Origin of the sequence: Scatolibacter rhodanostii, assembly GCF_900197595.1 — a bacterium.
Classification (GTDB): Bacteria; Bacillota; Clostridia; order Oscillospirales; family Acutalibacteraceae; genus Scatolibacter; species Scatolibacter rhodanostii.
On record NZ_FZLO01000003.1, the window covers coordinates 173015 to 230685 of the forward strand.

The 57671-nt window shown below is 40.0% G+C and carries 60 protein-coding genes (1 of these 60 cut by a window edge); 18 read left to right on the forward strand and 42 right to left on the reverse strand.

Going from position 1 to position 57671, the window contains the following annotated elements; genetic code table 11:
* The 13 genes from fliN to fliE all read right to left on the reverse strand — a co-directional run.
* A protein-coding gene (gene fliN, locus CS931_RS08275; protein ID WP_159459777.1) for a flagellar motor switch protein FliN crosses the window boundary here: on the reverse strand, positions 1-1302 show its 5' portion. 114 nt of this gene lie to the left of the window's left edge; the window shows 1302 of its 1416 coding nt (coding positions 1-1302); it begins with the start codon at positions 1300-1302; its stop codon lies beyond the left edge, outside the window.
* Between the two features lie 14 nt (positions 1303-1316).
* Complete coding sequence (gene fliM / locus CS931_RS08280) at positions 1317-2312, reverse strand: flagellar motor switch protein FliM (RefSeq protein ID WP_099205310.1); 996 nt, start codon at positions 2310-2312, stop codon at positions 1317-1319.
* Between the two features lie 217 nt (positions 2313-2529).
* A complete protein-coding gene (locus tag CS931_RS08285) occupies positions 2530-2742 on the reverse strand; it encodes a flagellar FlbD family protein (RefSeq protein WP_099205311.1) in 213 nt (70 codons plus the stop codon).
* A 115-nt stretch (positions 2743-2857) separates the two neighbouring features.
* A complete protein-coding gene (locus CS931_RS08290; RefSeq protein ID WP_242964943.1) occupies positions 2858-4510 on the reverse strand; it encodes a flagellar hook protein FlgE in 1653 nt (550 codons plus the stop codon).
* A gap of 80 nt (positions 4511-4590) precedes the next feature.
* Positions 4591-4989, reverse strand: a complete 399-nt coding sequence (locus CS931_RS08295; protein WP_099205312.1) for a TIGR02530 family flagellar biosynthesis protein — start codon at positions 4987-4989, stop codon at positions 4591-4593.
* 5 nt (positions 4990-4994) lie between these two features.
* Positions 4995-5747: a flagellar hook capping FlgD N-terminal domain-containing protein gene (locus CS931_RS08300; protein ID WP_099205313.1), complete on the reverse strand. Its 753-nt coding sequence runs from the start codon at positions 5745-5747 to the stop codon at positions 4995-4997.
* A gap of 26 nt (positions 5748-5773) precedes the next feature.
* Positions 5774-7009, reverse strand: coding sequence for a flagellar hook-length control protein FliK (locus tag CS931_RS08305; protein ID WP_099205314.1), 1236 nt, complete (start codon positions 7007-7009; stop codon positions 5774-5776).
* A 60-nt stretch (positions 7010-7069) separates the two neighbouring features.
* A complete protein-coding gene (locus tag CS931_RS08310) occupies positions 7070-7522 on the reverse strand; it encodes a flagellar export protein FliJ (protein ID WP_099205315.1) in 453 nt (150 codons plus the stop codon).
* Positions 7523-7536: 14 nt separating this feature from the next.
* Positions 7537-8844: a FliI/YscN family ATPase gene (locus CS931_RS08315; RefSeq protein WP_099205437.1), complete on the reverse strand. Its 1308-nt coding sequence runs from the start codon at positions 8842-8844 to the stop codon at positions 7537-7539.
* Positions 8845-8877: 33 nt separating this feature from the next.
* Positions 8878-9612, reverse strand: a complete 735-nt coding sequence (locus CS931_RS08320; RefSeq protein WP_099205316.1) for a FliH/SctL family protein — start codon at positions 9610-9612, stop codon at positions 8878-8880.
* Positions 9605-10627, reverse strand: coding sequence for a flagellar motor switch protein FliG (gene fliG, locus CS931_RS08325; RefSeq protein ID WP_099205317.1), 1023 nt, complete (start codon positions 10625-10627; stop codon positions 9605-9607). The genes CS931_RS08320 and fliG overlap by 8 nt, the downstream gene beginning before the upstream one ends.
* 1 nt (position 10628) lies before the next feature.
* Positions 10629-12236 (reverse strand): flagellar basal-body MS-ring/collar protein FliF, encoded by a 1608-nt coding sequence (fliF, locus tag CS931_RS08330; RefSeq protein WP_099205318.1) that lies wholly within the window; start codon positions 12234-12236, stop codon positions 10629-10631.
* 61 nt (positions 12237-12297) lie between these two features.
* Entirely contained in the window at positions 12298-12600 is a 303-nt protein-coding gene (fliE, locus tag CS931_RS08335; RefSeq protein ID WP_099205319.1) for a flagellar hook-basal body complex protein FliE, read from the reverse strand.
* 766 nt (positions 12601-13366) lie between these two features.
* Here fliE and CS931_RS08340 point away from each other — a divergent pair.
* From CS931_RS08340 to CS931_RS08370, 7 genes are all read left to right on the forward strand, one after another.
* Positions 13367-13705, forward strand: coding sequence for a hypothetical protein (locus tag CS931_RS08340; RefSeq protein ID WP_099205320.1), 339 nt, complete (start codon positions 13367-13369; stop codon positions 13703-13705).
* The gene (gene flgN, locus CS931_RS08345; RefSeq protein ID WP_099205321.1) at positions 13706-14176 is read left to right on the forward strand and encodes a flagellar export chaperone FlgN; all 471 of its coding nucleotides are present in this window, start codon (positions 13706-13708) and stop codon (positions 14174-14176) included. It abuts the gene before it with no gap.
* A 14-nt stretch (positions 14177-14190) separates the two neighbouring features.
* A complete protein-coding gene (gene flgK, locus CS931_RS08350) occupies positions 14191-15738 on the forward strand; it encodes a flagellar hook-associated protein FlgK (RefSeq protein ID WP_099205322.1) in 1548 nt (515 codons plus the stop codon).
* Between the two features lie 29 nt (positions 15739-15767).
* Positions 15768-16793, forward strand: a complete 1026-nt coding sequence (locus CS931_RS08355; RefSeq protein WP_099205323.1) for a flagellin N-terminal helical domain-containing protein — start codon at positions 15768-15770, stop codon at positions 16791-16793.
* A 148-nt stretch (positions 16794-16941) separates the two neighbouring features.
* Complete coding sequence (locus CS931_RS08360; RefSeq protein ID WP_099205324.1) at positions 16942-17544, forward strand: DUF6470 family protein; 603 nt, start codon at positions 16942-16944, stop codon at positions 17542-17544.
* A gap of 193 nt (positions 17545-17737) precedes the next feature.
* Positions 17738-18166: a flagellar assembly protein FliW gene (gene fliW / locus CS931_RS08365; RefSeq protein ID WP_099205325.1), complete on the forward strand. Its 429-nt coding sequence runs from the start codon at positions 17738-17740 to the stop codon at positions 18164-18166.
* Complete coding sequence (locus tag CS931_RS08370) at positions 18160-18402, forward strand: carbon storage regulator (RefSeq protein ID WP_099205326.1); 243 nt, start codon at positions 18160-18162, stop codon at positions 18400-18402. Before fliW ends, CS931_RS08370 begins: the two co-directional genes overlap by 7 nt.
* Here CS931_RS08370 and CS931_RS08375 read toward each other — a convergent pair.
* Positions 18394-19125, reverse strand: coding sequence for a hypothetical protein (locus CS931_RS08375; RefSeq protein ID WP_099205327.1), 732 nt, complete (start codon positions 19123-19125; stop codon positions 18394-18396). The genes CS931_RS08370 and CS931_RS08375 overlap by 9 nt on opposite strands.
* 224 nt (positions 19126-19349) lie before the next feature.
* Here CS931_RS08375 and CS931_RS08380 point away from each other — a divergent pair, with 224 nt between their 5' ends.
* The 7 genes from CS931_RS08380 (at position 19350) to CS931_RS08410 (ending at position 26846) form a co-directional block, all read left to right on the forward strand.
* Positions 19350-19823, forward strand: a complete 474-nt coding sequence (locus CS931_RS08380) for a hypothetical protein (RefSeq protein WP_099205328.1) — start codon at positions 19350-19352, stop codon at positions 19821-19823.
* Positions 19824-19901: 78 nt separating this feature from the next.
* A complete protein-coding gene (fliD, locus tag CS931_RS08385; RefSeq protein WP_099205329.1) occupies positions 19902-22793 on the forward strand; it encodes a flagellar filament capping protein FliD in 2892 nt (963 codons plus the stop codon).
* Positions 22794-22908: 115 nt separating this feature from the next.
* The gene (fliS, locus tag CS931_RS08390) at positions 22909-23295 is read left to right on the forward strand and encodes a flagellar export chaperone FliS (RefSeq protein ID WP_099205330.1); all 387 of its coding nucleotides are present in this window, start codon (positions 22909-22911) and stop codon (positions 23293-23295) included.
* Between the two features lie 12 nt (positions 23296-23307).
* The gene (flgB, locus tag CS931_RS08395) at positions 23308-23670 is read left to right on the forward strand and encodes a flagellar basal body rod protein FlgB (protein ID WP_099205331.1); all 363 of its coding nucleotides are present in this window, start codon (positions 23308-23310) and stop codon (positions 23668-23670) included.
* A gap of 13 nt (positions 23671-23683) precedes the next feature.
* Positions 23684-24106 (forward strand): flagellar basal body rod protein FlgC, encoded by a 423-nt coding sequence (gene flgC / locus CS931_RS08400; protein WP_099205332.1) that lies wholly within the window; start codon positions 23684-23686, stop codon positions 24104-24106.
* Between the two features lie 35 nt (positions 24107-24141).
* Positions 24142-25104, forward strand: coding sequence for a chemotaxis protein (locus CS931_RS08405; RefSeq protein WP_099205333.1), 963 nt, complete (start codon positions 24142-24144; stop codon positions 25102-25104).
* Between the two features lie 293 nt (positions 25105-25397).
* Positions 25398-26846 carry a flagellin N-terminal helical domain-containing protein gene (locus CS931_RS08410; RefSeq protein ID WP_099205438.1) on the forward strand — a complete coding sequence of 483 codons (1449 nt, stop codon included), beginning with the start codon at positions 25398-25400 and terminating at the stop codon, positions 26844-26846.
* A 151-nt stretch (positions 26847-26997) separates the two neighbouring features.
* On the opposite strand, the gene trpA is transcribed toward CS931_RS08410, so the two are convergent.
* From trpA to aroD, 13 genes are all read right to left on the reverse strand, one after another.
* Positions 26998-27771, reverse strand: coding sequence for a tryptophan synthase subunit alpha (trpA, locus tag CS931_RS08415; RefSeq protein WP_099205334.1), 774 nt, complete (start codon positions 27769-27771; stop codon positions 26998-27000).
* A complete protein-coding gene (gene trpB / locus CS931_RS08420; protein ID WP_242964945.1) occupies positions 27764-28966 on the reverse strand; it encodes a tryptophan synthase subunit beta in 1203 nt (400 codons plus the stop codon). The genes trpA and trpB overlap by 8 nt, the downstream gene beginning before the upstream one ends.
* Positions 28950-29591 carry a phosphoribosylanthranilate isomerase gene (locus CS931_RS08425; protein ID WP_099205335.1) on the reverse strand — a complete coding sequence of 214 codons (642 nt, stop codon included), beginning with the start codon at positions 29589-29591 and terminating at the stop codon, positions 28950-28952. Before CS931_RS08425 ends, trpB begins: the two co-directional genes overlap by 17 nt.
* Positions 29584-30357: an indole-3-glycerol phosphate synthase TrpC gene (gene trpC / locus CS931_RS08430; protein WP_099205336.1), complete on the reverse strand. Its 774-nt coding sequence runs from the start codon at positions 30355-30357 to the stop codon at positions 29584-29586. The genes CS931_RS08425 and trpC overlap by 8 nt, the downstream gene beginning before the upstream one ends.
* Positions 30354-31370, reverse strand: a complete 1017-nt coding sequence (gene trpD, locus CS931_RS08435; RefSeq protein WP_099205337.1) for an anthranilate phosphoribosyltransferase — start codon at positions 31368-31370, stop codon at positions 30354-30356. Before trpD ends, trpC begins: the two co-directional genes overlap by 4 nt.
* Complete coding sequence (locus CS931_RS08440; RefSeq protein WP_099205338.1) at positions 31367-31945, reverse strand: anthranilate synthase component II; 579 nt, start codon at positions 31943-31945, stop codon at positions 31367-31369. The genes trpD and CS931_RS08440 overlap by 4 nt, the downstream gene beginning before the upstream one ends.
* A complete protein-coding gene (trpE, locus tag CS931_RS08445) occupies positions 31942-33396 on the reverse strand; it encodes an anthranilate synthase component I (RefSeq protein ID WP_099205339.1) in 1455 nt (484 codons plus the stop codon). The genes CS931_RS08440 and trpE overlap by 4 nt, the downstream gene beginning before the upstream one ends.
* Positions 33397-33909: 513 nt before the next feature.
* Positions 33910-34779 (reverse strand): carbohydrate ABC transporter permease, encoded by an 870-nt coding sequence (locus tag CS931_RS08450; RefSeq protein ID WP_099205340.1) that lies wholly within the window; start codon positions 34777-34779, stop codon positions 33910-33912.
* A gap of 1 nt (position 34780) precedes the next feature.
* Complete coding sequence (locus CS931_RS08455) at positions 34781-35671, reverse strand: carbohydrate ABC transporter permease (protein WP_099205341.1); 891 nt, start codon at positions 35669-35671, stop codon at positions 34781-34783.
* A gap of 84 nt (positions 35672-35755) precedes the next feature.
* Positions 35756-37198: an extracellular solute-binding protein gene (locus CS931_RS08460; RefSeq protein WP_242964946.1), complete on the reverse strand. Its 1443-nt coding sequence runs from the start codon at positions 37196-37198 to the stop codon at positions 35756-35758.
* 56 nt (positions 37199-37254) lie between these two features.
* Positions 37255-38289, reverse strand: coding sequence for a LacI family DNA-binding transcriptional regulator (locus tag CS931_RS08465; protein WP_099205342.1), 1035 nt, complete (start codon positions 38287-38289; stop codon positions 37255-37257).
* 852 nt (positions 38290-39141) lie between these two features.
* Positions 39142-41163: an AAA family ATPase gene (locus tag CS931_RS08470; protein ID WP_099205343.1), complete on the reverse strand. Its 2022-nt coding sequence runs from the start codon at positions 41161-41163 to the stop codon at positions 39142-39144.
* 15 nt (positions 41164-41178) lie between these two features.
* Positions 41179-41943: a type I 3-dehydroquinate dehydratase gene (aroD, locus tag CS931_RS08475; RefSeq protein ID WP_099205344.1), complete on the reverse strand. Its 765-nt coding sequence runs from the start codon at positions 41941-41943 to the stop codon at positions 41179-41181.
* A 150-nt stretch (positions 41944-42093) separates the two neighbouring features.
* Here aroD and CS931_RS08480 point away from each other — a divergent pair, with 150 nt between their 5' ends.
* Positions 42094-42732: a bifunctional 4-hydroxy-2-oxoglutarate aldolase/2-dehydro-3-deoxy-phosphogluconate aldolase gene (locus tag CS931_RS08480; protein ID WP_099205345.1), complete on the forward strand. Its 639-nt coding sequence runs from the start codon at positions 42094-42096 to the stop codon at positions 42730-42732.
* 114 nt (positions 42733-42846) lie between these two features.
* Here the strand turns inward: CS931_RS08480 and CS931_RS08485 are convergent, their stop codons facing one another.
* The 8 genes from CS931_RS08485 to CS931_RS08520 all read right to left on the reverse strand — a co-directional run bounded on the left by CS931_RS08485 (position 42847) and on the right by CS931_RS08520 (position 49359).
* Positions 42847-43362 (reverse strand): CD1247 N-terminal domain-containing protein, encoded by a 516-nt coding sequence (locus CS931_RS08485; RefSeq protein ID WP_099205346.1) that lies wholly within the window; start codon positions 43360-43362, stop codon positions 42847-42849.
* 16 nt (positions 43363-43378) lie between these two features.
* Entirely contained in the window at positions 43379-43936 is a 558-nt protein-coding gene (efp, locus tag CS931_RS08490) for an elongation factor P (RefSeq protein ID WP_099205347.1), read from the reverse strand.
* Positions 43937-44113: 177 nt separating this feature from the next.
* On the reverse strand, positions 44114-45193 hold the full coding sequence (locus CS931_RS08495) for a M24 family metallopeptidase (RefSeq protein ID WP_200814967.1): 1080 nt from the start codon (positions 45191-45193) through the stop codon (positions 44114-44116).
* Between the two features lie 9 nt (positions 45194-45202).
* On the reverse strand, positions 45203-45691 hold the full coding sequence (locus CS931_RS08500) for a YqeG family HAD IIIA-type phosphatase (protein ID WP_099205348.1): 489 nt from the start codon (positions 45689-45691) through the stop codon (positions 45203-45205).
* Positions 45692-45824: 133 nt separating this feature from the next.
* Positions 45825-46001, reverse strand: a complete 177-nt coding sequence (gene rpsU, locus CS931_RS08505; RefSeq protein WP_009060718.1) for a 30S ribosomal protein S21 — start codon at positions 45999-46001, stop codon at positions 45825-45827.
* Positions 46002-46130: 129 nt separating this feature from the next.
* The gene (locus CS931_RS08510) at positions 46131-47321 is read right to left on the reverse strand and encodes an FprA family A-type flavoprotein (RefSeq protein WP_242964947.1); all 1191 of its coding nucleotides are present in this window, start codon (positions 47319-47321) and stop codon (positions 46131-46133) included.
* Positions 47322-47572: 251 nt separating this feature from the next.
* Positions 47573-48517 (reverse strand): transketolase family protein, encoded by a 945-nt coding sequence (locus tag CS931_RS08515; RefSeq protein WP_242964948.1) that lies wholly within the window; start codon positions 48515-48517, stop codon positions 47573-47575.
* Positions 48517-49359, reverse strand: coding sequence for a transketolase (locus CS931_RS08520; protein ID WP_099205349.1), 843 nt, complete (start codon positions 49357-49359; stop codon positions 48517-48519). Before CS931_RS08520 ends, CS931_RS08515 begins: the two co-directional genes overlap by 1 nt.
* Positions 49360-49569: 210 nt before the next feature.
* On the opposite strand from CS931_RS08520, the gene CS931_RS08525 reads away from it, so the two are divergent.
* Entirely contained in the window at positions 49570-49875 is a 306-nt protein-coding gene (locus CS931_RS08525) for a DUF3892 domain-containing protein (RefSeq protein ID WP_099205350.1), read from the forward strand.
* Between the two features lie 108 nt (positions 49876-49983).
* On the opposite strand, the gene CS931_RS08530 is transcribed toward CS931_RS08525, so the two are convergent.
* Together CS931_RS08530 and CS931_RS12665 are read right to left on the reverse strand one after the other, a co-directional pair.
* Positions 49984-50505: a GNAT family N-acetyltransferase gene (locus CS931_RS08530; RefSeq protein ID WP_099205351.1), complete on the reverse strand. Its 522-nt coding sequence runs from the start codon at positions 50503-50505 to the stop codon at positions 49984-49986.
* Positions 50506-50538: 33 nt separating this feature from the next.
* Positions 50539-50703, reverse strand: coding sequence for a hypothetical protein (locus tag CS931_RS12665; protein WP_159459778.1), 165 nt, complete (start codon positions 50701-50703; stop codon positions 50539-50541).
* 103 nt (positions 50704-50806) lie between these two features.
* Here CS931_RS12665 and CS931_RS08535 point away from each other — a divergent pair, with 103 nt between their 5' ends.
* Complete coding sequence (locus tag CS931_RS08535; protein WP_099205352.1) at positions 50807-51055, forward strand: helix-turn-helix domain-containing protein; 249 nt, start codon at positions 50807-50809, stop codon at positions 51053-51055.
* Between the two features lie 135 nt (positions 51056-51190).
* Here the strand turns inward: CS931_RS08535 and CS931_RS08540 are convergent, their stop codons facing one another.
* The 3 genes from CS931_RS08540 to glyA all read right to left on the reverse strand — a co-directional run bounded on the left by CS931_RS08540 (position 51191) and on the right by glyA (position 54563).
* Positions 51191-51853 (reverse strand): flavin reductase, encoded by a 663-nt coding sequence (locus tag CS931_RS08540; protein ID WP_242964949.1) that lies wholly within the window; start codon positions 51851-51853, stop codon positions 51191-51193.
* A gap of 151 nt (positions 51854-52004) precedes the next feature.
* A complete protein-coding gene (locus CS931_RS08545) occupies positions 52005-53273 on the reverse strand; it encodes a replication-associated recombination protein A (protein WP_099205354.1) in 1269 nt (422 codons plus the stop codon).
* A gap of 33 nt (positions 53274-53306) precedes the next feature.
* On the reverse strand, positions 53307-54563 hold the full coding sequence (gene glyA / locus CS931_RS08550; RefSeq protein WP_099205355.1) for a serine hydroxymethyltransferase: 1257 nt from the start codon (positions 54561-54563) through the stop codon (positions 53307-53309).
* 183 nt (positions 54564-54746) lie between these two features.
* Between glyA and CS931_RS08555 the strand changes: the two genes are divergently transcribed.
* Positions 54747-55280, forward strand: a complete 534-nt coding sequence (locus tag CS931_RS08555; RefSeq protein WP_099205356.1) for an inorganic diphosphatase — start codon at positions 54747-54749, stop codon at positions 55278-55280.
* A gap of 164 nt (positions 55281-55444) precedes the next feature.
* On the opposite strand, the gene tpiA is transcribed toward CS931_RS08555, so the two are convergent.
* Positions 55445-56212 carry a triose-phosphate isomerase gene (tpiA, locus tag CS931_RS08560; protein ID WP_099205357.1) on the reverse strand — a complete coding sequence of 256 codons (768 nt, stop codon included), beginning with the start codon at positions 56210-56212 and terminating at the stop codon, positions 55445-55447.
* A gap of 150 nt (positions 56213-56362) precedes the next feature.
* On the reverse strand, positions 56363-57559 hold the full coding sequence (locus tag CS931_RS08565) for a phosphoglycerate kinase (RefSeq protein WP_099205358.1): 1197 nt from the start codon (positions 57557-57559) through the stop codon (positions 56363-56365).
* Positions 57560-57671: the final 112 nt, after the last annotated feature.

A 57671-nucleotide genomic window follows, 5' to 3' on the forward strand; every position in this document is an offset into this window, starting at 1 on the left:
GTTTACCATAATTTCGGCTGGTGCACCAGTTTGCTTGTCCAGTTCAACGACTGTTCCCTGTCCAAACTCCATGACATCTTTGATTTTACGTTTTGTTCTTCCAATTACAACCGATACTTCTAGCTGAACACCCATCAGCAGCCCCATGTTTGAACCGGAAGGAGCGGAAGCATAAAAATTCTGCTTTGAAAAGTCAGGAAACTCTGCATTTTGAATGTTCGCAGGCTCTGGCTGTCTATAACCCATCGGTTGTTGCTGTTGAGGTGCATAAGGATAAGAAGGTGGATATCCTCCCGTTGCCGCTTGATAAGGAATCCCCTGCTGTCCGGCATAGACCAGCTGCTGTACAGGCATTTGAGGAGGCACCATACCAAACTGCATTGGTGGGCGAGCAACCTCAGGCTGCTCTGCCTGCTGCGGTGGTTGCACATAAGTCGGTGGTATTGGTTGTGCTTGCTGAGGCGGCACATAGGCAGGCATTGGCTGCTGTGGCACAGACTCTGTTTTTGCCGGTTGTGAAACGACTGGTTCCTGAACAGGAGGCTGTGACACAAACGCCGGTTCATTTACAGGCAGTGGAGATGGTTGCTGTACAGGTTGTTCTGTAACAGGAGCGGTTGGTGGCACAGGTGCAGCAGCCTGCTGTACCACAGGAGCAGTCTCAGTCACCTGCGGTATGTCTTCTTCTATTGGTTCACTGACATGCTTAATAATTTCTGTTGCAAAAGCGTTTGATAAGAAACACGTAAAGGTTGTGTCCAATATACCCTTTATCATCATTTTAAAAGAAATGGCCACTACACACTGATCTTGCTCGATTTCAAAAAAGACACTATCATTTTCATTTTTTTCTTCTACAAGCAGTGCTTCGGGTGTTGAAATATTAATCGGCCGATCTAAAATTTCTGAAAGTGCTGTCGCCGATGCGCCCATCATCTGATTCATGACTTCGCTGGCAGCACTCATGCTCATGTCATCGAATTCAAAATCATCTTCTCCTTCAGATATTTCATTTCCCATGAGCAAATCTAAAATAATCTGAATGTCTCGACGACGGAACATCATAATATTAGTGCCTTCAATTCCTTGCACATAGCTAATTTTAATAATTAACGCCGGGTTAAGCCCAGAGTTGTCTATGTCTTTAAATTTGCTTTGCTGCAGCTGCGGGGTAGTGATTGTCACCTGATTTTCAAGAAGTGTAGAAACTGCTGTTGCGGCACTGCCCATACTGATATTCATTATTTCGCCGATTGTATCTAGCTCTTCAGCAGTCAAGAGTCTGTGAGTATGATCTGTCAAAACTATCCCTCTTTTCATTTAACAAGTATATCAACAAGCTTTATTGCTTTTTTTTCGTCTACTTTCCCTAGCCGGGCAGTATACCATGGAATTTTCTCAATATTAACCACAATGTCCATATCTATCTTTTTATTTAGCACAATCACATCGTTTTTTTGCAATAAGGCTACATCATTCAATGCCATTTTGCTGCATTCTAAAACTGCCTCAACCTCTAAATCAGACTGTTTTAAGTATCCTAAAACCATTTCTTTTTTTACTTTTTCTTTTTCAGGGTCTTGCACTTTATTGGCAGCTGAATGTGCATACTTTACACTAAAACTGTTTATGATTTGCTCTAGATTTTCAGCAGGCATACAGATGTTAATTGTTCCTTTATAGTTCTCATTCACAATTTCAAAAGTAGAGATAACCACTATGTCCTGCTGTGAATAGGCTTGTAAAAGGCGCCCGTTGGTTTCAATACTGCGAAGGGATGTTTTTAGAGCAAAAAAGTTGCTCCATGCTTCCTGCATATATCGAGTTACATTTTCTAACACCACTTGGATTAATGACATCTCAATATCTGTATAATTTCGATCAGGCGAATATACAGATTGAGAGCCGCCCATTAACCGATCTATCAACAAGAAACCCAACGAGGTTGATAGTTCCATCATTAAAGTGCTTTCATCATAGTTAGCTGATTCTGGGTTAAAAGCAATCATACCTACCAGTGTATTGTCTGGCAATGCATTGTTAAATTCAGAGTATCGCTGCTCTTCTATTTGTGCAATGGTTACTTCACAAACGCTCCTCAGAATCCTGGTAAAATAAGAAGACAAAATGCGAGCGTAATTTTCATATAAATTGCTTAGCGATTTTAATTGATCTTTAGTGAATTTCTTAGGCGATGTAAAATCATATGGTTTTACTTTTTCTTCTTGTGATTTTTCTGCATTTTGCACATCACCAGAGCGCATTCGATTCAATAGTTCATCAATTTGGCTTTGCTGTAATATCTCTGCCACAGATTTTGCCACCCTCCTTTATCTTAAAATTAACTTCCTATCCAATATTTAGATGGCTGTCACTGATAAAAATTGCATTCATTTTTCTTTAAAAAGAGACAATCTCCGCCAAGTTGTCATAAAGCATACTTTTTAATACAGTATACGCGGCCCTTTTTATAAGTACTGTCATCAACAAATTGTAATTTTTATTGCTACAGCGTTTCGGCGAAAAAGCTCACTTACCAGTGGTTTCTTTATTATTTAGAAAACTACTGCAGTTCTTCTTGAAATCTATTACTTTATCAATGATTTCGAGCATTGATTCTTTTACAATATAATAGTTTTTCGTGACCAAACGAATCGTTGTGTCTGGTGTTTCTTCAATGGTCTCAATCAAATCTGAATTCAGCAAAAAGCTGGTGCCATTTATCTTTGTCAAATTAATCATTTTCCCTTGTTCCTCTCTTTGATTTCAACTCTGGCTTATAATCAAGTCATAGGCATAAGGGAAAGGCTTTCCCTCATGCCTATGACGGCAAAATTTACCGTCATAAGCCATTTATTTATCTCTTCAAATTAATTAATTCTTCCAGCATGGTATCTGAAACCGTGATAATACGAGAGTTAGCCTGAAAACCACGTTGGGTTGTAATCATTTCTGCAAATTCGCCTGAAAGATCGACGTTTGACATTTCAAGAGAGCTGCTCTTTAGTCCGCCGGTTCCATCGCTGCCGGGATCAGACAGTTTTGGTTCGCCCGAGTTTGCTGTTGCAGAATAGTAGTTATTGCCTTCAAGCTGTAAACCGCTTGGATTCGCAAAACTTGCCAAAGAAATTTTACCTGCCACCACAACTCCTTTTTCAGCATGGCTGACAGAAATTGTACCGTCTGCGCCAATAGCGATACTGGCTAATTGATCAAGCGTTACAACACCGCCTTCAGTGCCGCCTTTTAAAGCAAAGCTTGTAGAAGAAAGGCCTAAGTCTTTTGAGGGAACAGCCGGTGAGAAAGAAAGTGTATCTGTACCCTGCAAGGCATCTAATGATTCACCGTCTGTAGGCTCTGCATTGCCATTCACTGTTTTATACTGATTTTTGAGTGCTTCAAAACCGGGATTCGTTACCTCAATATATTCGCCTTCAGCACTTTTCAACAACACAGAAGAAGACTGTGAATCTTTTGCTATATCGGCAGAATAGGTTTTACCGTCTACGGTAAGAGAAATGCCCCAAGATGGAGTGTCAGTGCCGTTGTCTTTATAGACTGCGTTAAAAGCGGTAACAACATCAGACGCGCTGAAATCAGTGCTGGTTTTGACAAATGACATCTTGCCGCCAAAAATAGTATCAGTAGCACCAGAAATCTTGCCGCCTTCATTTTTATATTCAAAGCTTGAAATTTGCGCACCAGTTAAGGCACCTGCTGCAAACTTTTCTTCAATTCCTTCACTTCCTGTGAGTGTAAATACACCCGCTTTGTGCTGCTCGCCGCCGTTTGCTTCTGTAATAGCTGCATTAATTGCATTGTTCAAATCTGTCATAGACGCAAATTTCTCATAGGCATTCAGCTGTACGCTAATACCACCACTGGCTGAAATAGTTGCTTCTGCTGCTTTTCCCTGGGGTAGATTTTCACTGGAACTCATTGACAGAGATACATTGCCGTATTTTGTTGTATTAGAAGCAGACAACGTGAATTCAATTCCGTTAATCTTCTCTGTGACAGATGGTTTTTTTGGCTCTACAGCACCAATATTATCAAGTTTAATCTTTTGGGCGCTGGGATCGGCTGTTGAACCTGTTGCACCAAGAACAAAGTTACCGTTAATATCCGTTAGATAACCGTTCGAATCATAATCCAGCAAGCCGGCTTTTGTATAGAAAATATTACCGTCTGAATCCATGACCTGCAAAAATCCTTCTCCGGTGATGGCTACGTCCATGCCAAAACCAGTGTTTTGCATACTTGATTGTGACATTTGTGTCTGAATGGCAGCCAAAGACGAACCATAACCAACACTGGAGGGGTTAATACCACCACGGTTTGTTGTTCCGCCAGAAGCACTTTTGATGTTCTGGTAGTAAATATCACTGAAGACAGCTCTCTGTGATTTATATCCATATGTATTGACGTTGGCGATATTGTTACCGATAACGTCCATTTTGGTCTGGTGGGTTTTTAAACCTGCCACACCCGAAAACATCGCTCTGTTCATAAATTTTATCTCCTTATGTTGAACCGCGTCGCATTTATCTATCATTCAAAATGCGAAAAAGCTTCCTCAAAAGGTCCGGCTTATATAATCACGGTTCCATTAATGTTTGTAAAAACGTTTCCTTGTATTTCGCTGTTCTCCATCGCCGTTATCACTGTGTTATTTTTCACGTTGACCACAAATGCTGTTCCGCCCACTAAAATCAGGGTATCATCTAAATTCCTCTCACTCGCAAGCCGCACACCTTCGTTCAATCGAGCAAGACTTTCATCTGTCAGCTCAATATTGTGTTCAATTGTTCGTTTAACGGCATGCTTTGAAAAGGAAACTTCGCTGTTCTGATTGATTTTTTCCTGTAAAATGGATTGAAAGCTATTTTCGGTCTGTGCATTCTGTTTCTGCTGTTTTATTGCATCCAGTGATGCTACGGGTTTGCCTGTAACAATCGGCGAATAGAATTTGAGGCGAATATCATCCATGATAATCAGCTCCTTAAGGTTGTAAATGTAACTGGTTTATAAACGGCTTTGTTTCCGCTGTCATCCGTGACAACGACGTTTGCTTGATATTTTTGGCCTGACTCTAAATTACTTAGGTCTGCTGCTGTAATATTCTTTTGATTTATCACACTTGATTTTGTTCCGGCTTCTACTTTTTCTACTGTATCAAAGTCACCGTCTTCATTTGTGTAATACACAGAGTATTTAAGACCTGCGATAACCATTTCATCCTCTGTGGGCACTTCCCACTTTATGTTTGCAGAGTCTGACTTCACTATCCCCATCTTTAAATTATAAGCTGCAGGATTAATGACACTCTTTCCACTGTCTTGACCGCTTTGAATAGACATGATTTGTGAAAGTGAATATTTTTTTCCGCCCACATACACTACATATTCATCATCCACTAATGAAATTTTTTGCACCATGCCTGTGGTAGTGTCCAAATCGCCGCCCACTGTATAACGAGAGGCCGTCACTGTTTTTCCCACCATAGAAGCCGCATAATTGGTTTTAGAGTAAGCTGTCATTTGCTGCATCTGCTGCATATTAGAAAACTGTGCCATTTGCGTAATCATTGTCGAGTTGTCCATAGGATCGGTAAAATCCTGATTTTGCAGCTGTGCTACCATAAGTTTAATGAAGTCCATTTGATCCATTTCTGCATTATCAGTCTTATCGGTAAAAACTGCATTATAGTTATTGGAACTTCCTAAAACTCTATCTACTGAGGCCATTTACTTTTCTCCTTTCTTCTTTTATTTTAAACATAAATATTCATTCCTGAAGCCGCTAAAAGTTGCTCTGCTTCTTCATTCATTTCATCTTCAAAAGAAGATTGTGCTCCTCTATAGTGCTGTGTTTGAGAGCTGTGTTGAGGAGAAGATTGCTGCTGCCCGAATTGTTGACCCGACATATCAAATTGCTGTAAAAAAGATTGTGAACTCTCCGGTGTTTTTTGCACGACTTCGTGTACCTCAACCTGCATGGGTCTAACGGCTTCTTTAAGTGCTTCTAGCTCTTGATTGAGAAGCTGCGCTGTTTGTGCATTGGCTGCGACAATATGAAGTGTCTTCTTTCCACCCTCTGTTTCTAACAGTTTCACTGTGATTTCTCCCAGTGCCTCTGGTTTCAAAGTCATCGTGAATTCATTTTTGCTTTCAGTGATGTGTTCTGTAATTCCTGTGGTCAACTGTTCTAAAAGGGGTGTTTCTATCGCAGAAGTTTCCTTTAGTGAAGAAGTTGTATTAGTCGGAGAAGCCTTTATCTCTTTTGGTATAAAAGGTATTTCCACTTGTCCATCTTCAGTCTTATCTAAATCGTTGTCTTGCCCATCGTTTGCAATCTTACTCTTAGCTTGATTGACTGCATTAAAAAACTGCCGCTGTGAGGAAAGCAAATCCCCACTGGTTTCCTCATCATTTGTCGGTGTACTCTGATTCTCCCATGTAACACTGGTTATGTCTGCAAAAGATGCTACCGATTCGGTATTCAAATTCTCTTGCAAATTTGAAAGAAAATCAGACTTCGGAGATTTAATTTGAGGAGTAATTTGCTCTTCAGACACATTTACTGCTACAAGAGGTAACGTTTGATTCTGTAAAGTCTGGTTCTGCCACAAATCTGACAAATTGACAACTTGGGTATTCGAAACAATTTCTTGCAAGACCTCTTGATCTGTTTTTTGTCCTAGTTCTAAACCACTTGATTCGTCATCTGTCGTCATCTGAACAAATGGCAAAACTTCTGAAGAGGCTGCGAACATCGCTGCAAAAGCTTGTATGGTTTCATCAGAAGATTCATTTTCTTGGGTTTTTTCGCCCTCTAACGATACCATTTGTTCTTGTGTGGTAACGGAGCCCAGCATGTTTTCTATAATCGCTAGAAAAGGGTCAGATTGGTTTGTTTCCAATTTCTTACCGGCGCGAACACCGCCACTTTTAAAGTTCTCTGCTTTAGCAATGGTTCCTTGCGTTTGAGCAGATACTGCTTGATTCATGTTTTCACCTCCTTTCCTCACTAAAATTCTATATCGAACGGCAATGAACCGTATCGAACATTATGTAGTCTGCTGATTTCGAACCAAATCAATGGTTACATATTCCAAAATTTCAAGCTCTTTTTCTTTGTTTTCCAGCAACTGGAATTCGTCTTTTTGCTTTTCTTCCAGTTTATCTAGTGCCGATACATCTTGAGAGGCAATGACTACAATTTGAAGCTGATGTTCGACTTCTTTATCTGCTTTAATTAAAGCGAGCTCTAAATCTTTTAATTGGTGCTTCGAGTTTTCTATCCAAAATTTATAAGAACACAACTCCGTGGCATTCATGCCTTGTTGCTGTTTTGTTTGCAATTCAAGGTGTTTTTCTATCCGATGTTTTTCCAATTCAATCATTTGCTGTTCAATTTCTTGACGTTTTTTGCGCAAGGCGGACAAGGTGTGTTTTTCTTTGTCCAACAACTGCTGCTTATAATTGCGCATGCGAGCCAATGAAAAAGCAAAAGTCTTCAAGCCCTATTCCCCCTTTATCTGACAGCTTCTTTAAGCATTTGAACGGTTTGATCAAAATCATAAGCTTCGCCAACTTGCTGTTGAAGGAATCGATTAATTCCCTCTATATGAGCAATCGCGGCATCTAACCCGGGATTCGAACCTTTCTTGTAAGCACCAATCGAGATCAAATCTTCATTGTCACGATAAAGTGACATCATGTTTCGCAACTCACCGGCTGCTTTTTTGTGTTCGGGGTCCGCAATACCGCTCATTAAACGGCTCAAGCTATTCAGAACATCAATTGCCGGATAGTGATTTTTAGCGGCAATCTTACGGGATAAGACAATATGTCCATCAATAATACTTCGAACGGTGTCGGCCACTGGCTCGTTGGTATCATCACCCTCGACCAGTACCGTATAAATACCGGTAATAGAGCCTACTTCAAAATTACCTGAACGTTCTAAAAGCTTTGGCAAACTGGAATAAATCGAGGGCGTATAGCCACGGGCAACCGGTGCTTCTCCGGTACTCAAGCCAATCTCGCGCTTGGCCATTGCAAAACGTGTCAAAGAATCCATCATCAGCAAAACATGTTTGCCTTGTTTTTGAAAGAACTCAGCAATCGCCGTGGCGGTCTGCGCACATTTATAGCGCATCATCGCCGGCTGATCAGACGTTGCCACCACCAAAACGGAGCGTTCAAGGCCCTCAGGCCCCAAATCTCGTTCAATAAACTCAACCACTTCACGTCCACGTTCACCAACAAGAGAAATTACGTTGACATCCGCTTTCACAAATCGGGCGATGGTTCCCATGAGTGTACTTTTACCCACGCCAGAACCGGCAAAAATACCAATACGCTGTCCTTTGCCAATGGTGAGAAGACCATCTATTGATTTGACACCTAGCTCCATAACTTCTGAAATAGGAGGGCGCTCCAGTGGATTCGTCGACACGCCCTCAATTGAAACCGGCACACCGTCTTCAATGGCAGGACCTCTGTCAATCGGATTCCCTAAAGCGTCTACAATTCTTCCCACAAGCTGATTGCTTGCCATAACATTAAGCTGTCGCCCTGTATTCACCACCGGGCAGCCATATCCTATTCCGCCAATCTCCTGATAAGGCATGAGATAGGCTGTACTGCCTGAAATGCCCACCACTTCACACAGAACAGGTTCATCCGTGTCCTGAGGATTGATACTGCATATATCTCCAATATTACAAATTAAGCCGGTAGCTTCCATGGTCATGCCAACAATTTTGCTGACCTTGCCTTCATGCGATCTCAAATCTGCCAGTTGAAGAATGCGATAAAATTTTGCTAGGTCAAACATAGTCTCTAACTGCACTTTCAAGATCACCTCTCTTTATTCAGCTTCCGCTGCTCTAAACGCTTCTTTTAAATTTTGAGCTTGTACAGAAATAGTAGCAACTGCCGTTCCCTCTTCTGTGCTGACACGGCAAGTATCATTACCGCAAACGGTGGGAGTCACACTGGCTCTACCGTGATATTCTGTCTTTGCCAGCTCTTCTTTTAGAAATTCAACTAAAGAAACTAGCCGCTCAGAAACCTCTACGTTAAGCCAACTTGCATTTTTCACGTTGCTGACCATATGCATAACCAAATTGGATAAAAGCATATCGTTTTCTGCTATTTTTGTCATAATCATTTTTTCGGCAATATCAATTGCCATGTATTTCATTTCTCGCGCATAACGTTTCATGTACTCTTCTTGCAGCACTTGCATTTCGGCTAATAGGTTATCCACTTGTTCAAGAGAAGCTGTCAGCTCACTGCGCCTTTGGCGAAGCGCGTCGCTATAAGCCCTCTGTTCTGCTTCCCGGCAAATTTCAGCCAATTCAGCCTCATGATATTGCGCAATTTCTTCTCTCGACATTAAGATTGGCTCTCGTGTCGATGTTCTTACTTGTTCCAAGTCTGATTCATTGGAGAATTCTTCGGGAGAATCCTCTTTTTCTTCCGTTTCTTCCTGATTTTCTATAGATGATACTGCTTTTACCGGATTTTCAAATATAACATCAGGAATACTAACCGAACCTCTTACAGGGAAAGCACCCTGTTGTTTTATAATATCAGGCAATCACAATATCCTCCTCTCCGCCTCTGGAAATCGTAATCTCATTTGTTTCTTCCAGTTTTCGGATAATATTGACAATTCTCTGCTGTGCCTCTTCAACATCTTTCAAGCGGACATTACGCAGATATTGGATGTCTTCCAAGATAGTCTCTCTGGCACGAGTTGAAACGTTGTTAAGCAACATTTGCTTGACTTCTTCTGTCGAACCCTTGACTGCAATGGCCAAATCCTGTGATTCAACATCACGCAGAATGCGCTGGATATCCATGTCACTCAAGTTGACAATATCTTCAAAGACAAACATGAGTTTTCTAATATCCTCAGACAATGCTTTATCACTTTTCTCCAATTCATCAAAGATGAATTTCTCTGTCGTACGGTCGGTATGATTCATAATATCAGCAACATAATTGACACCGCCAATCTCTGTCATATCCACTGTAACCACAGACGAGAAGCGTTTTTCTAATACAGATTCTACAACTGCGATGATTTCAGGAGAAACACTGTTGAGGGTCGCAATTCTTCTGATAACATCCATTTGCATATCTTTAGGCAACTCCCCAATGATTTTGGAAGCTTGATCCGATTTTGCATAAGAGAGAATGAATGCAATGGTTTGGGGGTGTTCATTTTGCAACATCATCATCAGGTTTTTATAATTTGCTTTTCTAACAAACTCAAAAGCCCTCGTCTGCATAGCCTGTGAAACACGCTCCATATAGGAACCTGCCAATTGTGCGCCAAATGCTTTTTCCAAAACATCCTTGGCGTAAAAAGCTCCGCCTTCTGCAATTACTTTTTGAGTAACGCATAAACCATAGAAGTCATCTACAATCACCTGCATATCTTCAGAAGACAATCTCTCCAGCTTTGCAACGCCAATAGAAAGGCGCTCAATTTCGTCTTCTGTTAAATGCTTATAAACTTCTGACGCTTGCGAAGATCCCAAAGCCACAATAATCGCTGCAGCACGTTCTGTTGCTGACAGTTTTTTATTTCTGCCGGGTGTCGCCATATCACTCACCCTCCTTTAGCCAAGAACGCAAGAGATTTGCTGTAATTTCAGGATTTGTCTTAGCAAAGTCCTTCACTTCTGTCATGACAGCGTCATCAGAAGCATTTAAACCGGAACTAGCCGCTTCAGATAATTGCTTTTTATGTGCTGCAATCTCATTCTGTATGCGTAGACGTTCTTCTTCTTGTTCCTGTAGTGCTGCAGCCACTTTGGCACGTTTCGCTCTACGTCTGCTGATAATGATGATACCCAGTAGTAAGAAAATAAGAAAAACGATACCAGCTGCTATAAAATAGAACGAGGTAGGTATCATATCCCATATCTGCTGTTCTTCTTCAGCCGGAGGCGCTACTGCTGGCACATCTGCAGCGGCGGCATCAAAGGAAGAAACAAACACAAGATCAGCCTGAATATCTGCACTGTTAGAAATCAAATTAATTAGTTCTGTACGTCGAGCCTGTGTCAAGTTCTCTTCATCTACCATAACAGAAACCGTAGCTCTCTCCAGTACGGCGTTTCCTTTTTCCACTTGTGTTTTGATGTAGGAGTAGTCAATATCAGTGTCCCAAGAATAGTAGGTAGTATTTTCGTCACCATCCGGGTTTGTATAACCATAGGTTGGAATATCCGTATTATTTTCTTCGCCGACAATACCATCCACTGTTTCGGCATTATTAAGTGTATATTGTCCTTTGGTGTGAGTAGCATAGCCCCCTCCACCTTCATCTTCCGGCTTTTCTTGCAGCTGCATACTCTCTGTCACCATTTTATCGTAATTTAAAGTAACTTTAGCAACCGCCACTACGCCAGAAGAACCATATCGAGGTGTCAATACTCGTTTGATATTATCTTCAATTTGAGCTTGCACTGTTTGTTCAAACTTCAAATTTTGATTAATGCTGATACCCGTTGTTTCTGCCTCACCCAATAACTCCAGAGAACTTTTGGCATCTACAACCGTCACTTCAGATGCTTCCATTTTGGGCACAGCGGCAGCGACAAGATTTTTGATGGATGTCACTTGGCTAGAGGATAGTTCTTCACCCGCTTGCAAAGTAAGCAAAACACTGGCAGATGCTTTTTCTTCATCTGTAGCCTGCTCCCAAACATAATCACTTGTCTCAGGGACTGTAATAGTTACAACTGCATTTTCCACACCGTTCACACGCTTGAGTGTATCTTGTATGCGGTCTTGCAATTGGTAAATCAGCCATTGTTTGCGTTCTGATTCAGTTACTGTCATACCACTGTTGCTCGAAAAAATATCATAGGACAAGGTAGTTTGCGGAAACCCTTTTTCTGCGAGCTGCAAAAGTCTAATATCGTATTCATTTGCAGGTACCATCACTTCACCAGAAGCACTCATCGTCGGTTCGGCTCCCAGTTCTTTGAGAGCTTCATAGACTTTTGTCGCCTCAGAAGCTTCGATGTTAGAATACATTACTCGATAATTGGATTTACCCGCATTTAGTACTAGGGTGACAACCACAGCCAGTACGATAATGGCCGCTAGAACAATTCCCACTGTAATTTTTCGTTTTTTAGGCATTTCTACAACATATTCTTTAACACGAACTACATAATCTTTAATTTTCTTTTGGTCCTTCAAATTTTATCCCGCTCCTTGCTCACAATTACTGTACATAAACAACTAGCAAAGTTCCAAGATATCAGACTTGCATCTGCATAATTTCTTTATAAGCATTAACAGCACGTGTTGTCAGTTGCACGGTTGTCTGCAACAAAGTTTGTGTTTTCAGTGAATCAATTTGCAGCTGTGCTAGGTTATCTACATCGCCCAAAGCTAGCTGATAATCGTTTGCTTGATTGGTCTCACTGGCTGCTTCCAATTCACTGACTGCCTGTGATAAAATATCGCCAAAACCGCCATTTTTTTGCGATTCAATGGACTTTGTTCCCTCAAAAGAGCCGATTCCCTCAATCGATTTGATTGGTGCAATAAATGTCTCCATCCCTGTTGTCCTCTTTTCTCAAATTATGTAACGCTGGTTATGGCATTTTAAGCCATGTATAGAGCAATGCAAAATGCAAAAAAATTCACTGGCAGACTTTCTTAAAAGCTAACGTAAAAGTTTTATAGCGAAATACGAACAATCTCCGATAAAGCCTAGTTTTAAATCACATTTAGAATAAAGTTTTATTCTTTGTTTCGTTATAAGAAATAATTAAATTGAGACAACTTGCTTTTCTTTCTTCTAAATTAAATATAATATTAAATGATAGTTTATTATAGCATGAGGTGTTTTTATTGTAAATAGGAAATTTAGAATTATAAGAGAGAATAAAGATGATATTTTATATGTTTTGTATATTTATGGCAAAAAACAACTAGTATACGGGCTCTATTTTAGTATTATTTTGTCGAAAAACAGTGAAAGTAATGACAATTTTACAATCCATTCTTCCTATTTTTCAAAACTTTAAAGTTAATATTTATACATTAAATATTCAATATTAGTTTTAGTTTTATCTAAAAAACTCTTTAATTTTCTGCAAAAAAAGCTGTCAAGCGGGCAATTTGAAAGCAACTTTTTGCTCTATTTTTAACTTTTATTCAATTTAGGCTTTCATTTTGCCGAAAACAATTGAATAAATACAGTAAGAAAATATTTTTAGTATTAGATAGATGGATTAAATTCTTCTGCATAAATTGTTGCAGACTACAGAATTCTTCATTCATTTTTCTCGCTCACTAGAAAAGAGGTGTGTTCCTACATTATGGAAATCAAAGGTATCTATGAAACCTATCATCTTCATTCTACCCCTATCCGCACTCACGCTCCCCAAAAGGCAGAAGAGAGTATGTCTGTGAAAAAAAACACGGACAACGTTGACATAGTAAATATCAGTCCTCAAGGATCTTTTCAGTCTAAAATTGAAGCAGCTATGGAGAAATATTCAGTCGCTGCCAAGACACGAGCTGAAGTCTCGGCTGAGAGAATTGCAGATTTAAAGATAAAATATCAAGGCGATTCATGTCCCGTATCCGGAGCTGATGTTGCCGCTGCTATTCTGCAAAAGATCTGTGGAAATTCTATCGGGGAGGAAAAAATTTAAATGAATGATTCCATGTCTGCTTTTTATGACATTACACAAAAAGCGCTGATTCAAATTCAATCGATGCTTGCTTCAGAGCAAGAAAAGCGTTCTGCACTACTAAACCACAATACTGAAAAAATAGAATCATTGCTTCAAGAACAACAAGCTATGATGATGAAATTAGAAGGGCTGGAAAAAAAACGTTTGGCTTCGCAGGCCGATGCCGGTTTTTTGAGCCTTACCAGCACGCAGATTCTCGAAAAGATGGATAAAGAAGAAAGAAAGCTTTTTGCTCCCCTCTTTACTGAAATGCGGCATGCCGCCACGCAGCTGCAAGAACTCAATTTTATCTCTTTAGACCTTGCCCATGCTGAGCTTAGATTTATGGAAAGGCTTTCTGCTTCTGAAGAAAACCACGCTCTTTATCAATCTGACGGAAAAAAAAGAACCGCTTCTCATGTAGGAGCTTCATTTGAAGAAAAAATTTAAAGGAGGAACTCATTTTGCGTCCTACATTTATGGGTTTTGAAACCGCCAAAAGTTCTATCTTCGCCAATCAAAAATCTCTTGATATCATGGGAAACAACTTGGCAAATGCCGACACAAATGGATATACGCGTCAACGAGTTGAGCGTGCTTCTGTTTCGCCTTCTTCTTATACCACTAGAGTTGCCAGCAGCCGAATTGCTCTTGCCGGACAGGGTGTAAGTACCGTGGGCGTTTCACAACTGCGTGACAACTTTTTAGATAAACGGTTTCGGGATGAATATTCAAACTCCAGTTACCATGGACAGGCTGCCTCCATTTTAAGCGAAATTCAAAGTGCACTGGGTGACGGTCACGATATCACAAGTGAATCAGGCTTATATTCCGCTGTTCAGCAGCTGTATACCAGTCTTAATGATTTTGTGCAAGACCCTACTATGGATACGGAAGCCAATATTGTCATGTCAGCGTTTAAGAATATTACGCAGGTTCTGCAGCAGCTTGACAGTAATCTGGTCAACGTTGCCAATCAGCAAATTAACGACTTAGGTGTCAGTGTAAGTCGTGTCAATGAAATCGCAGTTCAAATTGCCAATTTAAATAAAAGTATTGGTGAGGATGCGACCGTTCTGACCAGCGATAACGAGTCTTTTAGAGCAAACGAGCTTTTAGACCAGCGTAATTTACTGCTAGATGAGCTAGCTAGTTACGGTGGTATTAATGTCACACAGCTGGCTAACGGAAAAGTGAACGTCGAATTTGGCGGCCACATGATGATTGAAGAAAACCGCTATAATACACTGCACCTCAGCACAAACTCAGATAACACCGCCTCTGTCCGCTGGCAATCTACCGGAGAAGCTTTTTCATCTGCAAGCGGCTCATTGACAGCAAGTCTGCACTATATTAACGGTCGTGGCAATAACATGCAGAACAAAACAGAGACACCCTACCAAGGAATTCCTTATTATCGTGACCAACTTAATACCTTTGCAAAATCGTTGGCTGAAGTAGCGAATAACACTGTTCCTGTTTATGATAAAACAACGGGCAAACCACAGGTTGATGCAGACGGTAATATTGTTTACAAAACCCTTTTGGGCAATAAAAATGATGATTCAGCGAACCCAAATGTAGCCCTTACTGCCGGCAATATTTCTGTCAGTAAAGAATGGACGCAAAACGGTGCCGGCTATTTTATCTATAACCGAGATGAAGAAGTAGAGGACTATGCCCAACAAATTGCAAATCTTCTTACAGAATCTTCTTATACCTTCACTTCTTACGGCGAAAAATTCACGGGAAGTTTTGTGGATTTTGAAATCACTATGTTAGGAAAGCTTGCTTCTGATTTAAGCTTTCAAAACGGACGCCAAGAAGCTACTGCAACAGTCGCCAATGACTTTTTGGATCGCCGAGATGAAATTTCAGGTGTTTCACGAGATGAAGAAACCGCTGATATGATGAAATTCCAAAAAGCTTACGAAGCTGCCGCGCGTTTTATGACAACATTAGATGACCTGCTTGAGATTGTTATCAATCGAATGGGTCGTACCGGTTTATAATCTGCTCATAGGGAAAGGGGTATATTCAAATGAGAGTATCCGACAGAAGTACCGCACGTAACTATCTTAAATATCTAAATCAAGCACAAGCAGCTTATGCTAAAACCAACGAACAAATAGCCTCTAAAAATCGCTTTACCAGTTTGTCAGAAGACGTTTCTTCCGGCACAAGAGTACTGCGAGCAAGAACAGATTTATATAAAGCGGAAAAACAACTAAGCAATGTGAAATCCGTTAACGACGAACTCTCCATGGCAGAAGAAACCATGACCACAATTCAAGAACTCATGGTCAATATCAGCACGTTAAGTGTAAGTGCCATGAGTGAGGAAAAAGGTGATGCTGCCCGCAAATCTATTGCCAATGAAATCAAATCACTGAAAGACCAGATTTTAAGCCTTTCAAATACTAAATTTGGTCAACGCTATCTCTTTGGCGGTTCTAATTCCGGTATGTCCGTTCCTTTTGAGACCAATTCAGACGGAAAACTTCTTTATAATGGAATTGCTGTAGATTCTATTTCAAAAGATGACAACGGCTATTTTTACATGGATAGCAACAATGTCAGACAGACCATTCCTGCCAACGAAGATGTTTATCTTGATATCGGTTTAGGAATGCGCATGAAAGGCAGTCAGGTTGATGATGACACCGGCTTCTTGGTCTCCTACTCTGGCCTTGACATTATGGGATTTGGTACAGATGCTGAAACAGGACTTCCCAATAACATTTACAATCTACTGAATGAACTTGAAAACAACGTAAGAACCAATAACCAAGATGCACTAGGAAATTGCAACACACAACTCACCGCACTGACAGATAAATTCCGCTCGCATTTGACAGACATCGGCTCTAAAACAAACTTTTTAGATACGATGCAGACTCGATTGCAAAATAGTGCCGATAATCTTGAAACCCGCATTTTTGGGCTCATGGGAACAGATTATAAAGAAGCTTCTACTGCGCTTACCATGAACGATTATGTTCTGAAAGCAGTTCTTCAAATGGGGTCACGCATTTTGCCAACCTCATTAATGGATTTTCTCAATTAATTTGATGATTTTATCTTGAAAATAAGTCTGGTTTTGAGATAAAATGATAGCTGACAAACAGAATTTTTGAGCATTTTTGTATTCTAACTTATCCTATTATCCATATTTACCAACAGCGCCTAGTGTTTAATTGAAGGAAGGTGTAGCCATGCAGTTATTAAAAATCACAACTAACCCCATGAAGTATGAGTTGGAGATTACGCCGGCAAAACTTGAATATCAGCAAAACTTTATCCCTCGTGCTGATGTAGAAACCACTGCGTCTCAACTCAAGATTAGAACTGAACCGGGTGAATTGCGTTTAGACAGCTATGAAGCTCGAAAATCTTTGGGCATTGTTACTGTCGGTGATCAAATTCGCTCTGCAGCAGAACGCTCACAACAAATCTTTGCCCAAAATATTCGGTCTACTATTAAAGCAGGTCAACAAATGGCGAATATCGAAGATGGTGTGACAATTTCTCAAATTATCCGACAAAAAATGTTGGAGCAGCCACAAACTTATACCGCTTTTTTACCCAGCGCAGGTGTTGATATCACTTGGAAACCCAATGAAATGGAAATGAATTATACCCCCGGTGAGACCAACTATAACTGGGAGATTAAATCTCCTGAATTTCAATACATTCCTGGCAGTGTCAAAATGCGCATTACGGAATACGCCAGTGTCGATGTAGAATATTTAGGATCGCCGATGTATGTGCCCCCCAGTGCCGATCCCACCCTTCTTGGTGAGTCAGAGGTTGTTTAATCAGCCTCTGATTCTTTGCAAGAATATCTGCATAAGCTTTATCAAAATGTAAAGTAAAATTGATTTATCTTTATTTGTTTTGGTAAGCCTTATGCAGACAGTTTTTTCGATGTCTTGCAAAAATTGACGACTTATTTAGAATTTTATCCTTACTAGAAGAATTACATCTTTACTTGTAATTAGGAGAGCAGATATGACTTGTAAAACACGAGATTTTGGTGAGATTGAAATCTCTCAAAATGAAATCATCCATTTTGTACAACCTTTATTTGGTTTTGAAGAATACCAAAAATTTACCTTGATTTTTGATCCGGAAATCGGTCGTCATATTGTTTGGTTGCAATCGATAGATGACCCCAATATCTGTTTCATTCTATATGATCCAACTCCCCTAGCTTCTTTCTATACGCCGAAGTTGCCGGAACAAATTGACTCTTTGTTAGGAGAAGGAGAACTTGTCTGTTGGACAGTTGCCGTTGTGTCCAACAACCTAGACCAAATGCACGTCAATCTCAAAAGTCCCATTATCATTAACGTGCAAAAAAATCTTGGTGCACAAATTATTCTTGACCAAGATTATCCACTGCGCTTTCTTCTGACAAAGGAGGCCGAACTATGCTAATTATTACAAGAAAAGAAGGCGACTCGGTTGTCATTGATTTGGGCGAAGAAATCATTGAAATCACTGTTACTGAAGTCGGTAAACAAGTACGTTTAGGCATTACCGCCCCTGAAAAATGTAAAATTTGGCGAAAAGAGCTCTATCTAACAATTGAAGAAAATAAGCAGGCCATTGCTGATACACAACCGCAAAATTTGCGGAAGCTGTTGCATCACCTAAGCCCGCCTTCAGAATAATTTATTATTTTGTATATTGTATTCCCATAAAAAAGAGGAGATTTCTTTGCTGCTCTTCTTCGGTAAGTTGATAAACTGACAGGCATATGACGCATATTGCCCAAAATAAAACGGTTTAGACACCTCTATTTCCGTCTCCAGTGAAAGTGGTGCCTCTATTTTAATGAGAAAATGTTCACCAGTTTTTACTTCTGTTGTAGTGGTGCTCATAATATCCCAAAAATCTTTATCCTCTTGTGTCTGTGAAAACAAATCTAGATTTTCTGCAGCTTCAAATCTGAAAATCAGTCTGTCTTCTGATAATGCTGTGATTTTTACAGCATGACTTTTTATGCTCTCCGGTTCAATTTCCGGTTGTTTTCTAAATCGTATTTTCTTCTTTCCTTCTTCTATAGGAGCCATAGAAGTTAAAACTGCATTTATGTCCATGTTTTCGTTATAAAAGCGCTCTGACCCTGGCAGAAGTTCATCTTTAACCGAAACAATGCGCATTAGTTTTTTATCTGACAAGTAGACTTTGCCTGTGAAACGGTGGATTTCTTCTCCCTGATGCAGACGCACAATTTCCATTGGTGTGCCAATTGGATAAAGCGGAACGAAATCGCTCTCGAATGTTACAAATTGCCGTGCTACTGAAATGCTAGCTTCACCGCTTGCCAAATTTTCTCCGTACTCTGAACGCAGGATGGCGTCAAATGAGTGCCAGTTGGTCTTAATTATCATAATTTAACAGCCTCCCTTTTCAATTTGTTATTGTACAACATAAACTGATGAATTTCAACAAAATTCCGCTAATTGTATTCTAAAAACGAAAAAACCAATCTCTGACAAAATTTAAACCCATGTTTTTATGTTTTGTCTAATTTATATTGCCATATAGCCGGTCTAGCGTTTGTTCGTTTTAACACGCACAAGGCTACGATCAATTTTTTAAAGGATGTGCAAGCATGTCAATTTATTTAGAAGTTCTGGCTTTGCTTACAGAGAAAAAAAAGCTTTTCTCTGACTTTGAGAGTATAACAGAAACAATGCTTTTTTTACAAGTAGATGATCTCGCGTTAAGCATTGAAAAGCGGGAGAACCTTCTACAAGAAATACAGGGTATTGATACTAAACTCCATGAACTCTGCCTGCATAATCAAGAAATCAACGAGGCTTTACATCATGAGGGAAATGCAAATCAGTTATCTCCGGACGCAGCAAAAATCTATGATATGGCTTTGAATATCAAAGCCATTGTCAACCGTGTTCTTAAGAATGAGGAGCCCATTCGAACACATCTTGATGAAGAAAAGCAGCGCTTATTTGATGCTATGGAGAACCTAAATAAAAGCGGTGAATCAGTTGCGGGACAGTATCACCAATCTGTGATGACGGGACTCGGAGGTTCGGTTGCACCCACGGCAAATAAATTCATCTGAATTTATTCTTTCAAATTCGTCAAAACATGACATAAATATACTATAAGAACCGCATAGCGGGCAGGAGGTATCCAGATTATGGCTAACATCAGTAATTCTAACTATTATAGTGTGGGTTCAAGCTCCCAATCGTCACAGGGTATCGCTGGATTGATGTCCGGTATGGATACTGAAGAAATGGTCAATAAAATGCTTTCTGGCACACAAGCTAAAATTGATGCGCAAGAAGCACTTAAGCAGCAAACTGTTTGGAAACAGGAAATTTATCGTGATATTATCACGTCTATTAATACTTTTAATAATAAATATTTTGATACTACCTATGGCTCAACACTTTCTACAAACTTTGCCAGCAGTAATTTTTTCAATACTATGTCTTCTGTCATTAAGAGTGGAAATGCTGTCAAAGTAGTCAGTACAGGAACTAATGCTTCTCTTGGCAACATGAAAATTTCTGTGCAAAGTTTAGCCTCGAAAGCTGTGTTGTCAAACTCGTCACAAAAAGTCAGCGGCAATCAAACAATCACGGGTAAAGCTTTAGATAAAACTAACCTTGACGAACAATTTGGCAAAAAAGTAGTTCTCAAACTCAGTGGAAAAGATAATGAAATTAGTGTTGATTTAAACAATGTTACGACCGATGATGGTATGGTCAAGGCTTTTCAAGATGCTGTTGGTACAGATGTAACTGTTAAAATGGATGAAGGCAGATTAACTTTTATCACTAAAGAAAACGGACCTACCCTTTCTTTAGGCACAGGTTCAACTACTATGGGATTAAAAATGACAGGTCTTGCTTCTGCTTCCTCTACTCTAGTAGACGCAGGAACAGGCTCACTTGTAAAAGAAAATAAATTCAGGGGTAGCCAAGCTGACTCTGATGCCGGATATAGCTTCGATTTAACCCTTGACGGCGTACAGAAAACCATCACGTTAAATAAATTAGGTGAAGATGATACTATTACACTAGCTGACATTGAAACTGCTTTAAAAAATGAAGTTAAGAATGCCTTTGGCTCTTATGTTAATGTAGATTTGGTTAATTCTGAGGGTAAAATATTTGAAAAAGACAAAGGTTTAGATGTTAATTCTTTTAATCAAATACAATTTAGCTTAGGAAAAAACATGGGTACGGGCCATGAACTTTTGGTAACAGGCGTAGATGCCAACACCATCGGGATTGTCCCTGGCACTTCTTCTCATATCAATGGTTCTAGCAAAATCAGTGAGTTAAAAGGTGTTTCACTGGTTGGTGACCAATTTGCTTTCAATATTAATGGAACTGAATTTAAATTCACCGGCGACACTACCATCAGCACAATGATGAACACCATCAATAAAAGCAAGGCTGGTGTACAAATCAGCTACTCTTCTCTTTCAGACAGTTTTAAAATTGAAGCTACCTCAAGCGGTGCCGGCTATGACATCGCTATGAATCAAAGTGAGGGCAACTTACTTTCGGTTATATTTGGCGAGGATGTCATTGCTTCTGCCGACAAGGCTACTAGTGCCGTTTTGACAACGAAAACACTATCTGGTAGCGGTTTAACAGACGACTATAAAACAAAAACAGCTACTCTAAAAATGAATGTCAATGGGAAAGACTATACTTTTTCCCTTCCTAAAGATGGTAACAACACTTATAACAACACAACTATTGAAACAAAGTTTAATGAATGGCTAAAAACCAATTTTGGTGACGATAACATTACCTATAATTCTGACAATGGATTGCTTTCTATAAAAGAGGGTTTTGTTGTTAAATTCGATGCAGTAGCTGATAGTATTGATTTAGAAAAAGCTGCTGAAACAGATTTAGCGATTGCTTTTGGATTTGCCAAAAAAGGCAGTGTGACCTCTAATGTAGCTATGGAAACTACTAGCTTAAGTGATATTCATCAGTTTGGTGATACTGCACAGGGCACAATTTCAGAGCTTTTAAAAGATGAATCTGGAAATAGTACCGGTATTTCCTTCGCTGATGGTCGGCTCACTGTTAGCGAGGGAGCAAATGCTGAAAAACTTGCTTCCGTCTCAACAGCTTTTAAAAACACAGTTACTTTTGGTGACGGTGAAATAATAAAAAAAGACAAAGATGGCAATGATATCAGCCATATCATAAAAGGTCAAGATGCCAAAATTACTGTCAATGGTGTAGAAACTACCAGAAGCAGCAATTCTTTCACGATTGATGGTGTTTCCTTAGAACTAACACAGGTCAGTGCATATAAAACTGGTAGTACCACTGAATATGAAGACACCGTTCTTTCCACTACTCGTGACACCGAAGTCATTGTAGATGCTTTTAAAAGCTTTGTAGAAGACTATAACGCTATGCTTGCAAAACTCAATAGTTATGTGGGCGAAGAAGCAACTTATAGAAATTATGATCCACTCACAACTGAACAAAAAAAGGAAATGTCTGAGCGCGAAATAACGCTATGGGAGGAAAACGCAAAAAAAGGCCTCATCCGTAATGACAGTACAGTCGGGATGTTCCTGTCTGAAATGCGTACTGCTCTTTATTCTAAGCCAGCGGGTTCTTCTTTAGCTCTTTATGATATCGGTATTGAGACAACAAGTCGTTATCAAGATAAAGGTAAACTGCAGCTAGATGAGGCGGCTTTGCGCAAAGCGCTTTCTTCTAACCCTGAAGCTGTCAGTGCCCTTTTCACTACAGCAAAAGAAGGCTTGTCTGCACAATTGATGACAGCTATGAAAAAAGCTGCTAGCCCCAGTTATGCAAGTGCCGGCAGTTTAGTGCAATTGGCTGGTATTTCAGGGGCAACACTGGAAAAGAAAAATACACTTTATGATCGCATTACCAGCATTGAAACCCGTATTAAACAACTTCAAACAAAATATAACAAAGAGCGTACTCGCTATTGGAATCAGTTCACTTCTATGGAAACCATTATGTCTAAGTTTAGCACGCAACAATCTATGCTTTCACAGCAATTTAGCTCTTAATAAAACTTTATAACAAGGCCTGATCGGCAAATCTAAGGCCTTGTTTATTCCATTTTATTTAGTATTTTATCCGTTTCAATCTCCTGTCAAGGGGATTGGGAAAGATGGTGAGAAAATGTTAACAAATCCTTATCAAGCTTACAAAAAGCAGTCGATTATGACAATGACTTCCGGGGATATGCTGACGGCACTTTATGACGGTTTAATTAAAAATCTGACACGCGCTTTGTCTTCTTTTGAAAAAAAGGATTATGCAGAGATTAATCAAAGCTTGCAAAAAAGTCAGGCTATTCTTCGTCATTTGCAGTCTTCTTTGGATTTTCAATATGAAATTTCTACAAACTTGAATGCACTGTATGATTACTTTTTACACGCTACCATTCAAGCTAATGTCAAAAAAAGTGCAGATGAAATTCCTGAAATCATTGAAATGATAGCAGAATTGCGAGATACTTATATCGAAGCCGGCAAACAAACTCATTTGGCTGCTGCTAACAAATAAGGGGAATAAATTATGTTTTTTGATTCGAAAAATTTTAAGGTACTGGAAGCAGGCGTGCAGATGTCATGGATGGATCAACAGCTCCATCTGCAGAATATCTCTAATATTGAGACACCAGGGTACAAATCAAAAAACCTAGTGTTTGATGATGTTTTGAAAACTGCTCAATCTTCTGCAGAAGATGTTCCTGATACCATACATGCTTCTGTTGTGACAGATGAGAGTGTTTCTACCTTGCAAGACGGCAACAATGTCGATTTGGAAAAAGAGAATATTGAGTACTATAAATCTTATGTCCAATATTCTATGCTTCTTGACAAAATCAACGGAAAATTTGATAACTACGGTATTGTTTTAAATAGCAATATGAACTGAAAGAGGTAATTTTATGGCTTTTCTTCCTAGTCTTGATATTGTCGGTTCGGCACTGACAGCTGAACGATATCGCACAGACGTAATTATGCAAAATATTGCAAACGCAAAGACAACCACCACTGAAACAGGCGAACCTTATCGCAGAAAGCAAGTCGTTTTTGAAGAGCGCCCTCTTACTTTTCAAGAAACTTTAGACAATGCCAAAAGCGGTGGAGTACGTATTTCGCAAGTCGTTGAAAGTGACAGAGACTTTAAATCTGTTTATGATCCTACTCATCCAGAAGCAGATGAAAACGGCTATGTTCTTTATCCAAATGTGGATACTACTGAAGAAATGGTTGACTTATATGCGGCTAGCAATGCTTATGATGCCAATTTATCGGTTTTTTCCCTTTTAAAGACAAGTATCAATAAAACTTTAGATATGGGCAAATAAATTTTGAAATCAAATGATGAAGGGTCGGTTTAGATATGAATAATCTTAAAGAAACAGAACAATTAGCTGAATCTGGTGCTGATGAACTTAGTATCATGGAGTTTGTTATCAACAATGAACTCTACGGCATTAACATCGCCAAAGTGAAGGAAATCATTTCCGTTATGCCTGTTAAACCGATGCAAAAATCAAATCCCAATGTTGAGGGAATCTTTAAGCTCAGGGATCAGGTTATTACGGTAATTGACCTTGGGGCTTATCTTGGTTTACCCGCCTCTGAAGATCCTGAAAAAGATATTTTTATTATTACCAGCTTAAATCATCAAGACTTTGCCTTTCATGTCCACCGTGTGGTTGGCATAGACCAGTTGACATGGGCAGAAATGAAAAAGCCGGATAAGACGATTTATGGTGGCGGCAAAGGAATTGCCACTGGTATTGCCGATTTTGAGAATCGCTTAATCACCATTTTGGATTTTGAAAAAATTATTATGGAGCTGAACCCTGAATCAAACGAACTCTACTCTAACATTGAAAAACTTGGCACTCGCGAGCGCACTGAAAAACATATTCTTGTGGCAGAAGATTCTATTTTACTTTCAAAAATGATTATTGATTCTCTACATAAAGCAGGCTATGTCAATACAACCAAAGCTGAAAATGGTTTAGAGGCTTGGGATTTTCTATGTGAAGCTCGTGACTCTGGCGATGATATTACAGATCATGTCGCTTGCATTGTGTCTGACATTGAAATGCCGCAAATGGATGGCTATACACTCACTAAAAAAGTAAAAACGGATTCTGTTTTGAAAGAAATTCCTCTTGTTTTATTTTCTTCTCTCATCACAGATGAAATGAAATATAAAGGTAAAGAATTGGGAGCCGACGCTCAAATTTCTAAACCAGAAATTGCCAATCTTGTATCTATGATTGACAAATTGATTGCCCCAGAGGAAGTTTCTACTGTTTCTGAAAACACAAATGAGGTAGAAAATTAAAGACAGTTACTTTTATTCAAATTATTACTTTTTTTTACAATTTTTTATGATTTCCTCTTTCGTTCTTTTAAAAAGAGAGAATAACTTATTTGAAAGCAGAAAACAGCGATTGAACATTTTATTCTTGCTTTCAAGAAATCAAATGCAGTTTCATTCTATTTTCGTTTTCTAGTCAGAAAAGATAAGATGGCGCGCGTTTTTGATTTTCTGGCTTGAAATATATTTTAAAAACAAAATGGCGATAGAACACAAGGATGTTGTTCTGCCAAATCAAGGAGGAACATACTATGGGTATGGTCGTAAGAAGTAACGTAATGGCTATGAACGCCAACCGTCAGCTGAGTGTCAACAACAATTCAGTTGCAAAATCTCTCGAAAAATTGTCTTCTGGTTTCCGCATCAACCGCGCTGCTGATGATGCTTCCGGTCTTGCAATCAGCGAGAAAATGAAAGCACAAATCAAAGGTTTAGAGCAAGCTTCTGCTAACTCACAAGACGGCATCAGCTTAATTCAAACTGCTGAAGGTGCAACACAAGAAATTCACAACATGCTTAACCGTATGGTTGAATTAGCAACAAAATCAGCTAACGGCACCATTCAGAACGAAGTTGACCGCGCTGCCATCCAGAACGAAGTCAACGACCTCAATTCTGAAATTAGCCGTATTGCTCAGTCTACTAACTTTAACGGTATTAACTTGCTCGATGGCAACCTTTCTCCAGATACGAAAAAGGATGCTGCTGTTACTGGTACTGGCATCACAACGGATGCTGGTGATGCAGCTGTTGCTGCCAGCAACACTTACACCATTGGTGCTGCTGGTGCTACTGCAGCTACAGGTGTCACCGTAGCTGTTTCTGGTGTTACTAATCCTGTCAGCGTTACATTAGCTGATGGCGCAAGTGCCAATGATACTGCTGCTGCAGTTCGTGCAGCACTTTCTGGCAATGCCGACGTAACTGCTCTTTATGATGTTACTGGTGCTGATGACGAAGTTATATTAACTGCTAAAACTGCTGGCGCTGGTGCTGCTCCTACTATCACTCTTGCTGGCACAGGCACACTTCCTACTTCAGCCGCTTCTGATACAGTTGCCGGTGCTGCCGCTACCGCAGCAAGCAATGCTACTGATAGCACAACTTTTGCTGCTGATTCTAAAATCACTATCGATGGCAAAGAATATTCTTTCAAGACTGATGCTGATGGCAAAGACGGCAAAACTTTCTCAGATTTTGCTTCTTTGACAACAGCCGCTGCAAAAAACAGTGTAACTTTGACAGGTACTGCATCTAGCTTTACTGCTGAAGCAACAGGCAAAGCTTTGAAACTTCAAGTTGGTGATACTAATGCGGAATACAACCATGTATCCGTTAAAGTTGCTGATCTTTCTGCAAAAGGTTTAGGCTTGGTTACAGAAGATGCAGACGGTAACGATGTTAACATCGACGTTTCTACACAAGATGCTGCCGGTGCTGCCATTGCTGATATCAAAACTGCTATTAACACTGTTTCTACAAACCGTGCTAACCTCGGTTCTTTACAGAATCGTTTGGATTACACCATCAGCAACTTGGATACAACTGCTGAGAACATGACTTCTGCTAACTCTCGTATCCGTGATACAGACATGGCAAAAGAAATGATGAACTACACCAAGATGAACATCTTGACACAAGCTGCTCAGTCTATGCTTGCTCAGGCCAACCAACAGCCTCAGGCTATTCTGCAGTTGCTCCAGTAATTTTCTTTCGAAAATTACCTATCTATCTAAAATTAAGTGTTCAGAGCTTAACTGCTCTGAACACTTTTTCTTTACTACAAATACAAAGGGCTTCTAAATCAATAGAATCCCCTTGTATTTGTTCATTTTAAATATAGCTTTTATCAGCCTTTTATTTTGAGATAGCCGCTTTCATTTTTTGCGCATATTCTATTAATTTGGCAGAGGTGTCAGGTAAATTCTCTGCAATTTGTTTTACAATGGCACTGCCGACAATCACGCCATCTGCCATTTTTGCATATTCTTCAGCTTGCTCTGCAGTGGCAATACCAAAACCAACTGCTACAGGAATATCTTTTCCCTTCTTAATCTCCTGCACTAGTTGCTTGATATTCGTTGTAATTTCACTGCGCACTCCTGTTACCCCCATAGAAGAAACAAGATATACAAAACCTTCTGCCTCTTTTGCAATCTTTGCAATGCGCTCCTGTGAGGTAGGGGCAATTAAAGTAATCGTATCTATCCCATAATTTATGGCAATTTGCTTGACTTCATTCTGTTCTTCAAACGGCAAATCAGGAATAATAATTCCTGAAATACCACACGTCTGACTACGTGCGAAAAACCGTTCATAGCCATAGACAAAAACAGGGTTTAGATAAGTCATTAACACAAGCGGCACATGCACTTTTCCTTTTAAAGACTCCAGCATGGTGAAAATATGCTCAAGCGTTGTGCCGTTTAGCAATGCTCTTTCGCTTGCTTTTTGAATAACTTCACCCTCTGCCACAGGGTCAGAAAAAGGAATCCCAATCTCGATGAGGTCTGCTCCCCCTTCTTGCAAGGCGAGAATATATTCAGCTGACTGTTCTATGTTAGGGTCACCTGCCATTAAATAAGTGACAAATGCCTTTTTCTTCGCAAAAGCGGCTTCTATATTACTCATAGATTTCTTCCCCCTTATAACGAGCAATTGCTGCTACATCTTTATCGCCACGCCCTGACAAGCAAACTACAATAGACTGGTCTTTTCTCATTTGTTTTGCTAATTTCATGGCATAAGCCACCGCATGAGAAGATTCAATGGCGGGAATGATTCCCTCCATTTTAGAGAGATATTCAAAGGCATTTACCGCTTCATCGTCTGTCACCGGCACATATTCTGCTCTACCTGTTTCATAAAGGTGTGCGTGTTCAGGCCCAATTCCCGGGTAATCAAGTCCGGCAGAAATAGAATAGACTGGTGCAATCTGCCCAAACTCATCTTGACAGAATAAGCTTTTCATTCCATGAAATACACCCAGTGAACCTTTTGCAATGGTGGCAGCATGTCTTTCGGTATCAATTCCTTTTCCAGCTGCTTCACAGCCAATTAAACGCACTTGCTTATCTTGAATAAAATGGTAAAAAGCGCCCATTGCATTCGAGCCGCCGCCTACACAAGCAACCACAGCATCAGGCAGCTTACCTTCTTTTTCCACGATTTGCTGCTTCGTTTCTCTGCTGATAATGCTCTGAAAATCACGGACAATCGTTGGAAACGGATGAGGTCCCATAACAGATCCCAACACATAATGAGTGTCATCGACACGTCTTGTCCACTCACGCATGGTTTCGTTGACGGCATCTTTAAGGGTCATGGTGCCCGAAGTGACCACATGAACCTTAGCACCCAATAATCTCATTCGGTATACATTTAGTGCTTGCCTGTCAGTGTCCTCTTTGCCCATGAAAATTTCGCAATCCATGCCCATCAACGCTGCTGCTGTGGCCGTCGCCACTCCATGCTGGCCAGCGCCTGTTTCGGCAATCACTCTAGTCTTACCCATTTTTTTGGCAAGCAGCACTTGCCCTAACACATTGTTGATTTTATGCGATCCTGTGTGATTCAAATCTTCTCGCTTGAGAAAAACCTTTGCGCCGCCTAAGTCTTTCGTCATTTTCTCTGCGTAATAAAGCAAAGACGGACGTCCTGCGTAATCATTCAACAAAGCAGTCAGTTCTCTGTTGAATGATTCATCCTCTTTATAAAAGCTGTATGCTTTGGTCAGTTCTTGTACGGCACTCATCAGTGTTTCGGGAATATATTGGCCACCAAAATCACCGAATCGTCCTACTTTCTGCTCACTTTTCATATTCATTTTCATTCCTTTCACCAATTGTATTTTTTCTGACTATGCTCACAAACTCATTGATTTTTTGGCTGTCTTTCACACCCTTCGATTCTACATGGCTGCTGACATCTACCGCAAAAGGGTGCAGTTTTTGTATTGCTTTTGCTACATTTTGCGAGGAAAGTCCACCTGCTAAAAAATAAGGTTTACCTTGGTAATCTTTTAAAATCTCCCAATTAAAGGTTTTTCCTGTTCCGCCCCGTTCCGCAGAAGCAGTGTCAAACAACAGATAATCCGCACTTTTAGGAAATTCAGGGATTGTATCTGCTATCAAAATAGCACAAATCACGGGCTTCGTTGTGAATTCTTTGAGTTTTCTTATATAGCTCTCATCTTCATCTCCATGTAGCTGTACCATATCAATTAAGCCAACTTCGCACAGCTCTGCTACCCATTCTACTGATTCATTGACAAACACACCGACAACTTTAATCGCTGGGTCCAGAAGTTTCTTTAATTCTATCGCTTTAGCGACCGTAACTTTTCTTCTGCTTTTGTCAGCAAACACAAACCCGATATAATCTGGCTTAGTAATATTGACCGCCAAAATATCCTCTTCACGAGATAGACCACATATCTTTACTTTAGACATTGCCTTCTCCTCGCAATTCTGCCAATGCAGTAATTTTATTTTTGCTTTTCATCAAGGTTTCACCAATCAAAACGGCATTGATGTCATTTTGCTGTAACAAAGCAATATCATCATGGGTTTGGATTCCACTTTCTGACACAAAAAGAATATTTGACGGCACGCCTTGGCGCAATCGCACACTATTCATGGTATCCACTGAAAAATCATGCAGATTTCGGTTATTAACTCCCACAATTCTGGCCCCTGCCAAAAGTGCAGTCTGAATTTCATTTTCATCGTGTGCTTCTACTAGGCTAGAAAGCCCCAAAGAATCTGCTAAAGCTATATACTCTTTCAATTGAATAGGTGTAAGCAGTGCTACAATCAGCAAAATAGCATCTGCACCCAATGCCTGTGCCTGCTCGATTTGAAATGGATCTATCACGAAATCTTTGCGCAGAATGGGAATGTTCACAGATTGCCGAATTTCAGTTAAATAGTAATCTGCTCCCATAAAGAAATCAGGCTCAGTGAGCACAGAGATAGTCGTTGCGCCTGCTTTTTCATACTCTTTTGCAATCTCTAGATAGGGAAAATCTTGTGCAATAATTCCTTTGGAGGGGGAAGCTTTTTTTACCTCGCAAATAAAAGACATTCTGCGCTCTTTTAGCGCCGTTTCAAAAGCAAATTTGGAGAGAAAGGTAGGAGTTGAAGATAAAATTCCACCTTTCTTGTCGTTTTCGACACGTTTCTTAGTTGTTTCGACAATTTTATCTAAAACGCTCATGTCATCACCTCATTTGAGAGGCGAATAAAATCATTTAGTTTCTGTAAGGCGGCGCCGCTATCTAATAATTCTTGTGCCATTTTTACGCATTCTCGCATGGTGACATTATTGTGCGCCATATAAAGACAACACGCGGCATTCATGACAACAATATCGCGCTTTGCTCCTTTTTTGCCGGAGAGAATTCTCTTTGCAATTTCAGCATTTTCTTGTGGATTCCCACCCACCAATTCTTTGATCTTGCAACGTTGTAATCCAAACTGCTCTGGTGTAATAAAATAACTATTAAGCTTGCCGTTTGCCACTTCACAGATGGTGGAAGTTCCTGTGAGTGTGATTTCGTCCAGTCCATCATGTCCGTGTACGACCATAGCACGCTTGACCCCTAGATTGGCAAGAACACCTGCCAATGGCTCTACCAGATTTTCGTCATACACCCCCAAAAGCTGCAAATTGGCTCCTGCTGGATTGGCAAGTGGACCGATAATGTTGAAAAGGGTTCTGACACCAAGCTCTCGTCTGACTGGTGCCACGTGTTTCATTGCGGCATGATAGACCTGTGCAAGCATAAAGCAAATGCCAATCTCAGAAAGAATTTTTTCGCTTTGCCGCGCATTGAGGTTAATATTAACACCTAAGGCTTCAAGCAAATCAGCACTGCCACATTTGCTTGAAACACTGCGGTTACCATGTTTAGCAACCGGCACTCCTCCAGCCGCCACCACAAATGCTGATATAGTCGAGATGTTAAAAGTAAAGAGTTCATCTCCCCCTGTTCCCACAATATCTAACACATCGGTTTCAGGGTTCAACTTCATGCACTTTTCACGCATGACTTGCGCGCAAGCTGTAATTTCGTCAATTGTTTCTCCCTTCATGCGCATGGCAGTTAAAAATGCACCCATCTGTGCCGAAGTAGCCTTGCCCTCCATCATCTCCATCATGACTTCTCTAGTCGTCGGCAAGCTTAAATCTTTGCCTGCCAAAATCTGATATATTGCTTGCTGAATCATGATTTTCCCTCCATCTGCAGAAAGTTTTTGATGATTGTCTTACCTTGTTTGGTCAAGATGGATTCAGGGTGAAACTGAATGCCGTATACATCAAAATCCTTGTGCTTGACCCCCATAACTTCACCATCTTCATCTTCTGCAATTACCAGCAATGAATCCGGCAGAGTATCTCGTTTAACTGCCAATGAATGATATCTTCCTGCTTCTAGCAAGGGAGGGAGTTCTCTGAATATTGGATTACCATTGGCAATGTGAATCATACTTTTCTTGCCGTGCATCAGTTTAGCAGCATAAGTCACGGTCGCTCCTAATTCTTCACAAATGGCCTGATGACCTAAGCAAACACCCAGCATTGGAATTCTACCCATAAATGCCTTAACGACTGCTTTACAAACGCCCGCATCATCTGGGCGACCGGGTCCGGGAGAGAGAATAATATGCGAAACAGGCAAGTTTTCAATCTCTGCAACGGTCATTTCATCATGTTTAATCACTTTTATGTCGGAACAAATCTCACCGGCCATTTGATAGAGATTGTAGGAAAAACTATCGTAATTATCAATCAGCAAAATCACTGTAACTCCCCCTTTAATGCGTTCATCATTGCTTTCGCCTTGTTAATGGTTTCTTCATATTCTTTTTCGGGAACGCTGTCTGCTACCACTCCCCCACCTGACTGCACAAATACTTTTCCGTTCTTTAGCACAGCCATGCGAATGCCAATGCACATATCCATATTGCCTGCAAAATCGATATAACCGAGTGCACCACCGTATGGCCCCCGTTTGACTCCCTCTAATTCATCTATAATTTCACAAGCTCGCTTTTTCGGTGCACCCGATAGTGTTCCGGCAGGCAGTGCTGCTGCAATAGCATCCAGCGCATCTTTGTCTTCTCTAATTTTGCCTGTTACATGGGAGGCCACATGGCTAACGTGCGAAAATTGCTTAATTTTTCGGTATTCTTCCACTTGCACGGTACCAAATTTACTGATTTTGCCTAAATCATTTCTGCCTAAATCGACAAGCATGCCATGCTCAGCAAGCTCTTTTTCATTCTGTAATAGAGCTTGCACAAGCTCGTTGTCTTCTTCCTCTGTCTTTCCTCTCGGACAAGTTCCCGCTAAAGGATATGTGCTAAGCTTGCCATTTTTGAGTGAAACTAATGTCTCGGGAGAGGCTCCTGCTATCTCCATATCATCAAATCGAAAATAGACCATATAGGGAGATGGATTAATGGTACGCAGTTGACGATACACCGACAACAAGCTGCCTTTAAATTCTGCGGTCATTCGATTGGATGGAACCGCTTGAAAGATATCGCCCTCATGAATGTAATGCTTTGTTTTTTCCACCATTTCACAATATTGCTCTTTAGAAAACATAGCACTAAATTCACCACACTGTGGAATTTTCTCCTCTTCAGCAAAGTCAGAAAGTACAAGCTGTTCCATGTCTTTCAGCGTTGCCACACCATTCACATAGTTGTTTTCTAAATCATCTGTGCTCACATTGACAATCAAATAGATTTTCTGCGCGAAATGATCAAAAGCAATCACCTTGTCAATTAGCATCATTTCAAAATCCGCAAAATCTTCTTGGTCACTTGCTTTTAGATGAAGGGATGGTTCGAAATATTGAATGCAATCATAGGAGAAATATCCAACGAATCCACCTGTAAAAGGAGGCAGATTGGCAATTTGAGGACTGGTATATCCTTTCAAGATGCTTCGCAGAATAGCAACCGGCTCTCCCTGCTTTTTCTCAACTTTTCCGCCTTGGTAAATTTTAACGTCACCATTCTTTCCTGTCACAGTAAGTTTAGGTGCGAATCCGAGAAAAGTGTAGCGCCCCCATGTATCATTACTTTTGGCGCTCTCCAGCATAACAAGCTTCTGGTTTTTTGCCTTAATATTTCTTAGAACTTGCATAGAGGTCTTGACATCAGAGAGCATTTCCATTGCTACAGGAATTACCTGATAATCGTTTTCAAATTTTTTTGCTTGTGACAATGTGGGTTTTATCATAAATATCCTCCTTTTAGGTATAAAAAAACACCCGTCCTCAGCTGAATTCAGCCAAGGACGGGTGATAAAATCATCCGCGGTGCCACCTTGTTTCACAAAAAATTTGCTACAACAAATTTCTTATGCTCTCTGCAGGATACTAACATATCCCTCGCAACTGACGTATGCGTCACGTCATAGAATACTTGGCTAAAAGCCTTTCCCTATGCCCTCAGCGGTCCATTTGATGTACTGCGTTGTGCGAGGTTCTCAACATCCCCCACTCTCTGTAACTGCACGTCACACCGTTATCTCCGCTTCAACGGTTTAGTTTATTAAGTTTTTATCATTGTATGTCAGAATTTTCAACTTGTCAATAGTTTAATTTTAAAATAAACTATATTTTTCATTTTTTATTGACTGTTAAATGTATTTTCATCTTCCTTTTTTACGCAGGAATTTTTTGTGTACCCCTAAAGCTATAAACATAGTTCATTCATCGTTTTCTATTTTGTGCCATGAAAGTTTTAGTAATTAACCCTTGACTGCTCCGGCTACCATTCCTTTGATAATATGTTTGCTGAAAGCAAAGTACAACACTACTATCGGTGCCATTGTAATTAGCATTGCCGCCATAATCTTAGGATAGTCTGAAGAGAACTGCCCTGTAAACTGCGTCATAGCAAGCGGAACAGTCTGCAGTCTTGTTTCTTTGATTAACACAAGTGCAAAAGAGAATTCATTCCAGCAAGAGAATGTCTGCAAAATCGCTACCGTAATTAGGACAGGTCGGCAAATTGGAAGAATAACCCTAAACAAGGTGCCTGAAAAAGAGCATCCATCAATAGAAGCTGCTTCTTCTAACGCTGTTGGCACTTCTTTCACAAACCCCTGTACCAAAAAAACGGCGATAGGCATTCCAAAAGCGACATAAGGAATCATCAAGGTAAACCATTGATTGGACAATTTAGTTTGGTTGAACACAACATAAATTGGTACCAAAAGTGAATGAATCGGAATAAGCATCCCCATTAGTAGCATAATCCAAATAATTTTGCTACCTTTAAACTTCACTCTGGCCAAAAAATATCCGATAATAAAACCAAACGCTACAATGAGCAGAACAGAAATTACCGTTGTCCGCACACTGTTCATGATAGATTCACCAATGTGATAATCAGTATTGGTAAGAATTTTCTGATAATTCGAGAAAGTAGGATTTGAAGGTAAGGACATTACATCCGCATTAAATTCTCTTTTTATTTTCAAAGAAGAATAAAACATCCATACCAACGGGAATATGCATGACAATGAAAAAATGAGCATAATTAGATTCAGAACAACACTGGTTATCCCATTTCTAATTTTTTTGCCTCTTGTTAGACCATATCCTTTTTCAATCATCTTATCCCACCTCGTCCCTACTAATCCATCTTTGAATCAACTGCATGCCACCAACGACTGCTATACCGAGTACAAAAATACCAACCGAAATAGCACTGCCATAGCCCATATTCTGCTGTGCAAACGAGATTTGGTAGCCATACATCGCCATAACCATCGAAGCATTATGTGGTCCGCCGCTGGTCATAACATAGATGTTATCAAAAGCTTTCATATTCCCTGAAACACAAAGTACAATACAAACTGCTACTGTGTTTTTAATCATAGGCAACACAACATGAATCGCTTTCTGAAAGGAACTTGCTCCATCTAATTCAGCCGACTCTAAAATTTCTTTGTCGATAGCGGAAGTAGCTGAAAGCAAAATAATCATATAATAGCCAATATACTGCCAAATCAGTGGAATGGAAACCAATGTCATAACCAGCTCTGAATTATTGAGCCAGACCTGTGTTTTATCCTCCATGCCCATTTGAGTCAACGCCCAGTTCAGCATTCCTCGTCTGCTGTCATAAATCATTGTCCAAATGAAACCAATAGATACAGCTGATACTGTGCTAGGAAAGAATCCAAATGTACGGTGAACCCCTTTGAGTCTTACGAATCTTGTGTTGATAATCATTACAAAAATAAAAGCTAGGCCAACTTGACCAATCAAACAAATCAACACGAGATAAATATTATGGCCAAACGATAGCCAAAATACGTCGTCATTTAAAAGCGTTTTGTAGTTAGTGACCCCGATAAATGTTTTATTCGGTCCGCCTTTCCACTCAAAAAAACTGTAAAAAAGTGATGTTACCAATGGAATAAACACTGCAAATATGTAAAGTAAAAGCGGTATCGCCAAATAGGCAATAATTGTGCTCGCTTTTGGTCTTTTTGATAACATAACATACCTCCCTTTCTGAAACAAAAGGGGCTGACGCTGCCGTCGCCCCTCCTGCCATTCTTGCTATTCAGAATTTCTCACGAATTAATAGTTTTGCTCATAAGCAGCCTGTGTTTTTTCTGCAGTTGCTTCTGGTGTTGTTTCGCCATTGAGCATACCTTGCATTTCGGTATTCAAAACGTCCCAAACTGCAGCATTTACATAAGAGTCATAGATTTCACAAGCAGTTGTATCAACATAAGAATATTTGTAGAAGTCTTGTGTGATTTGATCAAATTTGCTTAAATCAACATCATCAATTTTTGTTAGGCCAGCTAGTGCATAATTTTCTGCTACATAAGTAGAGAAATCAGGTCCTGTAACATATTCAGCCAAATCAGTTGCTGCGGCTAATTTATCAGTATCATCTGCTAATTTAGCATTCAAAGATACAGCATATCCAAGACCAATGTTCTGAGAGTTTGTTGATTTTGTTGCTCCCTCTGGCTGAGGCAAAACAGCAAATCCCATGTTATTGAAAGCTTCTTCATTTGATTCTTTCAAAGTCGCGCTAATATAGCTAACATCCCAGTTTCCACCGATGAAAGCAGCAGCTTCGCCAGAAATAAAGTATTCTCTAGCATCTTCGTTTGTAACAACATTGAAGTTGTCATTAAAGATACCGGAAGCAAAGATATCTTGTGTGAATTTTAAAGAAGAAACAAAGTCTGCATCTGTGAATTTGGCACCCTTCTTATCGATGATAGACTGGAACCATTCTGGGCCTGTGAAACGGTCGCCGATAACAGACAAGAAGTTAGAGTTGGCCTGCCATTTTCCGCCGTTACCAAAACTTAGTGTATCTTCATAGCCATTGGCTTTGAAATACTCGTCTGCTTTTTTCACATCTTCCCATGTTTCTGGGAATTTGTCAAAGCCAGCTGCTTTCCATGCTACTTTATCATACACAACAACTGTACAGGTTCCGCCGGTCAAAGCAGGCAGACCATAAAGTTTGTCGCCATCTGTAAAAGGAGTGAAATAAGCTTGGTTGTAATCAGCATAATAAGGAGATTCTTTAATGATACTTGTCATATCAAGAATAGTTCCTTGAGCTGCCCACGCTTTGGTGTTCATACCTTGCAGCAAGAAAACGTCAGGCAAATCACCGGCAGAAGCCAAAGTGGCAATTTTCTGTTTATAATCGTCGTTAGCCAAAACGGTTTCGTTTAGTGTAACATCAGGATTGGCATCTTTCCATTTTTGGATTGAAGTACGGAACCCGTCTGAACCACCATTTCCTTCAGATTCTTCTGAAGTAGAGAAATGCATCATTGAGATTTCGCCCTTATAAGCTAAACCGTCAGTTTTTGTTTCCTCCTCTTTAGATTCTGCTTTAGACTCTTTTGAGGCAGAAACCTCTGAAGCCTTTGAACTGGATTCATCCACTACTGATGAAACTTTTGCGTCGCTGCCGCAGCCGGCAAGAACACTGCCCACCATCAGTGCGCTAAGTAAAATGCTAAATAATTTGCTACTCTTTTTCATGTTAGTCCTCCTTATTTATTCTTGGGAAAGAATATATATAATCGATGGTGAATCCATCAATTATGTCTTTGATTAACAACCGCAGTTGACTCACCTGGTTCGACCATTCCGTCTACCACTACAGTCATCGTTCCTGGCTCTGCTTCTGGAAATTCAATCCTACCAATTAGTTTATTGCCCGCCTGAATCCCCATAGAAACAGTATCCTGACGCACAGTAGTAATACGTGGCCTTACAATATTGATCACTGAAATTCCATCATACCCAGCAATTGAAATATCTCGAGGAATCACTAAACCGGCCTCTTGCATTGTAGTGAGCCCGCCTACAGCCGTTAAATCATCAGGGTAGAGAATACAAGTTGGTCGATTAGGCAATGCTAATACAGCTTTTGTCAATGCACTGGCTCTCTCATTGTCTCGATAGGGACAAGTATACAGATATTCTTTTGGTATCGGTAAATTATGTTCGGTCATAAACTTTCGATAGGCCTCTAAGCGGCCCCTTGTTACTTCGTTATGTTCTCCATGTATAAACGCGATTTTCCGATGACCTCTGTCATAAATAAGCTGCATCATTCTTGTCATATCACCCAAATGATTCGAGGCAATATTGATATGATTGGGAAGAACATGGTCAATTACTACCAACGGCATATCTGCTGCAAGCAGTTCTTTCACCTGTTCGTTTTGATAGTCTGCACAAGGCACAAACACACCGTCAAAATTCATGTACTTACACTGTTCCATATAAGAAAGACGATTTGGTGAATTGCTGGCATTCAAAAAAGTGATAACATATCCTCTTTCTTCAACCGTATCTTTAAAACTATTGAGAATTCGAGCAAAATGCTCATGCAAAAGATTTGTTCCCGTATTTTCAGAAAGAAGTACACCTATATTCTTCGTTTTCTTGCTTTTCAAAGTTGCTGCCATATAATTGGGAACATAATTTAATTCTTTTGCTACACGCTGAATCTCAGCTTTCTTTGAAATGCTGATATCAGCTCTATCATTCATTGCTTTGCTTACTGTTGAGATAGAGACATTACAAATCTTTGCAATATCTCTTAAAGAAACTGCTTCCTTCATGTCTCACCTCTTTCCCACGATTTATGGTGAATTTAGATAGTTTCTGTCGTTACTAAATCGTTTTCTTAACTCATATTGTATCTATAGTGAACGATTTTCGCAATATTTTTCGTGAAATTCCCAATAAATTGTACAATGTGTCTTGTTTCAGTTATCTTTTTATGTGATAATTCACTATGGATTATTATCATTTCGATATACTAGCAATTAATATTTTCGAAAGTGTTTCGTAAATCAAACCGTTATTTTTCTATATAAAAATTAACTGCCTAAATTCATGTGTTTAATTAAATATTCTTTATTACTTTTAACGAAAATATAAGTTACAGACTAGTAATTTTTGACTTATTGTCTCTTTATCTCAACCGATTTCGTCTTATTCATTTCAAACTATAGCATAACATAACACCCTCTAATGCTGATTTCCTCGTCAAAAATTTAGTTTTTATACTTCAATTGGTTCAATATAAAAACTAAACTAAGCAAATTTAAATCTAAATGCAGTGTTCTAAAATTTTATATATACCTTGCTTCTATCATCTTTCTCTAAATTTGCTCTATCTGTAAAGTAATTTGACTTTATATATATTTTTACTGATTTCTTCGCAAAAAGCTAGAATTCAACCTATTATTTTTCTTTTTTATCTTTAAAATTATTTTTTATTTAATTTAATTTACTATTTAGAATTAAATTTTTATTTTTTGACTTATTTACGCTTATAAACATGTTGACTGTATAGTATTTTAACTTTACTTATTTAATATAGCTTACTCTTATACACTTTTTAAAATAAAAAAAGGTAGTACCAAAAAGAAAATCCTTTTTAGTACTACCTCATTCTCTTATAAACATCATTCGTCTAATTTAAAATCTTCCAACTGAATCAACTCTAGGTTACGATTTTCCGGCAAAGCTGCAATATTCCTGCGAGAACAGTTTAGAATGGCTTCTTCTAATTTGTTGCGAGCCATACGAGCATTCCCGTTTGTAGTTGCATCCCCTGTCTTTTGCATTCTATCAAAGTAGCGAATCAGTTCAGCATCACATTGGCTTTCAAGAATATATCCCTTGGCTTTTACCATAGATTTCGTAATCAATAATAATTCTTCCGCTGTGTAATCCTCAAATTCAATAATACTAGGAAATCGCGATTTCAATCCTGAGTTCGCCGTTAAAAATTCTTCCATTTCATGCGTATAACCCGCTAAAATAACCACTAAATTATCTCGGTTATCTTCCATTCCTTTGACTAACGTATCAATAGCTTCTAAGCCGAAACTGTCATCATTGCCGCGAAATAGTGAATATGCTTCATCGATGAACAAAACACCGCCTAGTGCAGAGGCAATCGCTTTTTGTGTCAGGGGAGCCGTATGTCCCACATATTTACCTACTAAATCTGCTCTAGTCACTTCTACCAGCTGCCCACCTGAAAGCACCCCAATGGCTTTTAAATAGCGAGAAACTAACCTCGCTACGGTCGTTTTACCTGTTCCTGGGTTGCCTGTAAAAATCATATGCATAGCAGGAAAATCTGCTTTCAATCCCTTTTCACGGCGAATCTGCTGAATCAAAAAATTATCTTCTAAGGAAAGAATATATTTCTTTACTTTTTCTAACCCAATGATATCTGTCAATTCAACTTTCACTTTTTCAATGGCTTTCTCTCGATCAACGTCAACCGCAAATTGGCTGACTGATAAGATTTCTTCGCCAAAAACAATCTGCAAATCTGCATTTTCAGCTTTTATTTTGCCTTCTTTTCTTTCACCGTTATGGCGAAGACGATATTCGGCAAGTGCCTTATGCAATATCCGCATATAGGTTTGAAGCGATTCGACACCCTCATCCGGTACAAATTTAGTTGACAAAACTTCTATCGCTTTTTCATCAAACTGTAACGAGTAAGACCATCTTTTTTTGGCTTCATCACAAAGCTTTTCTAGCTCTCGCCTAGCAATTGTTTGAATATCTGAAGAAGAGAATCCTCCTGTGCGACAAATATCATTGCATGCCTTAAGAAATGATGCTCCAAAAGCATCTAAAATTTTAGTTTCACTCTTATCTGTTAACAAAAATAGATATTTCCCTGCCATAGAAATATGAGAAACCGCACCCGGTACAAGCGCTGTGCCAATATCAACAAGCATCCCTTTCTGCTCAGCATATCGGCCGGATAAAGAAACTTTTCCCTCTATAAACAGATTGCCAATCATGCTTGTAATATTACTATGAGCTTTCTCAAATTTCTCAAAAACTAGGATTTGCCCATCCTCTTTGGCTGCCGAATAAATATCCTGTACAAAGATTTTTTCTGAATCAACCCCGGCATATTTTGATAAATCCATATAGCTAACTTTAGGGCTGTTAAAGACCCCACTTGTGTGCAATTCTCGTGTCAGTGTTTCAAGTGTTAAATGTCTTCCGGTACCGTTTTGCCCCATAATGATCAAGGCAGCTGACAGCTTATTGCCCTCAATTCCCGTTACATAGGGTCGCTTAAGCGCCAACAATAATGACTCAATAAACGCATCTTGCCCAATGACAATTTTTTGTGCCGCACTAGCAGCTTTTTCAAAATCTTCATTTAATTTCTGCACCATACTCTGTGCTTCTTTTTTGACTTTAGGCAACTCAGCAATATGAACTTTTTCATTTTCTTCAGGAAAAATCAATTCTGTATTGTTCTCTCTTTCCACTTCTTTTGTGAGAGCCGCAATGCTACTTTGTAGAGACTTAGAAAGACTCTGATTGATTTTCTCCATTTCTTCTAAAGATTTTTCGGTATCTATGTTTTGTTCTTCTGTTCGTCCTAAATTTAACTTGCCGTTTCGGAACAAAGAATTCAAGATTGAATCAATATCATCACTCATTTAACCATCCCTCTTCTATTCCATCTTTAATAATTGCAAAATTGTATTTGCATTTTGACAAGACAATTGACCTGGTGCCGAGGCATCCAAGCCCGTTGCAAACGTAATTGCAGAACCAAAAAACTCCCCGCTGACACGTGATATCTTTCCATATTGACCCATGCAAATAGCGACAAGCGGGCCTACTTCCCCTTGCATTTTAGTGGATGCACTCAGCATTTTTATCACATCTTCAGCTTGATGAGGCATAACCGCATATTTAGGCAAATCAGCGCCTAACTCTTTCATGGCACGAAACGCATCTGAAATCTCATTTTCAGGCGGTGTTTTTACAAAATCATGTTTAGAAAGTATCGTTACAATATTCTTCTTATGCGCTTTGTCTAACAAGCGCTTTATCCTTTTCTCTTCTAAAGAAAATTCTATATCAATCAAATCGCAGAAATCCAAATCAATCCATTGGCTCAGAATCTTTTCATATTCATCTTCTGTCCCTTGCCAAGAACCACCTTCATTGACTGTTCTCAAGGTGACAAGAAGGGGAAATTGCTCTCTACAAGCAGAAAGAACGGAAAAAGCTTCTTCTATTTCTCCCTCAAAGCAATCTGCACGCCATTCGACAAGATCAGCAGGCAAAGAACGCAGGTATTGATATTCTTTTTTCAATTCCTCTATGGATTTTCCCACAAGAGGAACACAAATTTTCGGCAATCCCTGACCAAAAATCAGGTCTCTGCACTGCACGTTTCTCATTGACACCATCCCATATAAAGCTTTCATTACTACCCTTTAGTATACTGTATTTCGCAACAAAAAGTCAACGGCAAAGCAAGTTTGTTTTGATTTCCTTGTCTTCTCTATTAAAATAATATATAATATTCTTAATCATAAAATATCATAAGGCAGAATTCTGTTAGAAAGGAACTTGTTATGCCAACTATTGAAGAAATTTTGCAAATTACAGGTATTATTCCTGTAATTAAAATTAATGATGCTGACTCTGCTCTTCCCATGGCGGAGGCCCTTGCTAAAGGAGGACTTCACGCTGCTGAAATTACATTTCGCACCCCGGCAGCCGCAGAATCTATTCGGAAAATTGCAGAAAATTTTCCGAATATGTTTGTCTGCGCTGGTACTATTTTAACTGTCACACAAGCTGAATTGGCTGTCAAAAGCGGTGCTAAAGCCATCATCTCTCCGGGATCGAACCCAGAGGTAATCAGATGGTGCACCCAAAATAATATTCTTGTTTATCCTGGCTGTGCTACTCCTTCTGACGTAGAATCCGCTATTCGATTGGGTCTTACCACTGTTAAACTTTTCCCTGCTGAAGTGGTTGGAGGCGTTGCCATGCTAAAAGCACTTTCAGGACCTTATGCCGATGTTAAGTTCATGCCCACAGGTGGAATCAGTCCTCAAAATGTCAGAAATTACTTGGCACTTCCTAATGTAATTGCTTGCGGTGGAAGCTGGATTTGCTCCGATAAGCTATTAGAAGAAAAAGATTTTGCCACTATCGAAAAAAATGCCAGAGAGGCAGCCGCTATTGTAAAAGAATTCCTTAATTAAATTAAGGGTATCTTCTTTTGCTGCTCTTAGTGCATGCAACTGTCTACATGACATAAAAACTAAAGCAAAAAGGACACAGCAAAAACTGTGTCCTTTTATTTGTGTGAAATAAAATTATTCTTCTGTTGTTTCTTTCTTGCTTCCGCAATGACAACCATCGCCGTCACCACAATCGCAATCTTCATCGTCTTCATCGAAATCAAACTCTAAGGTTTCGCCGCATTTAGGGCATTCGATGCTTTCCTCTTCCAATGTATCCATCGTTAGGGGAATTAATTCTCCGCAAGTGGGGCATGTTGCTTCAAAAATGGTTTCATCATCTTCTACATCATCCCATTCGTCGTCATCATGATGGTGGTGATGGTGATGATCATGACCACAGCCACAATCGTCTTCGTCTTCATCATCTATGCCATAGACAGCTCTTTCAACGTCGCCTAGGTCTTCATCAATTTCATCCATTTCATCGATGACAGTGTCAATCGTTTCATCGATTTCTTCCATAGAATCACAGATGCCTTCCAGAAGCTCCATCATAGCATTCAAAACTTTGGTTTCTTTTGCTTTAGGGTCAAGCTCCAAACCCTCCATTAAACCACGAACATAAGCAGCTCTCTCTAAATTAGTCATGTAACTTCCTCCTTTTTTAGGCGCGTTCCATGTACTCGCCCGTTCTTGTGTCAATACGAATCATTTCGCCTTCATTGATGAAAAGCGGCACTTTAATAGTAGCACCTGTCTCTAGTGTAGCGGGTTTTGTGACGTTAGTTGCTGTGTCGCCTTTTACGCCGGGTTCAGTTGCTGATACTTGCAGTTCTACAAAGTTTGGAGGCTCTACCCCGAAAACATTGCCTTTATAAGAAAGTATTTTGCACTCCATATTCTCTTTCACGAATTTGAAGCTGTCGCCCATAACACTGCCATTAATCGGCAACTGCTCATAGCTCTCCATATCCATGAAATAATATAAGTCATCGTCACTATAAAGATACTGCATATCCTTTCTCTCGACAAATGCACTTGGGTATTTATCATTAGGGTTAAAGGTTCTTTCTGTTACAGAGCCTGTGATTACATTTCTGATTTTTGTACGCACAAACGCTGCGCCTTTACCCGGTTTAACATGCTGAAACTCGATAATGGAAACCACGTTTCCGTCCATTTCAAATGTTACACCATTTCTAAAATCTCCTGCGGATATCATAAATATACCTCCAAAACTTTTGTGATTCTATTCTATCTTATTTATCCTTATTTTTCAAGTTTTTTATCTTTCCAATAAACAGGTTTTCTCATGCAGAAGATTTTTGTAAAAGACATATCTCAAGCAGGTCTTTTACTACAACACTTATTATTGGTCAAATGCAATTTTGATATACAATTATAGGATAATTAATTCTTTTGGTGAGTGTGTCAAACTGCGGCAACCATCTTCTGTTACAAGCAGCATATCCTCGATACGAACGCCAAACTCTCCCGGAAGATAAATCCCCGGTTCATCTGTTATCACCATACCCGGCTTGCAAATTGTGGAATCTAATCTTGAAAAACGAGGTTCTTCATGAATATCCAATCCAACACCGTGCCCCAGTCCATGCCCAAAAGTACCGGGATATTTAGCGTCAATAATATTTCTTGCCACTTTATCCATTTCAGAGCATTGAACCCCTGGTTTCACGTTATCAACGACCGCCAAATGAGCTTGCAAAACCGTTTCATAAACATCACGCTGAGCAGGAGAAACCGAACCCACTGCTACCGTCCTCGTCATGTCAGAATGATAGCCGTCTAACAGCGCGCCTGTATCCATCGTGACAAAATCGCCATTTTGAATTACCTTTTGTGAGGGCACTCCATGAGGCAATGAGCTGTTCACTCCTGAGACCACAATTAGGTCAAATGCGACACCATCTGCCCCTTGTTTTCGCATAAAAAGCTCAATCTCAAGCGCAATTTCTTTTTCCGTTGCTCCCTCTCGAATAAATGGTAAAATATGTTCGAAAGAAGCATCTGTAATTTCTTGTGCCTGTTCAATTTTTCGGATTTCCCCGGGTGTTTTAACTGCTCGAAGTTTAATCAGCTCTCTGTCCAAGGTAGCATCATCTATGGCATCTGCGCCAGCTGCATAGCAGGCCTTTTCCAGACGTTTAAATTGCCCTAAGAACAGAGATTCTTGTTCAAAATAGACTTCTTTTATGACATGCTTTTTTAACAGCTCTGTAATCTTTTCATTCAGTGAATCAAAGCGAAGAACTTTGCAATGTTTTACCGCTTTTTGAGCTGCTTCAAAATAACGAAAGTCTACGAGTAGATAAGTTTCTTCCTCCGTCAGCAAGACCGCTCCGGCAGAAGAAGGAAATCCTGTCAAATATCTTCTGTTTACGGGGGATAATATCAGCCCTGCCTTTTGTGAATCGCCATGAAGCAGAGCATTTTTTAAGTTCATCACTGCATCGTTCATAGTTAACTCCTAATTCTTATATCGATCTCGGAATTTCTTTTCTACCGCTCTGCGCCACTCAATCAGCGTGCCCTTCTCCATTTCAACAGGTTCTAATAAAATAGATTTCATTCCACAGAGATTGGCACCAATCACATCAGTGAAAATTTGGTCGCCAATAATCGCACACTTATTATGCGGCACTTTCAAAAATTTGCTAGCTTTGATATAACCAAAAGGAAGTGGTTTCATCGAGAAAGTGATATAAGGAAGCCCGAATTTGTCAGCAAAGGGACCCACACGACTAGCATAATTGTTAGATACAATGATTAATTTCAGCCCGGCTTCTTCCATTTGCTTAACCCACGCAATCGCACCTTTAACCGGTTCATGTTCAACATAAGAAACCAAGGTGTTGTCCACATCTAAAAGAAGCGCCTCAACGCCCATGCCTTTCAGCATGGCAGGCGTAATTTGGGTTATCTCTCGCATCATAAAACTGGGTTTAAAAAAACTCATTTACACTCTCCAAATGATTAAAAAAGCGGGCACAAAGCCCGCTTTTAACCGCCAAAATAATTCATTCTCACTTTGTGGTCAGCATTCACATGCTAAATCCTGCACAGAACCCTCGCAACCAAAAAGCAAAGTCTTACTTAAATTTGCGTTTGCGAGCCGCTTCTGATTTCTTTTTGCGTTTTACAGAGGGCTTCTCATAAGCTTCTCTCTTGCGAACTTCAGCGATGACACCCGCTCTTGCGCACTGCTTTTTAAAGCGTCGGAGCGCACTGTCTAAAGATTCATTATCTTTAATTCTGATCTCAGCCATTTATCTTCCCTCCCATCCGCCAAAAGGCAGGGGTTATTCTTTCACAATAGAACATCATTAATTATATAATTTGAGAGCACTATTGTCAAGTTATTTCTGCTATAAATCTAAAATCCTATCGTTTTTCTCTCATTTGCCCAAAACTGAAGCCGCAAAAGACGTGCCAAACTCTTTACATTCCTCAATTTGTGCTTCGCTGGGTCTAAAACGAATTTTTAATCCGTCTGAAACCTTCATTCTAAGCTGTTTCAAGCGTTCCGTCAAATTGCCCACAGCCTCACCTGTCCAGCCATAAGAACCAAAAGCTGCTGCCTGCTTGCCACCGTGTGTAATGGGGAGCATATCGGCGCAAAGCTTGTGAATCGGTTCTAATGCGTCAGAAAGAATCGTTGGTGAACCCAATAAAATGCCATCAGCCGCCAGTAAATCTGCTTTCAGGTTTGTACAGTCATCTTCCACTAAATTGTACAAACGAACCTCAACACCTTGAGAAGCTACCGCCTCAGCAATGATAACAGCCATCTGTTTGGTATAGCCATAGGACGAAACATAAGGAATCACAACCAGTTTTTTCTCTCTTTTTTCAGGTTCAGCAGTCCACTCTTTATATCTTGCAAAAACTTCTCCAATATGAGAGTCTAAGATAGGACCATGACCTGTGCAAATCATGTCAATTTCAAGGTCAGCAATCTTGGCCATCGCCTTGCGCATAAAAGGAATAAATGGACTAAGGATGACATCGAAATAGTATTTTAAAGCGTCATAATAGGTCTCTTCGTCCTTCACTTCACTGCGCAAAACGCTCTCTGTGCCATAGTGTGCTCCAAAAGAGTCGCAAGTAAACAGCATTTTTTCTTCTGGAATATAAGTGAACATTGTATCCGGCCAATGCAAGTTGGGTGCCATAATAAAACGCAATGTTTTATCTCCCAAAGAAATTTCATCACCTTCTTTGGCAACTCTTGACTTAAAGGAGCGATTCAAAATCTCCTTTAAGTTACTTAAAGCCGCTGTGGTACCAATAATTTCGATTTCAGGGTTCAAATCCAGTAATCTGGCAATACTGCCCGAGTGATCAGGCTCTGTATGGTTGACAATAATATAGTCCACCTTATTAGCTCCGACTAACTCCTGAACCTCACGGATATAGTCTTCTACAAAAACTTCTTTAGCTGTTTCAATCAGCGCTGTTTTCTCGCTGCCCACGATAGTATAAGCATTATAGGTTGTGCCGTACTTTGTTTCCATGATAATGTCAAATACTTTTAGCTCACGGTCAAAAACACCATTCCACCAAATTTTTTCTCTGAGTTGTTTCAAGTTTGTCTCCTCCTTCGTGCAAATGGACGGGCAAAATTCTTTTTTAATATGATAAAAAGCTCTTTTATCGTCTTTATCTATCTAACAGATAGTCTACCATATTTCGCATCATTTTTCATCTATTTTATGAGAAAATGACATAAAAACTAAAAAAATAATTTAATTCTTATTGAATTACAGCAACTTGCTAAATGGTATGAGAAAAAGAAAAGAGAAAAGCAAGAAATCCCACTTCCCTCTTTCTATATAATTTATTTAGCCAGCATTGCTTTTACTTTTTCTTCAATTTTTTCTGCTGAAAGTCCAAATTGTTTGAGCAAATCTTTTGCCGGCCCAGAATGACCAAAAGTATCTTCTACACCAATTCTACCCATCGGTACAGGATAATTTTCTGCCAAACAAGAAGCCACTGCTTCACCCAAACCACCAATGATATTGTGTTCTTCAACAGTCAAAATTCTTCCGGTTTCTTTTGCTGCTTGAATGACAAGCTCTTGATCAAGAGGTTTGATGGTATGAATATTAATCACTCTGGCACTAATACCCTGCTTTTCAAGGCTCACAGCTGCTACCAGTGCTTCTTGCACCATAAGACCAGTAGCAATAATCGTGATTTCTTTACCATCTTTCAGGGTAATTCCCTTGCCAATTTCGAACTGATAATCATCATTGTTATTCACGCTGTCAACAGGCAAGCGTCCTAAACGAATGTAGACAGGACCATAGTATTCGGCAGCTGCACGAATGGCAGCATGCATTTCATAATGGTCACAAGGGTTCAGCACCACCATACCAGGAATAGTACGCATCAAGGCAATATCTTCACAGCACTGATGAGTAGCGCCGTCTTCACCTACAGAAATACCAGCGTGTGAACCGACTATTTTTACGTTTAGGTGCGGATATCCAACTGAGTTTCTGACTTGTTCAAATGCTCTGCCTGCTGCAAACATCGCAAAAGAAGCAGCAAAAGGAATTTTACCGCAAGTAGAAAGCCCTGCTGCAATGCCAATCATGTTGCATTCAGCAATTCCGCAATCAATAAAACGGTCTTCATGATTTTTTTTGAACATAATTGTCTTGGTTGCTTCTGCAAGATCAGCGTCCAAAACAACAATATCTTTATTTGTGTCAGCCAATTGAGAAATAGCCTCACCAAAGCTTTCTCTCGTTGCCTTATTTACCATTTCAGCCATTATTGTTCCTCCTTTGCTAGATTCGCTTTCAGTTCTGTCATTGCCAGCTCATATTCTTCCGCATTAGGAGCTTTACCGTGCCAGGAAGCTTGATTTTCCATGAAAGAAACGCCATTGCCTTTTTTTGTCTTGGCAATGATTGCCACTGGCTTGCCTTTTACTGTCTTGGCAAAATCAAGAGCTTTTTCAATCTCTTTAAAGCAGTTTCCGTTAATGCTCATGACTTCAAAACCAAAAGCTTTGAATTTCTCGTCAATAGGCTCAGGACCGCCAACATCTTCAATTCGACCATCAATCTGAAGACCATTATAATCAACAATGGCACACAGATTGTCTAGTTTTTTGTGTCCGGCAAACATAGCAGCTTCCCAAACTTGTCCTTCTTCCAATTCACCGTCGCCGAGCAAAGCATAAACACGATAATCTTTGTTGTCGAGCTTTCCGGCAACAGCCATACCGACAGCTGCTGAAATACCTTGTCCCAATGAACCGGTAGTCATATCTACGCCGGGTGTACCTTTCATATCAGGGTGACCCTGCAGCATAGCCCCAATATGGCGCAAAGATTTTAGCTCATCCACAGAAAAATAGCCGCGATTCGCCAAAGTGGAATAAAGTCCGGGTGCGCAGTGTCCTTTTGAAAGAACAAAACGGTCACGATTTTCATCTTTGGGGTTGGCAGGGTCGATATTCATTTCCTTAAAGTAAAGATAGGTCATAATATCAGCAGAGGACAACGAACCACCCGGATGTCCGGATTTTGCATGAAACACGCCCTCGATAATACCGAGTCTGATTTTCGCTGCCGCCACCTTCAGTTCTTTTAATTCTTTATCTGTCATATTGAGCCCCTTTCTAGCAATAAAGTTGCACACTTTTTCTCAATTTAAATTGTATAATATTCGCTGTAAAAAAGCAAGTTTTTCACAGAATTGAAATTTATTTTATCCTCTTATTCTCTCACGTGCATATTTAATTCGGGCGGCGTAACAATAAGGATAACTTCAAAATTAAATTTCATAATTTAAATATTTTATCAAAGGAGTTTCATCATGAATGACATGAACAAATATGGTAATCTACCTATGAACATTAACCTCGTTACCCCTGTTCCTAATGCCGATGCTAAAGCAATTTCCCGACTCGTCAAGCAAAAAGGAAAAGTTTCAGGGTATGAGTTGTCTGACGGTCGTGTTCTCTCTAAGCAAGAAGGTGTTGCTCTTGCTAAACAAGGCGGAATTAGAGGGGTTGCCGTTGCCACTCGAAACGGCAGCGAATATCTCCGCTCTCTCCCAGACGGCAATGAGGGTAATAATCTTTCTGGGTTGCCGACTGCTTCTTCCAACAGCATGCAATAATCAAACTAATCTTCACTTGTTTATAATTTTAAAGCAGGAGCGAGAAGAATTTCCCGTACCTGCTTTTATTTTGCCTTATTTTTCTTAATTTAGTAAGCAAATTTATCTTTATTTCTCTTTCCATTCAGAAGATAAAATAGCATATTCAAAAGTATCTACCCAAATAGGGTTGCCTTGCTGGTTCTTTTTAAAAAACATATTCTCAAAAAAGTGGGCTTCTTTGCGCATTCCAATTTTTTCCATTAACCGCCAAGATGCTTCATTCCGTGGGTCACATAGTGCTGTTATTCGGTGAACACCATGTGCAAAAGCTTCTTTTATACAACCTGTTACTGCTTCAAAAGCATATCCCTTGCCTTGAAATTCGCTATTAAAGACATAACCAATCTCCCATGTACCAAACTTTCTCTCTGCAAAATAAAGGTTTCCAATCAGCTGACCTGTACTCTTTAGGCAGACAGCATAGAACTCATTTCCCTTTGAGCGCCTAAGTGCTTCTTTTTTAGCCTCTTTTTCGGTCAAAACATCATACGGTAAATATTGAACAACCTCTTCCTTAGAAAGATATTGATGCATGGCTCGCCAATCGTCTGGCTGAAATTTTCTGATTGTTAGTCGCTGTGTATCCATTTTAGTTTTCTCATTTCTTAAAATAGGCTTTTTTTATCCACTGTAAGTAAATGCTTTGACAATATCATCTTCTACAGCGATAATTTTATTATACATACTGTTGGCAATAAGTTTTTCAACTGACTCATTAGTCAAGTCCGAAATGTGCTCAAGCCATAGGCAAATCGTGTCATCTAATTCAATTACAAATTTTTTCATTATTTTCCTCCATATTTTCGTTTCAGAGTTTATACACTCTGAATTGTATCACTAAAATATGAGAAAATCAATAGAGTGTATATACTCTATTGGAGGAAATTATATGGAAAATAAGTTAAAGCAAGATGTCCCTATTGGGCATAATTTAAAAAAATTTAGGCAAAAATCTGGATTATCACAAGAAAATGTTGCCGCCAAACTGCAAACTATGGGACTAGATGTCCACCAAAAAATCATCTCACAAATGGAATTGGGAACATACAGTATTCGCATTAGCGTCTTATTAGCATTGGCTGAGTTATATGACACGCCTATTCAAGATTTTTTTTCCGATTTAAATCGCTATGAGTAAGTCACTTTTATCAGGTGCGTTTCTTTCTATCTGTCATTCCCACTCACCACAAAAGACGGACTATCTGCTTTACGCCGATGTCCGTCTTTTATTGTCAGCTTTTTCTTGCCAACTGCCTAATCTAAATATCTCTTTTTATTTTCTGACAAAAACGCGTTTTGGCATTTTGCAGACTGGGCAAAGCCAGTCATTTGGCAATTCTTCGAATCCGAAACTACGGTCGCTGTAGACATAACCACACACCGAGCAGACAAAGCTTTCTCCCGTGTGTTTATCAAATGTCTTCTCAGGTGCAATATAGGTTGGTGACAGTTTAGGCGAGCTGCCCTTAAGAACATGACGATAATATTCATAAGTCATTGGTTTGCCTACAGATTCTTCGCTGCCTGCCACAATTTCAGCCACATACATAGCCTGTGTGCCTGTTTCTACTTTATTAATTACCTTGCACAAGAACCAACAGCAAGTGTTCTCTTTAATGACTGGAACCCCTTCTACCAGCACCTTATGACGAATATTGTCAAGCTTATCAGTGTTCTCTCCTGAGTTAAAACCCAGAGCACCAATTACAGTACCCGGTGTTGCTTCTGACAACACTGAAACAGTAAAAATACCGCTCTTTTCAATACAACGATAACTGTAACTATCACGGTGAATGCTAACAGCGACAAGCGGAGGCTGTGTGTTTGCCACCTGCATGACAGTATTGACAATACAGGCAGAAGCCTTGCTTCCGTCTTTTACTCCTAGCGCATACACACCATATGAAATATTGTTTAAAATTGTTGGTTTCATCATTCACCTCACGGTCTAAGTATTGACGACCTAGCTACTAATTTGACTAAGTCTTTTCTTTCTATCTACGCTCTAAACAGAACTAGGTTATTTTTGTTTCTCTGTTACCAAATATATGCAGATTGTCCTTATTTATACGGCTAAGCTCACTTGCTCACTGGTTATTTTTTATTTTGTCCCAATACGCTTTAAAGGCTTGCTCATTTTTGTTTTCCCCATACTCATAGTACACCGTATCTTTTAGTACATCCGGCAGATATTGTTGGGGTACCCAATGATTAGGATAGGCATGGGGATACTCGTAGAACTGCCCCTTATTTTTCACATCATCGCCGTCATAATGCTTGTTCTGCAAGCTTCTGGGAATACTGCCCGTTCTCCCTTTTTGTATATCCTCGCTTGCCTTATCAAGTGCTTTATAAGCTGAGTTCGATTTAGGTGCTTGTGCCACAAGCACAACCGCATTGGCAAGCGGAATTCTACCCTCTGGCAAACCTACCATCAAAGCCGCATCTACTGCCGCTTTCACAATTGGGATAACCTGTGGCCAAGCTAGCCCCACATCTTCACAGGCACAGACCATTAATCTGCGGCAAGCTGATGGCAAATCGCCGGCTTCCAACAATCTTGCTAAATAGTGCAGTGCCGCATCTGTATCGGAGCCACGCATTGATTTTTGAAAAGCTGACAGAATATCATAATGCTCTTCGCCGCCTTTATCATAGCGAAGCGAGCTTTTTTGAGTCAATTCTTTGGCAGACTCCAACGTAACGGTAACAATTTCATCGCCCCGATCACATGCCAAAAAAGAGAGTTCAGCTGCATTCATTGCTTTGCGAACATCGCCGCCACATGCCATAGCAATATGTTGGCACACACCTTGCTCACAACGAATCTCACGTTTGTTTTCTTCTTGCAAAATGGCGAACGCTCTCTCTACCGCTTTTTCAACTTCTTCTTTTGTCACTGGTTTAAATTCAAACACAGTGGAACGGCTCAAGATAGCATTATAAACATAAAAATATGGATTTTCAGTAGTAGAAGCAATCAGTGTAATGCTGCCGTTCTCGATGAACTCCAACAGTGTTTGCTGCTGTTTTTTATTGAAATACTGAATTTCATCTAAATAGAGCAAAATGCCGTTCATGCCGTCAAAAGTATCGAGTTTGGCCACAATCTCTTTGATATCAGCTGTTGAAGCTGTTGTGCCATTAAGCTTTGCCAAATACATATGACTATTTTGTGCAATAATAGAGGCCACGGTGGTCTTACCAATGCCAGAAGGGCCATAGAACACCATGTTGGGGATTTTTCCCGAATCAATGATTCGCCGAAGCACCTTGCCTTCACCCAAAATATGCTTTTGTCCCACCACTTCATCCAGCGTTTGAGGACGAATTCTATCTGCCAAAGGTGCTGCCACGGTCTTCCCTCCCTCTTTGCCTGTCAAACTCTATTATTGATAAAGCGGAAATTTCTTGCAAATGCTATCTACTTTGGCTCTAATTTCTTCAATTTTAGACTCAAAATCATCGCCCATTGTCATGACAATGCACTCGGCAATGGCTTCCATCTCTTCTTTATCGAAACCACGTGTGGTCACAGCTGCCGTACCAATTCTTACACCACTTGTAGTAAACGGACTGCGTTTTTCACCAGGAACGGTATTCTTATTAGCCGTAATATAAACTTCATCCAAGCGTTTTTCAAGTTCTTTACCTGTGAGTTCAGAATCAGACAAATCAATGGTCATCAAGTGATTATCTGTTCCACCTGAAACCAATTTTACGCCTTTTGCCAATAAAGCAGCCGCCAAAGTCTGTGCATTCTCAACAATCTTGGCACCATATTCTTTAAAGGACGGTTCAAGTGCCTCACCCAAACAAACTGCCTTAGACGCAATTACATGCATGAGAGGGCCGCCTTGCGTGCCGGGGAAAATCGCTTTATCAATTGCTTTTGCAAATTCTTCTTTGCAAAGAATCAAACCGCCTCTTGGGCCTCTCAATGTTTTATGCGTTGTGGTTGTCACAACATGAGCATACGGAACTGGACTTGGGTGCACACCGGCCGCCACTAGACCGGCAATGTGTGCCATATCCACCATTAAAATGGCACCGCAGGCATCGGCAATTTCTCTGAATTTTTTGAAGTCAATCACTCTGGGGTAGGCACTCGCGCCGGCAACAATCATCTTTGGTTTGGCTTCGAGTGCAATTTCCATCACCTTGTCATAATCAATTCTTCCCGTTTCAGAATCTACACCATAAGGTACAAAGTTGTAAAGTGCGCCTGAAATATTGACAGGAGAGCCGTGTGTCAAATGTCCGCCCTCGGCAAGATTCATGCCTAAAACAGTGTCTCCCGGTTGTAGAAGAGCAAAATAAACCGCCATGTTGGCTTGTGCACCAGAGTGTGGCTGAACGTTGGCATGCTCTGCTCCAAAAAGCTCGCAGGCACGTTTTATGGCAAGGTCTTCTACAATATCAACGCACTGGCATCCGCCGTAATAACGTTTAGCAGGATAGCCCTCTGCATATTTATTCGTCAAAACACTACCCATCGCTGCCATAACACCCGGTGAAACTATATTTTCAGAAGCAATCAGCTCAATATTTCTCTGCTGACGCTCAAATTCTAACTGCATGGCCTCTCCAACTGCGCTATCTTTTCCCTTAACAAACCCAATGCTATCCATCAAATCGTTGAACATGGCACTTTCTCCTTTTTTCCGCTCATATGGTCGGCTTTTTCCCTATTATACTCTAATTCTAAACACTGTACAACCCAAAAAATCGCCAAAATGTTCTGTTTATAAAAAAACTTGTCAGATTTCTTTAAAACAGGTATACTAATACAAATATCTAAAATAGAATCATACTGAAAGGTAATTGCTATGTCTAATATTTGGCACGATATCAGCCCCGCAAGAGTTACTCCACAAGATTTTATCGCTGTTATTGAAATTGAAAAAGGCTCGAAGAATAAATATGAACTGGATAAAGAAACCGGCCACATTATATTAGATCGAATTCTCCACACTTCCACCCACTATCCAGCAAATTACGGGTTTATCCCCCGCACCTATGCTGATGACGGCGATCCCCTAGATGTTTTGGTTCTTTGCAGCGAAAATATTCACCCATTAAGCTTAGTTCGCTGTTATCCCATTGGCATGATTATCATGCAAGATCAAGGAAAAATGGACGAAAAAATCATTGCTATTCCTTATGATGACCCAAACTATAACACTTATCATGCCATTAGTGAACTACCGACACACATTGTTTCTGAAATTCGTCACTTTTTTAAAGTCTATAAAGATTTGGAGAATAAAGAAACGATTGTCAACGACGAGCAAGGGGTCGAGGCAGCTATTGAAACCATCAGCGCTGCCTGCGAAAGCTATATCAGTAAGTTTTGCCGATAAAAAAGGTGTAGTTTAATTTGTCGTTATCTACTGTAAAAAATACAGCGAGAGAAAATATGTTGTTTTCTCTCGCTGTATTTTTTACATCCTAAATTAAAGTCAGAAAACCCAGTAAAATTTTACTGGGTTTTCTTTTCACAAGATTAAAATAATCTGTTAGATACTTATTTGGAAGCTGCTTTTACGATAGCTGCAAAATCTTCTGCTTTCAGAGAAGCACCGCCGATTAAGCCGCCATCAACATCAGGTTTGGCAAGCAATTCATCTGCATTAGCAGCATTCATAGAGCCACCATACTGAATTGTCAATGCATTGGCGTTATCTGCACCGTAAAGCTCGCCAACAACTTGACGAATCACTGCACAAACTTCGTTTGCTTGCTCAGCTGTAGCTGTTTTACCTGTGCCAATTGCCCAAACTGGCTCATAAGCAATGATGATTCTTTTCAGTTCATCAGCAGAAACACCGCCCAAAGCGATTTTGGTCTGCAAGCGAACGAGTTCATCTGTAATGCCTTGTTCGCGCTGTTCTAAATATTCACCTACGCAAAGAATGACAGTTAGGCCTGCATCTAAAGCAGCACGTACTCTCTTCTGAACAGTTTCGTCTGTTTCGCCAAAGTATGTTCTTCTTTCGCTGTGTCCGATAATGACATATTCAATGCCGATAGCAGCCAACATATCTGCAGAAATCTCGCCGGTATAAGCACCGGATTTTTCCCAGTGGCAGTTTTCAGCACCGATTTTAATGTTAGTGCCTTTTGCTGCCTCAAGAGCAGCGGTCAAATCAATATAAGGTGTACAGGCAATAACATCGCAATCTGCCTCTTTAACTAGTGGAGCAATGGCTTGAATCAGTTCTACGGTTTCTTTCGGATTTTTGTTCATCTTCCAGTTGCCCGCAATAACAGCTTTTCTTAAATTTTTATCCATAAGTTCCCTATCCTTTCTAGATTCCACGCTGAACACAGCTCAAAATCATATCCAATTTGTCGGTTTTATTGGGATATTTGCATTGGAAATACCCTTGTATAAAAGCGGGAGAAAGATTCTCCCGCTTTCAGAGCGCATAAATTTTAGTTCTTATTCTTTTTCGCTTAAGCAAGCAATACCAGGTAGTTCCAGACCTTCGAGGAATTCAAGAGAAGCGCCGCCACCTGTAGAGATATGTGTCATTTTATCGGCAAAACCAAGTTTTTCGACAGCAGCAGCAGAGTCACCACCGCCAATGATAGAAATTGCACCGCTTTCAGCGACTGCTTTGGCTACGCCAATTGTACCGGCTGCAAAGTTTTCCCATTCAGAAACACCCATCGGGCCGTTCCATACGACTGTACCGGCATCTTTGATGGCATCAGCAAACATTTCTGTAGTTCTCGGTCCAATATCCAGACCCATCCAGCCGTCTGGAATGTGGTGTGAATCAACCATTTGGCACTGGGTGTCAGGTTTATATTCAAGTCCTGCAATATTGTCAACCGGCAGCAAGAATTTTACGCCGTTCTTTTCTGCGTTAGCAATAGTTGCTCTAGCAAGATCTAGTTTTTCATCTTCACAGATTGATGTACCAATCTCATAGCCCTGTGCTTTCAAGAAAGTATAAGCCATGCCGCCGCCGATAATCAAAGTATCGACTTTTTTGATGAGATTGTCAATAACACCGATTTTATCAGAAACTTTAGCACCGCCCAAAATAGCAACAAAAGGACGCTTCGGCTCTTGCAGAGCTTTACCCATTACGCTGATTTCTTTGTTAATCAGGTAACCGCCAACAGCAGGCAGATAGTGAGAAACACCTTCTGTAGAAGCATGTGCACGGTGAGCTGTACCAAAAGCATCGTTAACATAAATTTCAGCCAGAGAAGCTAATTCTTTGGCAAACTCAGGGTTATTTTTGGTTTCTTCATTATGGAAACGCACATTTTCAATCAGCTCTACTTCGCCATTTTTGAGAGAAGCAGCAATTGATTTTGCGCTTTCACCGATTACATCGGTAGCCATTTTAACTTCTTGTCCCAAGGCTTTGGAGAGATATGCGGCAACCGGAGCTAAAGAGAATTTGGGGTTGAATTCGCCCTTCGGTCTGCCCAAGTGAGAACAAAGAATAACTTTTGCATTCTGTTCCACCAAATATTTAATGGTTTTAAGTGCTTCGTTGATACGTTTTGGGTCAGCAATATTGCCGTCTGCATCAAACGGAACGTTAAAGTCACAGCGAACCAAGACTTTCTTTCCGCTTACATCAATATCTTCGACCGTTTTTTTGTTCAGATAGTTCATTTAGGTGCTCTCCTTTTAGTATAAAGTCAGGTTTTGTACGGGACAAAAACGCCTGAAAAAATCCGCCTGATTACAAAGCAGACGTGTGACCCATCATAACATTGTGAAAGAA

Bases quoted from the DNA above. Each gene is read 5' to 3' on its own strand.
- CS931_RS08285 (WP_099205311.1), bottom strand. From the start codon at position 2,742: ATGATTAATTTGACAAAGATAAATGGCACCAGCTTTTTGCTGAATTCA.
- CS931_RS08290 (WP_242964943.1), bottom strand. From the start codon at position 4,510: ATGAACAGAGCGATGTTTTCGGGTGTGGCAGGTTTAAAAACCCACCAG.
- CS931_RS08295 (WP_099205312.1), bottom strand. From the start codon at position 4,989: ATGGATGATATTCGCCTCAAATTCTATTCGCCGATTGTTACAGGCAAA.
- CS931_RS08300 (WP_099205313.1), bottom strand. From the start codon at position 5,747: ATGGCCTCAGTAGATAGAGTTTTAGGAAGTTCCAATAACTATAATGCA.
- CS931_RS08305 (WP_099205314.1), bottom strand. From the start codon at position 7,009: ATGAATCAAGCAGTATCTGCTCAAACGCAAGGAACCATTGCTAAAGCA.
- CS931_RS08315 (WP_099205437.1), bottom strand. From the start codon at position 8,844: ATGTTTGACCTAGCAAAATTTTATCGCATTCTTCAACTGGCAGATTTG.
- fliG (WP_099205317.1), bottom strand. From the start codon at position 10,627: ATGGCGACACCCGGCAGAAATAAAAAACTGTCAGCAACAGAACGTGCT.
- fliE (WP_099205319.1), bottom strand. From the start codon at position 12,600: ATGGAGACATTTATTGCACCAATCAAATCGATTGAGGGAATCGGCTCT.
- CS931_RS08340 (WP_099205320.1), top strand. From the start codon at position 13,367: ATGGAAATCAAAGGTATCTATGAAACCTATCATCTTCATTCTACCCCT.
- flgN (WP_099205321.1), top strand. From the start codon at position 13,706: ATGAATGATTCCATGTCTGCTTTTTATGACATTACACAAAAAGCGCTG.
- CS931_RS08355 (WP_099205323.1), top strand. From the start codon at position 15,768: ATGAGAGTATCCGACAGAAGTACCGCACGTAACTATCTTAAATATCTA.
- CS931_RS08360 (WP_099205324.1), top strand. From the start codon at position 16,942: ATGCAGTTATTAAAAATCACAACTAACCCCATGAAGTATGAGTTGGAG.
- fliW (WP_099205325.1), top strand. From the start codon at position 17,738: ATGACTTGTAAAACACGAGATTTTGGTGAGATTGAAATCTCTCAAAAT.
- CS931_RS08370 (WP_099205326.1), top strand. From the start codon at position 18,160: ATGCTAATTATTACAAGAAAAGAAGGCGACTCGGTTGTCATTGATTTG.
- CS931_RS08375 (WP_099205327.1), bottom strand. From the start codon at position 19,125: ATGATAATTAAGACCAACTGGCACTCATTTGACGCCATCCTGCGTTCA.
- CS931_RS08380 (WP_099205328.1), top strand. From the start codon at position 19,350: ATGTCAATTTATTTAGAAGTTCTGGCTTTGCTTACAGAGAAAAAAAAG.
- fliD (WP_099205329.1), top strand. From the start codon at position 19,902: ATGGCTAACATCAGTAATTCTAACTATTATAGTGTGGGTTCAAGCTCC.
- fliS (WP_099205330.1), top strand. From the start codon at position 22,909: ATGTTAACAAATCCTTATCAAGCTTACAAAAAGCAGTCGATTATGACA.
- flgB (WP_099205331.1), top strand. From the start codon at position 23,308: ATGTTTTTTGATTCGAAAAATTTTAAGGTACTGGAAGCAGGCGTGCAG.
- flgC (WP_099205332.1), top strand. From the start codon at position 23,684: ATGGCTTTTCTTCCTAGTCTTGATATTGTCGGTTCGGCACTGACAGCT.
- CS931_RS08405 (WP_099205333.1), top strand. From the start codon at position 24,142: ATGAATAATCTTAAAGAAACAGAACAATTAGCTGAATCTGGTGCTGAT.
- CS931_RS08410 (WP_099205438.1), top strand. From the start codon at position 25,398: ATGGTCGTAAGAAGTAACGTAATGGCTATGAACGCCAACCGTCAGCTG.
- trpA (WP_099205334.1), bottom strand. From the start codon at position 27,771: ATGAGTAATATAGAAGCCGCTTTTGCGAAGAAAAAGGCATTTGTCACT.
- trpB (WP_242964945.1), bottom strand. From the start codon at position 28,966: ATGAATATGAAAAGTGAGCAGAAAGTAGGACGATTCGGTGATTTTGGT.
- CS931_RS08425 (WP_099205335.1), bottom strand. From the start codon at position 29,591: ATGTCTAAAGTAAAGATATGTGGTCTATCTCGTGAAGAGGATATTTTG.
- trpC (WP_099205336.1), bottom strand. From the start codon at position 30,357: ATGAGCGTTTTAGATAAAATTGTCGAAACAACTAAGAAACGTGTCGAA.
- trpD (WP_099205337.1), bottom strand. From the start codon at position 31,370: ATGATTCAGCAAGCAATATATCAGATTTTGGCAGGCAAAGATTTAAGC.
- trpE (WP_099205339.1), bottom strand. From the start codon at position 33,396: ATGATAAAACCCACATTGTCACAAGCAAAAAAATTTGAAAACGATTAT.
- CS931_RS08450 (WP_099205340.1), bottom strand. From the start codon at position 34,779: ATGATTGAAAAAGGATATGGTCTAACAAGAGGCAAAAAAATTAGAAAT.
- CS931_RS08455 (WP_099205341.1), bottom strand. From the start codon at position 35,671: ATGTTATCAAAAAGACCAAAAGCGAGCACAATTATTGCCTATTTGGCG.
- CS931_RS08460 (WP_242964946.1), bottom strand. From the start codon at position 37,198: ATGAAAAAGAGTAGCAAATTATTTAGCATTTTACTTAGCGCACTGATG.
- CS931_RS08465 (WP_099205342.1), bottom strand. From the start codon at position 38,289: ATGAAGGAAGCAGTTTCTTTAAGAGATATTGCAAAGATTTGTAATGTC.
- CS931_RS08470 (WP_099205343.1), bottom strand. From the start codon at position 41,163: ATGAGTGATGATATTGATTCAATCTTGAATTCTTTGTTCCGAAACGGC.
- aroD (WP_099205344.1), bottom strand. From the start codon at position 41,943: ATGAAAGCTTTATATGGGATGGTGTCAATGAGAAACGTGCAGTGCAGA.
- CS931_RS08480 (WP_099205345.1), top strand. From the start codon at position 42,094: ATGCCAACTATTGAAGAAATTTTGCAAATTACAGGTATTATTCCTGTA.
- CS931_RS08485 (WP_099205346.1), bottom strand. From the start codon at position 43,362: ATGACTAATTTAGAGAGAGCTGCTTATGTTCGTGGTTTAATGGAGGGT.
- efp (WP_099205347.1), bottom strand. From the start codon at position 43,936: ATGATATCCGCAGGAGATTTTAGAAATGGTGTAACATTTGAAATGGAC.
- CS931_RS08495 (WP_200814967.1), bottom strand. From the start codon at position 45,193: ATGAACGATGCAGTGATGAACTTAAAAAATGCTCTGCTTCATGGCGAT.
- CS931_RS08500 (WP_099205348.1), bottom strand. From the start codon at position 45,691: ATGAGTTTTTTTAAACCCAGTTTTATGATGCGAGAGATAACCCAAATT.
- rpsU (WP_009060718.1), bottom strand. From the start codon at position 46,001: ATGGCTGAGATCAGAATTAAAGATAATGAATCTTTAGACAGTGCGCTC.
- CS931_RS08515 (WP_242964948.1), bottom strand. From the start codon at position 48,517: ATGGCTGAAATGGTAAATAAGGCAACGAGAGAAAGCTTTGGTGAGGCT.
- CS931_RS08520 (WP_099205349.1), bottom strand. From the start codon at position 49,359: ATGACAGATAAAGAATTAAAAGAACTGAAGGTGGCGGCAGCGAAAATC.
- CS931_RS08525 (WP_099205350.1), top strand. From the start codon at position 49,570: ATGAATGACATGAACAAATATGGTAATCTACCTATGAACATTAACCTC.
- CS931_RS08530 (WP_099205351.1), bottom strand. From the start codon at position 50,505: ATGGATACACAGCGACTAACAATCAGAAAATTTCAGCCAGACGATTGG.
- CS931_RS12665 (WP_159459778.1), bottom strand. From the start codon at position 50,703: ATGAAAAAATTTGTAATTGAATTAGATGACACGATTTGCCTATGGCTT.
- CS931_RS08535 (WP_099205352.1), top strand. From the start codon at position 50,807: ATGGAAAATAAGTTAAAGCAAGATGTCCCTATTGGGCATAATTTAAAA.
- CS931_RS08540 (WP_242964949.1), bottom strand. From the start codon at position 51,853: ATGATGAAACCAACAATTTTAAACAATATTTCATATGGTGTGTATGCG.
- glyA (WP_099205355.1), bottom strand. From the start codon at position 54,563: ATGTTCAACGATTTGATGGATAGCATTGGGTTTGTTAAGGGAAAAGAT.
- CS931_RS08555 (WP_099205356.1), top strand. From the start codon at position 54,747: ATGTCTAATATTTGGCACGATATCAGCCCCGCAAGAGTTACTCCACAA.
- tpiA (WP_099205357.1), bottom strand. From the start codon at position 56,212: ATGGATAAAAATTTAAGAAAAGCTGTTATTGCGGGCAACTGGAAGATG.
- CS931_RS08565 (WP_099205358.1), bottom strand. From the start codon at position 57,559: ATGAACTATCTGAACAAAAAAACGGTCGAAGATATTGATGTAAGCGGA.